A 56488-nucleotide genomic window follows, 5' to 3' on the forward strand; every position below is an offset into this window, starting at 1 on the left:
GTCCGGTGCGGCCGTCGCGAAGTTCCGTGTCGCGTCGACTCCCCGCACCTTCGACCGCCAGACGAACGAGTGGAAGGACGGCGAAAGCCTCTTCCTCACCTGCTCGGTCTGGCGCCAGGCGGCGGAGAACGTCGCCGAGTCGCTCCAGCGAGGCATGCGCGTCATCGTGCAGGGCCGGCTGAAGCAGCGGTCCTACGAGGACCGTGAGGGCGTCAAGCGCACGGTCTACGAGCTGGACGTCGACGAGGTCGGCGCCAGCCTGCGCAGTGCCACGGCCAAGGTCACGAAGACCTCGGGCCAGGGCCGCGGAGGCCAGGGCGGTTACGGCGGCGGTGGCGGCGGCCAGGGTGGCGGCGGCTGGGGCGGCGGCCCCGGCGGCGGCCAGCAGGGCGGCGGCGGCGCTCCGGCCGACGACCCCTGGGCGACCGGCGCTCCCGCCGGTGGTCAGCAGGGCGGCGGCGGCCAGAGCGGCGGCGGCTGGGGCGGTGGCTCCGGCGGCGGTGGCGGCTACTCGGACGAGCCCCCCTTCTAGGTGGGCGGGTTCTACCCATACTTCTTGATCACACAGGAGAAACATCATGGCTAAGCCGCCTGTGCGCAAGCCGAAGAAGAAGGTCTGCGCATTCTGCAAGGACAAGGTCACGTACGTGGACTACAAGGACACGAACATGCTGCGGAAGTTCATTTCCGACCGCGGCAAGATCCGTGCCCGCCGCGTGACCGGCAACTGCACCCAGCACCAGCGTGACGTCGCCACGGCAGTGAAGAACAGCCGTGAGATGGCGCTGCTGCCCTACACCTCCACCGCGCGATAAGGGAAGGGTGACCGAATCATGAAGATCATCCTCACCCACGAGGTCTCCGGCCTCGGTGCCGCGGGCGACGTCGTCGACGTCAAGGACGGCTACGCTCGCAACTACCTGATCCCGCGGAAGTTCGCGATCCGCTGGACCAAGGGTGGCGAGAAGGACGTCGAGCAGATCCGTCGTGCTCGCAAGATCCACGAGATCCAGACCATCGAGCAGGCCAACCAGGTGAAGGCCCAGCTGGAGGGTGTGAAGGTCCGTCTGTCCGTCCGCTCCGGCGACGCCGGTCGTCTCTTCGGCTCCGTCACCCCGGCCGACGTCGCTTCGGCGATCAAGGCTGCTGGTGGCCCCGAGGTCGACAAGCGCCGCATCGAGCTGGGCGCGCCGATCAAGACCCTGGGCGCCCACGAGACGTCCGTGCGTCTGCACCCCGAGGTCGACGCCAAGGTCAGCATCGAGGTCGTCGCTGCCTGAGCATTGCTCTCGCTGAAGCGATGAGGTGGGGCCGTATCTCCCGGCTGGGGGATGCGGCCCTATCTTTGTGCTGGTTCACGTCCTTCCGGCCGAGTCTTCCGCAGAGCGTCGCTTTCGGCGCGGTGTTTCACGTGAAACACGGCGTTTCATGTGAAACGGTCAGCGCGTCGCGCCCGTGACGACCCAGCGACCCGATCGGGTACGCAGCCACAGCGTCACCAGGCGCATCGCCATCATCAGTGTCATGGCCGCCCACAGGGCGGTCAGCCCACCGCCGAGCGTCGGTACGAGAAGGGCCGCGGGAGCGAAGACAGCCAGGGTCAGCAGCATGGCCCAGGCAAGGTAGGGGCCGTCGCCCGCGCCCATGAGGACACCGTCCAGGACGTAGACCACTCCGCAGACCGGCTGCGCGACGGCCACGATCACCAGAGCGGGCAGTGCGGTGTCCTTGACGGCGGAGTCACCAGTGAACAGGGGCAGGAACGCCGGGCGTGACAGCACCACGAGCAGACCGAGTACGACCCCGACCGCCACGCCCCACTCCACCATCCTGCGGCAGGCATCGCGTGCCCCTTGGGCGTCTTGGGCTCCCAGATAGCGGCCGATGATGGCCTGCCCCGCGATGGCGATGGCATCGAGAGCGAATGCGAGCAGACTCCACAGGGACAGGACGATCTGATGCGCCGCGATGTCGGCGTCACCGAGGCGGGCCGCCACCGCAGTGGCGATCATGAGGATCGCCCGCAATGAGAGCGTGCGCACGAGGAGCGGCATTCCGGCCTGAGCGGAGTTTCTGATGCCGGCCATGTCCGGGCGCAGGGAGGCGCCGTGTCGGCGTGCCCCGCGAACGACCACCCACAGATAGACCGCGGCCATGCCGCACTGGGCGATGACGGTGCCCCAGGCGGAGCCCGCGATACCGAGGTCGGCACCGTAGACGAGCGCGACGTTGAGGACGGCGTTGGCGATAAAGCCGGTCACGGCTACATAGAGCGGGGTCCGGGTGTTCTGCAGTCCTCTCAGCACGCCGGTCGAGGCCAGTACGACCAGCATGGCGGGGATGCCGAGAGAGGAGATCCGCAGATAGGTGATGGCATAGGGAGCTGCGGTATCGGAGGCGCCGAAGAGGTCCACGAGCGAGGGGGCGGTGGGCAGAACCACCGTTACGACGGCGGCGCCGAGCAGCAGCGCCAGCCAGATGCCGTCCATCCCTTGGCGGATCGCTGCTTGCAGGTCATCCGCGCCCACGCGACGGGAGACGGCCGCCGTAGTGGCATAGGCGAGGAAGACGAAAACGCTGACGGCCGTGGTGAGCAGGGCCGAGGCGATGCCGAGTCCGGCGAGCTGAGCGGTTCCGAGGTGGCCGACGATCGCACTGTCGGCCATGACGAAGAGGGGCTCGGCGACGAGCGCGCCGAAGGCCGGGACGGCCAGCGCGACGATCTCTCGGTCGTGCCGGCGCCGGGCGGTTCGGGTACGCGCGGGGGCCTGTGTCATGAGCACCAATCTAATCATCCACAGGTAATAGATGCAAAGCGTCAATGACCCTTACGGTCGGTCTCGTCCCGTGTGCTTCCGGGTGGAGTTCGAGGTGATCTTGATCAGACTGGGCAAGTTTTTCTTCTGCACAGACAGTGGACGACGAATGCGCAGGTCAGAGTGATCTGCCAGGGTACGCTGCGGGCTTGTTCACAGGGCTGTCCACCGGGTCGTGCACAGGTTTCGGGCAGTTCTCCACAGCATCTGACCGGTCGTCCACATGGCCTGTGGATAACCAGATTGGCTGACGGTGCCAGCGGGCCTACGGTTGTCCGGCGCCCGCTCCGTCCGTCGGCTGCTGAACCGCCATAAAACCGACGCGCCAGAACCGGAGTTGGGCGTCTTATTTGTCAGTGCCGTGCCGTAGAAATGAGGGGCATGGCGAGGTCCGCTCCGCGGACGGGAGGAGGTGGCTCGGTGAGCATTTCCGAGCCCTTGGACGATCCGTGGGCCGACAGCGGCCCCAGTGATCGTCTGCCCGCTTCCCGCCGCCGCGGTGACGGAGGCCGCAGCCGTGATGACCAACACGAGCGCGGCCCGGACAACGGTTCGTGGGACGGCGGCGGCCCGTCGTTCGAGCGGGTGCCGCCGCAGGATCTGGACGCCGAGCAGTCCGTCCTCGGCGGGATGCTCCTGTCCAAGGACGCCATCGCCGACGTCGTCGAGATCCTCAAGGGCCACGACTTCTACAAGCCGGCCCACGAGACGGTCTATCAGGCCATCCTCGACGTCTACGCCAAGGGCGAGCCGGCCGACCCCATCACGATCGCCGCCGAACTCACCAGGCGCGGTGAGATCAACAAGGTCGGCGGCGCCTCGTATCTGCACACCCTCGTCCAGACCGTGCCGACGGCGGCGAACGCCGCGTACTACGCGGAGATCGTGCACGAACGGGCGGTCCTGCGTCGCCTGGTGGAGGCCGGTACCCGGATCACACAGATGGGATACGCGGCCGACGACGACGTCGACGAGATCGTCAACCGGGCCCAGGCCGAGATCTATGCCGTCACCGAGCAGCGCACCAGCGAGGACTATCTGCCCCTCGGCGACATCATGGAGGGCGCGCTCGACGAGATCGAGGCGATCGGGTCGCGCAGCGGCGAGATGACCGGTGTGCCCACAGGGTTCACGGACTTCGACTCGCTCACCAACGGCCTGCATCCCGGACAGATGATCGTCATCGCCGCCCGTCCCGCCATGGGCAAGTCCACGCTCGCGCTGGACTTCGCGCGGGCGGCCTCGATCAAGAACAACCTGCCGAGTGTCATCTTCTCGCTCGAGATGGGGCGCAATGAGATCGCGATGCGTCTGCTGTCCGCCGAGGCCCGTGTCGCGCTCCACCACATGCGGTCGGGCACGATGACGGACGACGACTGGACCCGGCTGGCACGTCGGATGCCCGACGTGTCGGCCGCTCCCCTCTACATCGACGACTCCCCGAACCTCTCGATGATGGAGATCCGCGCCAAGTGCCGTCGCCTCAAACAGCGCAACGACCTCAAGCTGGTCATCATCGACTATCTCCAGCTGATGCAGTCCGGCGGCTCCAAGCGCGCCGAGAGCCGGCAGCAGGAGGTTTCGGACATGTCCCGCAACCTGAAGCTCCTGGCGAAGGAGCTGGAACTTCCGGTCATCGCGCTCTCCCAGCTGAACCGCGGCCCAGAGCAGCGCACGGACAAGAAGCCCATGGTCTCCGACCTGCGTGAGTCCGGTTCGATCGAGCAGGACGCCGACATGGTCATCCTGCTGCACCGCGAGGACGCCTACGAGAAGGAGTCGCCGCGCGCCGGCGAGGCGGACCTGATCGTGGCCAAGCACCGCAACGGCCCGACGGCGACGATCACGGTCGCCTTCCAGGGTCACTACTCACGCTTCGTGGACATGGCACAGACCTGACCCCGTGGCGGGGAGTCGTACGCCGCCCCGAGCAGTCCCCTCCAGACGTGGCCCCCGAGCAGGCCGGTCCGGTCAAGACACTCTGATCCCAGGGCGGGGCCGTGAGTGCACTCAGGGCGCGTGCCCGGCACCGACGCCTCGTCGACCGCCGATCCGGGCGGTGAACCGCTCGGCACGCTGGGCACGCGCCGCACGGCTCGGGGAAATCGACTCGACGTGGGGTGTCATGGCCGGTGGACTGGGCGCATGACGACTCCTCAGGAAGAGCTGCTCCCCACCACCCGCCGGGCTCTGTCGCACCGGATCGCCGTGGCCCAGGCCGAGGGACGTACGCCGTCGCTCGTCGCGGCGGTGGTCCGGGGCGGGCGGGCCGTGTGGCATGGGGCGCGGACCTCGGTCGACGGTCACGGCCCGGACGAGAGCGTGCAGTATCGGATCGGCTCGATCACCAAGACGTTCACCGCCGTTCTTGTCCTGCGGCTTCGCGACGAAGGGGCGCTCGACCTCGCGGATCCGCTGGATCGGCATCTGCCGGACACCGGTGCGGGGGAGGCCACGATCGCCGAACTGCTGGCGCACTCGGGCGGGCTGGCCGCCGAGTCGCCCGCGCCGTGGTGGGAGCGGACGCCGGGCTCGCTGCGGCCCGAACTCGCCGATGTGCTGGGCAAGCAGCCGCTCCGCCACCCGGTGGGCCGCCGGCACCACTACTCCAACCCCGGCTACACCCTGCTCGGCGCGCTGATCGAGAAGCTGCGCGGCGCTTCGTGGGGGGACGTACTGCGACGGGAGGTGCTGGGCCCGCTGGGGCTGGAGCGTACGGCCACGCGGCCCAGCGCTCCGTATGCCGGTGGTTGGGCGGTTCATCCGTGGGCCGATGTGATGCTGGCCGAGCCCGTCGAGGATCTCGGACGGATGGCGCCGGCCGGGCAACTCTGGTCCACCACCGGAGACCTGGCGCGGTTCGCCGTCTTTCTGGCGAAGGGGGACGACAGGGTGCTCGGCGCGGAGACCGTGCGGGAGATGCGGGTGCCCGCCGCACCGGCGGAGACCGCGGACGTCGTGGACGGTGCGGCGTACGGACTGGGCCTGCAGCTCCAGCACCGGGACGGGCGCCTGCTCGTGGGGCACTCCGGGTCCCTGCCGGGCTTCCTGGCCAATCTCACCATCGGAGTGGAGGACGACGTGGCTGCGGTGGTGCTGACCAACTGCACCTCCGGGCCACCGCTCGCCGGAGTCGGAGCCGACCTCGTGCGCATCGTGGCGGAGGCGGAGCCCCGGTTTCCCGACCCTTGGCGTCCGCTGCGCGAGGTTGACCCCTCCGTACTGGAGTTGGCGGGGCCCTGGTACTGGGGGACCCACGCCTTCGCCCTGCGGTTGACCTCCGACGGAGGGGTCTCGATGGGTCCGTTGGCGGGCCAGGGCCGTCGCTCACGTTTCCGGGCGAACGATGACCGCACCTGGACGGGGCTGGAGGGCTACTACGCCGGGGAGTTGCTGCGAGCCGTGAGGCGATCGGACGGAACCGTGAGTCACCTGGACCTCGGGTCCTTCGTCTTCACGCGACGGCCGTACGACGAGGACGCCCCTGTGCCGGGGGGAGTGGATCCGGAGGGATGGCGGGGGATCGGCAAGTAGCCGCCCGGTGCCTGGTGGGGTTCTGTTTCACGTGAAACAGGGCCCCACACCGTTGAGGGCTGGAGCCTTCGCTCAGAGCTGGAGCTTGAAGCCCGTGTGTGAGGCCGAGAAGCCGAGACGCTCGTAGAAGCGGTGGGCGTCGGTACGGGTCTTGTCGGAGGTGAGCTGCACCAGGTGACATCCCTGCCGCCGGGATTCGTCGACCGCCCACTCGATGAGCCGGGTGCCCAGTCCGCTGCCGCGCTCGGCGCCGTGGATGCGCACCCCTTCGATGATCGAACGGGTGGCACCGCGCCGGGACAGGCCGGGGACGATCGTCAGCTGGAGTGTGCCGAGGACACGGCTGTCGCGGACGGCCACCACCAGGCGTTGGTTGGGATCGGCGCTGAGTCGTTCGAACGCGGTCAGGTACGGATCCAGATCGTGCGGTGACTCGCGTCGAGCGCCCAGGGGGTCGTCGGCGAGCATCGCGACGACCGCCGGGATGTCGGCCTTGGTGGTGGGTCGTATCTCAAGATCTCCCATGACCGCACTCTAGGACCGGTTGGGCGGGCACTGGTGCCTTCAGGGTCTCCACCGCCCGGACCAGGGGGGCCAGGTCGGGATTCGTGGCCGCCTCGTCGAGGGCCTCACGCAGGGCGGCGTCATTGGTGGGTCGCGCCTCGTCCAGCAGCTTCAGGCCGGCCGCGGTGACGTTGGTGTAGATGCCGCGACGGTCGGTGGGGCAGAGGTAGCGCTCGAGCAGGCCACGGTCCTCGAGCCGGGTAACCAGGCGAGTGGTCGCGCTCTGACTGAGTACGACGGCGTCGGCGACCTGCTTCATCTGCAGATGCCCGCCGTCGCCGTCGTGCTGTCGGCTCAGCACGTCGAGCAGGGAGTACTCGCGCACGCTGAGGTCGTGGCCGGCCTGCAGAGCGCGCTCGATGTGCGCTTCGATCCTCCCGTGCAGCAGGGAGAGAGCGCACCAGCCCTGGGAGAGGGCGGTGAGCGCGGGGTTCGTCGCTGTCATGTGGTTCCTCCGTCCCGGAGCGGCTGCGACCAGGGTAGACCAGCACCGCGATTGTCAGCGCTTGCATATAGCCCGCGTGTGCAATTATTGTGAACGCGGCAATAGCGCTCGTGCAATCGTCTGGGAAGGTGTACTCCTCCATGCCTCTCGCGCTTGTGGCCCTGGCGATCGGGGCCTTCGGGATCGGAACGACCGAGTTCGTGATCATGGGCTTGCTGCCCGAGGTCGCGAGCGACTACGGGGTGTCCATCCCCACCGCCGGATTCCTGGTGACCGGATACGCGCTCGGTGTGATGTTCGGCGCCCCGCTGATGACCGTGCTCGGCACCAAGGTTCCGCGCAAGCGGATGCTGATGCTGCTGATGGGCCTGTTCGTCGTCGGCAACCTGCTCTCCGCCCTCGCCCCGGCCTTCTCCGTCATGCTGGTCGGCCGCGTGGTCGTCTCGCTCGCCCACGGTGCCTTCTTCGGCATCGGATCGGTCGTCGCGGCCGGTCTGGTCGCTCCGCACAAGAAGGCCGGCGCGATCGCGATGATGTTCACCGGGCTGACCGTCGCCAATGTCGTCGGTGTCCCACTGGGAACGCTGATCGGGCAGTCCGTCGGCTGGCGCGTCACCTTCGCCGTCGTCGCCGCGCTCGGAGTCGTCGGCCTGGCCGGAATCGCCAAGCTGGTACCCGACGTGCCCAGGGCGGAGGGCGTGCGGCTGCGGCACGAACTGGCCGCGTTCAAGAACGCCCAGGTCCTGCTCGCGATGGCCATGACTGTTCTCGGCTTCGGCGGGGTCTTCGCGGCCATCACCTACATCGCGCCGATGATGACCCGTGTCGCGGGCTTCGCCGACGGCTCGGTCACCTGGCTGCTGGTCCTCTTCGGCCTCGGCATGGTCGGCGGCAACCTCGTTGGCGGAAGGTACGCCGACCGCGCCCCGATGCCCATGCTCTACGTCTCCCTGGGCGGCCTGTCCGTCGTACTGACCCTCTTCACGCTGACCGCGCACAACAAGAGCGCGTCCGCCGTGACCATCGTCCTGATCGGGGCCCTGGGCTTCGCCACCGTCCCGCCGCTGCAGAAGCGGGTCCTTGACCACGCGCACGGCGCCCCGACGCTGGCCTCGGCCGTGAACATCGGTGCCTTCAACCTCGGCAACGCGCTCTCCGCCTGGCTCGGTGGCGTCGTCATCGCCGCCGGCCTCGGATACACCGCCCCCAACTGGGTCGGCGCCGTGCTCGCCGCCGCCGCCCTGGTCCTCGCCGTGCTCTCGGCCGCCCTCGAACGGCGCGCGAGTGCCCCCGGTCCGGTCGTCGCGGGTTCCGTGCCCGCCGAGCGGCGAGCCGCCGCCGTCCACCACTGAAGGACCCCGCCCCGCAGGACCGCGGGTCAGGGCCGACCCCGCACCCCCGCGGCCACTGCCGTCTCGACGACCACCGAGGCACCGCGCCATTCAGCACAACCGAGGAGTAACACCCATGAGCACCACCGCTGTCGCCCCGCCGACGATCCAGGATGCCGAAGCCCTCGTCGCCGCCGCCCACCGCGTCGCCGAGGCGGCCGACGTCACCGTCAGTGTGACGGTCCTCGACGCCGGCGGTCACCTGCTCGCCTTCCAACGCGACGACCGTGCCGTGCTGATCTCCGGGGAGACCAGCACGCGCAAGGCCTGCACAGCGCTCCAGCTGAACGCCCCCACCGCCGACCTCGTCGATGCCGTCCGGCCCGGAGGCCTCTTCCACACTCTGCCCACGGCGCTCGACCAGCCACTGCCGTCCATCGCGGGCGGCGTGCCCGGGCACCGCGAGGGCCGGCCGATCGGCGCGATCGGGGCGGGGGGCGGCGCACCCGGGCAGGACCACGCCTTCGCTTCTGCCGCCGTGCGGAGCCTTGTCTGACGGCAGCCGCCTGCGTCCGACCGCCGGCTCCCGGGAAGCCCGGGGACCGGCTTCGTCGCGGTGAGGGGGCGGCCACCGGAATCAGCCCGCGGCCACCGTCAGCGGCGCGAACCGCCGGGTCCAGTCCCCGGGCAGCTCACTGATCCCGTATGTCATGACCGCGTTGGGGACGACCGTGGTGAGGCCGCGCTCCTTGACCCACGCCAGCAGCTCCTCGTGCCGTACGTCGATGTCCGTGCGCAGCGGTCGGTCGGTGCCGGCGGCGAGGGAGCCGATCAGCGCCTCGGCCGTCTCGGTGTCACGAGCGATCAGCGGGCCCACGACGTGGGTGTCCATGTTCGGCCAGGCCGCGGCGTACCCGATGATCCTGCCGTCCTTCTCGGCGACGCGCAGCTGATCGGCGAAGGCGGGCAGCCGCGTGACGATGTGCGTGCGGTCGGCGCCGAACACCTCCTCGTCGAGCCGGAGGATCATGGTGAGGTCCTCGGCGGTGGCCGCACGAGTGACGGTCCTCGGTTCCGGCCCACCCGGAGTGAAGTGACCGCCCACCATCTCCGCTCCACCGGTCACCTTGAATCCGAGCTCTTCATAGAGCGGCCGGCCGTACGGGGTCGCGTGCAACGTCAGGGGGACGGTGCCCAGGGCGGAGACGATGTGGCGCATCAGCCGACGTCCGACGCCCTGGCGGGCGTGCCGCTCGGCGACCAGCACCATGCCGATGGCGGCGAGCGCGGGGCGCTCCTGCGGTCCGTACTCGGTGACGGTGCAGGCGGCGACGAAACCGCCACCGGGGTCGTCGATGCCGTACCCCGTGCCGGCGGTCAGGAGGAACCCCCACTTGTGCTCCTCGCGCGGCCACCCCCGGTCCTCGGACAGGTCGGCGCAGGCGGTGAGGTCGCGGAGCGTCAGACGGCGGATCGGCAGAGAGGCGAGGGAAGGTGTCGGCACGCGGGTCAGGCTGTCCGACAGCGGCCGTCCGCGTCCACCTCTTTCCGGTGAAGCACGCGCTTTTGGCCATGTCGTGGCCGAACGCACCGCAGCCCGACATCTGTCGGACGCTACAGCGGTCGCGGGCCGGCTCCCGTCTGGGTCAGCCGAGGTCGGGGGCGTGCAAGGCACGCACACCCTCGATGTTGCCGTCCAGGTAGTGCCGCAGCGACAGCGGAACCAGGTGGACGGAGGCGATCCCGACCCGGGTGAACGGCACCCTGACGATCTCGTACTCGCCCGCGGGCTCGTCGACCTCGGGGCCGTGCCGCAGGGACGGATCCATGGATTCCAGGTGGCAGACGAAGAAGTGCTGCACCTTCACACCGGTCGCGCCACCGTCCTCGCCGATGTGCTCCACCGTGTCCACGAAGCAGGGCACCACGTCGCTGATCTTGGCACCCAGTTCTTCGTACACCTCGCGGTGCAGGGCGTCCACAACGGTGGTGTCGTCGGGCTCGACCCCGCCCCCGGGGGTGACCCAGTAGGGGTCGATGCCGGGCTTGGTCCGCTTGATCAGGATCAGGTGGTCGCCGTCCAGAAGGACGGCGCGAGCGGTGCGCTTGACCACGGGTCGGACGGTCATGGGAGAAATGTGGCCCGGCTGGTTCCACGTGAAACATCGTGGCGCACCCCCGACTGGTGAGCTCGTGGACTCAGTTCCGGGCGGCGGCCGCGCGCAGCAGCCACTCGTGGGCCCGGGCTGTGTGCGGCATGACCCAGCGAGCCGGTCCGCACCACCAGGGAGTACGTCCGCATGGGCCGACAGGTCGCTGTCGCCGCTGTGATGGGACACTGCCACTCGGTCAACTGGCCTTGTCCGCGCGGTTCTCCGGGCGCGGAGACCGCAGGGCGGTCCGAGCCACGAGGGGGAGAGGATCGGACCGCCCGTCGTCCCGGCAGGGCCGGGCTGCGGGGCGTGGGCAGCGGCCGTGGGCCGGCGTCAGTCCACCGCTTCGTCCAGGGCACGCAGCAGATCCGCCACCAGGTCGTCGGGGTCCTCCGCGCCGACCGAGAGGCGGACGAAGCCCTCCGGCACCGCGTCGCCGCCCCAGCGCCCGCGCCGCTCGGCGGTGGACCGCACCCCGCCGAAGCTCGTCGCGCCCTCCACGAGCCGCAGTGCGTCGAGGAATCGGTCGGCATGCGCGCGCGAGGGCAGCGTGAAGGAGACGACGCACCCGTAGCGCAGCATTTGCTGCGAGGCGACCTTGTGGGAAGGGTCGTCGGGCAGTCCCGGGTACCGCAGACCGGTGATCTCCGGCCGTTCCCGGAGTGTCTCGGCCACCTTGAGCGCGGCAGCGTCCTGCCGGTCCACACGCAGCTGGAGCGTGGCGATCGAGCGGTGGGCGAGCCAGGCCTCCATGGGGCCGGGGATCGCACCGACGATCTTGCGCCAGCGCCGTACGGCGGACATCACCCCGGCGTCGCGGCCGGCCACGTAGCCCAGGAGCACGTCACCGTGCCCGGTGAGCTGCTTGGTGCCGCTGGCCACCGAGAAATCGGCGCCGAGCTCCAGCGGGCGCTGTCCGAGCGGCGTGGCGAGGGTGTTGTCGACGGCCACCAGGGCACCGTGCGCGTGCGCCGCCTCGACGAGCCGCCGTACGTCGCACACGTCGAGCCCGGGGTTCGACGGCGTCTCGATCCACAGCAGCTTGGCCCCGTCCAGGGCGTCGAGCTGGGCGTCCCCGGCGGTCGGCGCGGTGCGCACCTCGATGCCGTACGCCTCCAACTGCGCGCGGACCAGCGGCAGCACCTGGTAGCCGTCGTCGGGCAGGACGGCCGTGTCCCCGGCGCGCAGTTGGGAGAAGATCACCGAGGAGATCGCGGCCATGCCCGAGGCGAACACGAGCGTTTCGACACCGGTCTGCCCCGGGGCCTCCAGTTCGCCGATGGCGCGCTCGAGGTGGGTCCAGGTCGGGTTCTCGTCGCGGCCGTAGGTGTACGGGCCGGTCGGGTCGCCCGGCAGGTGGAAGTGGGCGGCGAACACGGGGCCGGGCAGGGTCGGCTCGTGCTTCACGGGTTCGGGCAGCCCGGCCCGCACCGCGCGCGTGCCGTCTCCGGGACCGGAAGCGGGCCTCTCCCTGCCGGTACCGGCCTTGTCGTGCGTAGCGGAATCGCTCATGCCGCCCGTCCTTCCACTCGTTCGCGTACCGCGGCGAGCAGTCCGGTGCTCGCCGCCTCCACCATCTCAAGGCATCGTTCGAAGCCGTCCTGTCCCCCGTAGTACGGGTCCGGGACGTCCAGGTCACCGCTGTCGACGACGGGGTCGTACGACCGCAGCAGGCGCACCTTGGCCGCGTCGCGCTGAGTGGGCGCGAGGCGCCGCAGGACCCTCAGGTGACCGGCGTCGAGGGCTATGACGAGGTCGAGACTGGAGAACCAGGACTGCTGGAACTGGCGGGCCGTGTGACCGAGGCGGTATCCGTGCTCCGCCAGGACGGCCACGGTGCGCGGATCGGCGTCCTCACCCTCGTGCCAGCCGCCGGTGCCGGCGCTGTCGGCCTCGACCAGGTCGTCGAGTCCGGCGTCCGCCACGCGCGCGTGGAAGACGGCCTCGGCCATCGGGGAGCGGCAGATGTTGCCCGTGCACACGAAGCAGACGCGGTAGGTCATCGGGATCAGTCCTCGTCGGGGAGGAACGCGTTGAGGGCCCAGGAGACGATCGAGACGATCAGGCCACCCAGGACGGCGGTCCAGAACCCGTCGACGTGGAAGCTGAGGTCGATCTTGTCGGCCAGCCAGGACGTGAGCAACAGCATCAGCGCGTTGACCACCAGCGTGAACAGGCCGAGGGTCAGGATGAACAGCGGGAAGGTCAGCACCTGCACGATCGGCTTCACCAGCAGGTTGACCAGGCCGAACACCAGGGCGACCACGATCAGTGTGGCGGCCTTCTCGCCGGTGCCGCCCCCGGTCAGAGTGATCTTGTCGAGCAGCCACACGGCGACCGCGAGGGCGCCCGCGTTGGCGATCGTCTTGACTAGGAAATTCTTCATGTGTCTGATCGTGGCAGACGCGATCGGACGAGAACGGTGAGGCAGGGGCGGACGAGGCGATGAAGGCATTCCGGCTGGACGAACTGGAGGCGGAGCGCGCCGCCAACGACGGTGCCTACCTGCAGTTCCTGCGGGAGCGGAACATGTCGGTCGGCCTGTACGCCCTCGACGCGGGGACGGCCGACCCGCAGAAACCGCATGCACAGGACGAGGTGTACTTCGTGGTGAGCGGCCGGGCCGCGATCACTGTGGGCATGGAGACCACGCAGGTCGCCCGCGGCAGTGTGGTCTACGTCCCGGCCGGGGTCGCCCACAAGTTCCATCACATCAGTGAGGACCTGCGGGTTCTGGTGGTGTTCTCTCCGCCCGAGAGCTGAGACGCGACCCCGGCGTTCCCTAGGGGATCGGTCAGGGGGAGACAAGGGGTGCGAGGGCTCGGCCGGGGCCCTCGCGGCTCTAGCATCGAGTGCAGGACATCAGAAATCTCCCGGAGGGGACCGGGTCGTCGAAGGACCCGGCACTCGAACGGGCGGAGAGGTAAGGACGAGGGCGATGCGAGAGATCTTCACGGGGCTGCCGTGGTGGGTGAAGTGGATCGCGGTGCCGGTCATCGCCCTGGTCGTGTTCGGCGGGCTGATCGCCAGCGTGGTCGGGTTCGTGATCGGACTGCTGTTCAAGCTGCTGGTCTTCGTCGCACTCGTCGGCGGACTGGTCTACGTCGTACGCAAGTTCATGTCGGGCTCGTCGTCGCGCAGCGACTGGTGAGAGCCGTGGGACACCGGTGGCGGTAACAGGAACCACCGGTTCCCTCGGGCGAGGGAAGTTTCCCGGACGGGCCGTCGGCGAGCGGTGACCGGCGGTTAGAGTCCGGAACTCCACGCGGGGGCGACCTCGCGAACGGCGCACACCCCCACCCGTGCCCACCGCACGGGATGCCTCCTCGCGTTTCGGGAGTGACCCTTGGCCACGGCTGACACCGCATTCGCTCCGCTGCACACTCTTCCCGTGCAGCCCTGCCCGACGCCTCGGACCCCCGCGCCCTCCTCGGCCGACCCGCCTTCCGCGACTCTCATCGGCTCCGTGCAGCGGGCGATGCGTCTCCTCGAGTGCGTCGCCGGGCACGAGTACGGGGCGCCCGCCAAACAACTGGCCCGCGAGACCGGACTGGCGCTGCCCACGGCCTACCACCTGCTGCGCACCCTGGTGCACGAGGGCTACCTGCGCCGGGAGAAGGGGCTGTTCTTCCTCGGCGAGGCCGCCGAGCGGCTGAGCAGCAGCGGGGCCGAGCAGAAACGTCGCAGCACGGTGGTCGACACCATGGCGCGCTGGCGGGACGCGATCGGCGTCCCCGTGTATTACGCCATGTACCGGGACGGCGAGATCGAGGTCGTGTGCGTCTCCGACACCCCGGGCACCCCGGCGGTCGAGGAGTGGGCGGACTTCCGCGAGACGGGGCACGCGCACGCCATCGGGCAGTGCCTGCTGTCCCAGCTGGACGAGGAGGCCCGCCGTGACCACCTGGACCGCTACCCGGTGCGTCCCGTCACGCCGTACACGGTGCGTGACGGCCACAGTCTGGCGAAGCGACTGGAACACATGAGGCGGATGACGCCGGTGACCGAACGCCAGGAGTACGCCCTGGGGACGGTCTGCGCGGCGATCCCGATCACGGTCGGCACCACGGCCGCGACGATGGCCATCTCACTGCCCGTCCATCAGGCGGATCGGCTGCTGCCCGCGGCCCAGCGGTTGCAGAACGAGGTGGGGCGACTTCTGGGGTCACTCGCGATCTCTATCAGTATCTGAAAACTCACTCCTTGTGATCTGGTGTGTACGTTGAGCAAGATGCCATGAGTGTTAGAGGTTTGATTCCCGGACAGTCGACGGCGAATGACGGGGTAGGCGATGGGCGAGTCCGTACAGGCAGAGGTCATGATGAGCTTTCTCGTGTCCGAGGAGCTCTCTTTCCGTATTCCGGTGGAGCTGCGCTACGAGACCCGTGATCCCTATGCCGTGCGCCTGACCTTCCACTTGCCCGGGGATGCGCCGGTGACCTGGGCCTTCGGACGGGAGCTGCTGGTCGACGGGGTGGGCCGGCCGAGCGGCGACGGTGACGTGCGCATCGCGCCGGTCGATCCGGAGCCGCTGGCGGAGGTGCTGATCCGCCTTCAGGTGGGCAGCGACCATGCGCTGTTCCGCTCCTCGGCCGCGCCCCTCGTGGCCTTTCTCGACCGCACCGACAAGCTGGTGCCGCTGGGGCAGGAGGGCGCGCTCGCCGACTTCGACACCCACCTGGACGAGGCCCTGGACCGCATCCTGGCGGAAGAGCAGAGCGCGGGCTGAACCGTTACGGCAGATCCTGCGGCGGTGGCGTAACGCTTCACCGGGCGCGTCAGCGCTTACGGCGACGGCCCCGCCTGCCACGTGCCGGCGCCGCCGCGTCCGCGCCCGGTGCCGCCCCCACGGCCCGGACCGGCCGGTTGGCCGGCCGGTCCGCCGATACGACCAGGGCGGCGAGGGCCGTGGTGACCGGCACGGACGCCACCAGGCCGATCGAGCCGACCAGTGTCCGCACGATCTCCTCCGCGACCAACTCGCTGTTGGCGACCGTCCCCACACCGCTCTGCGCGATCGAGAACAGCAGCAGCAGGGGCAGTGCGGCGCCCGCGTAGGCGAGGACGAGCGTGTTCACCACCGAGGCGATGTGGTCGCGGCCGATGCGGATGCCCGCGCGGTACAGGCCGCGCCAGCCCATCGTCGGGTCGGCCTCGTGCAGTTCCCAGACCGCCGACGTCTGAGTGACCGTCACGTCGTCGAGCACACCGAGCGAACCGATGATGACCCCGGCGAGGAGCAGACCGCTCATGTCGATCGACGGATACAGACCGTGGATCAGGCCGGTGTTGTCGTCCGTGTTACCGGTGAGCGCGGCCCAGCCGATGAACAGCGATCCGAGAACACCGATCAGCAGCAGCGAGATCAGGGTGCCGAGCACCGCCACGGAGGTGCGGGCCGACAGTCCGTGGCACAGATACAACGCGATCAGCATGATGGCGCTGGACCCGATCACCGCCACGACCAGTGGATTCGAGCCCTGCAGGATCGACGGCAGGATGAAGAAGTTCAGCAGCAGGAAGCTGATGGCCAGCGAGACCAGCGCCATCAGGCCACGCAGTCGTCCGACGGCCACGACGGCAAGCGCGAAGACGCCGGCGAGCAGGGCCAGGGGGAGCCGACGGTTGATGTCGGTCACCGAGTACTGCAGGTCCTTGGGCGCGGAGGGCTCGTAGGCGACCACCACCTTCTGGCCCTCGTGCAACTGCCGTGACTGGTCCGGCTGCACGATCTCGTCGAACGTACGGCCCTTGCCCTCGCCGGTGTCGACGCGGATGGTCGCCCGCTTGCAGTCGCCGGTCGCCTGCCGCACCGCGGAGGAACCCTCGGCGGTGGACGTGTCGCCGGTCGGAGTGCCGCCCGACGCGTTGACGGACTGGCAGCTCAGCTGGACCACCTTGGTGACCGTGGCCTGCTGTGTCTGCCGGTCGAAGCCGACCCCGGTGCGCTCGTGCGGCGGCGCACCGCCCGGCCACAGCACCGCGAGCCCGACCAGCACGGCGGCGGCGAAGGGGATCAGAATGGCGGCGATGACCTTCCGCAGATGACGGGAGACAGGAGCCGCCGGCCCGTGACTGTGTGCGTGCGAATGCCCGTGCCCGCCGCCGGCGTTGTGCCCGCCGTCCGCACCGTGTCCTTCGCCCGCACCGTGTCCGTAGCTCGCGCCGTGAGCGCCGACGGGGGCGTGGCCGGCCGCACGGCCGTCGCCCTCTTCGGCGTTCGGTCCGCGGCGGGGTCCGTGCGGCGGAAACGGGGGATGCTGCGGTGTGGTCACCGCCCGATCATCGCAAGAACGAGGGGGGCCCTCTGTTCACCGCGCCCGAATGGGCGCTAGCGTGGAGGCACCTTTGTACACGCGGGAGCTCGGAGCACCGGGCTGAGAGGGCGCTGACCTCCGTCCCAGCGATGTTTCACGGGAAACGTCACCGAAGTCGAGTGATGTATCCCACGAGGCGTCGTCGGACGGAAGCCGCTGCGTCGACCGCCGAACCTGTTACCGGGTAATGCCGGCGTAGGGAGTAGGTCTCATGACCATCAAGGACGCACGCACGCCTGCCTCCGAGCAGAACTCCGAGCGGGGCTCCGCCCAGGAGGATGCCGCGGAGGCCGCGGAGGCCGGGAAGTCCACCGGCTGGCACAAGGCGTACATCGAGGGCTCACGCTCCGATCTGCGGGTGCCGGTCCGTCAGGTGCACCTCACCAACGGGCAGTCGGTCACGCTGTACGACACCTCGGGCCCGTACACCGATCCACTCGTCGACACCGATGTCCGCAGGGGACTGTCGCCGCTCCGGGAGAACTGGATCATCGCCCGCGGAGACACCGAGGAGTACGCGGGTCGTCCGGTCCGCCCCGAGGACGACGGGATCAAACACACCTCGCCGCGCGGCGGCCTGCGCAACCTCGACGCCGTCTTCCCCGGACGCCCGCGCCAACCGCGCCGGGGCCGGGACGGCAGCGCGGTGACGCAGCTCGCGTACGCACGCCGGGGCGAGATCACCCCGGAGATGGAGTACGTGGCCCTCCGGGAGAACGTTTCGCCCGAAGTGGTCCGCGAGGAGATCGCGGCCGGACGCGCCGTGCTGCCCGCCAACGTCAACCACCCCGAAATCGAACCGATGATCATCGGCAAGCGGTTCCTGGTGAAGGTCAACGCCAACATCGGCAACTCGGCGGTGACGTCCTCCATCGAGGAGGAGGTCGACAAGATGACCTGGGCGACCCGGTGGGGCGCCGACACGGTCATGGACCTCTCCACCGGCCGCAACATCCACACCACTCGCGAGTGGGTCCTGCGCAACTCCCCCGTCCCCATCGGAACCGTGCCGCTCTACCAGGCCCTGGAAAAGGTCGACGGGCGGGCCGAGGAGCTTACGTGGGAGATCTACAAGGACACCGTGATCGAACAGGCCGAGCAGGGTGTGGACTACATGACGGTCCACGCGGGCGTGCGCCTGGCGTACGTACCGCTGACCGCGAACCGCAAGACCGGCATCGTCTCGCGCGGTGGCTCGATCATGGCGGCGTGGTGCCTGGCACACCACAAGGAGTCGTTCCTGTACGAGAACTTCGAGGAACTCTGCGAGATCCTCGCCGCCTACGACGTCACGTACTCCCTCGGCGACGGCCTGCGTCCGGGGTCGATCGCGGACGCCAACGACGAGGCCCAGTTCGCCGAGTTGCGCACCCTCGGGGAACTCAACCGGATCGCCAGGCGTTGCAACGTACAGACCATGATCGAGGGCCCGGGCCATGTCCCGATGCACAAGATCAAGGAGAACATCGACCTTCAGCAGGAGATCTGCGATGAAGCCCCGTTCTATACGCTCGGCCCGCTGACGACGGACGTCGCGCCGGCGTACGACCACATCACCTCCGGTATCGGTGCCGCGATGATCGCCTGGTGGGGCACGGCCATGCTCTGCTACGTCACGCCCAAGGAGCACCTGGGCCTGCCCAACCGTGACGACGTCAAGACCGGCGTCATCACCTACAAGATCGCCGCCCATGCCGCCGACCTCGCCAAGGGGCACCCGGGTGCGCAGGAGTGGGACGACGCACTGTCGGACGCCCGGTTCGAGTTCCGGTGGGAGGACCAGTTCGCCCTGGCTCTCGACCCGGACACGGCGCGGGAGTTCCACGACGAGACACTGCCGGCCGAGCCCGCCAAGACGGCCCACTTCTGCTCCATGTGCGGGCCCAAGTTCTGCTCGATGAAGATCAGCCAAAGCATCACGGAGCGGTTCGGTGGTGCGGCGGCCGAGGGGGCCTCTCCCGAGGAGGTCGCCGAGGGGATGCTCCAGAAGTCGAGGGAGTTCGCCGCGAGCGGCAACCGGGTGTACCTGCCACTGGCGGAGTAGCCCTCACCCGGCGGCACGGCCCGGACCTCAGGAAGGAGGCGCGGGCCGTGCCACTCCGAACGGGTTGTCGATCACGTGACGCCGGAATCCGTCCGGCCCCCGGAGGGTCGCGTCGGACCCTGCGAACGCTGCTGGTCGAGCTGTGCGCGACGTCGCGGAGTGGCCGCGCCTGACCATCCCTCCGATTCCCGGAGCGAGTGATCTTCCGGGAGAACGCACTGATCGGCAGCGTGGTCGAGAGCGGAGAGGGCGGGTCGGCCTCTCCCCGTCCGGGGTCTCTCTCGGCAGACTGGACGTATGACAGCCATCTCCCTGAGCAAGGGTGCCAACGTCGCCGTCGACTCCCCCGCGGTGCGGGTCGAACTCGTGTGGTCCGGCGGGCCGGGCGTACCCGAGGTCGACACCTCCGCGCTGCTGCTCACCTCGGCCGGACGGGTGCGGGACGACGGTGACTTCGTCTTCTACAACCAACCGCGTCACACGTCCGGCGCGGTGCGGCACCTGGGCAGGCGGGGCGGCCCCGGTGCGAGCGCGGGTGTCACGACCGACGCCGTCGAGGTGGACCTGAGTGCGGTGGAGGCGTCCGTCGAACGCATCGTCCTGTGCGCCTCGGCGGACGGCGGCACCTTCGGCCGGGTGCCGGGGCTGTCACTGCGCTTGCTGGACGCCGCGAGCGGCACCGGACTGGCCCGGTTCGACATCACGGCCGGGACGGAGACCGCGCTGGTCGGCGGCGAGTTGTACCGGCGCCAGGGGAAGTGGAAGTTCCGCGCGGTCGGACAGGGGTACGCCTCAGGACTCGCGGGGCTGGCCACCGACTTCGGCATCACCGTGGACGACACTCCCCCCGTGGCTGCCGCCGCCCCCGCGACCGCCCCGCCGACGGCAACGACTCCCCCGACGCCCACGCCCACGCCACCGGCAGCGCCCGTGCCCCCGCAGGCGCCCTCGGTGCCCCCCGTGCCGCCGCCGGCACGGTCGGCCGCCACCGGCCCGCGCCTCACCAAGGGCGAGGACCGTCTGCCCGTGGACATGCGCAAGCGGCTGTCACTGCGCAAGGAGCAGGTCGCGGTCAGCCTCGACAAGCACGGGGCGGCCGGTGTCACCGCTCGCGTCGTCCTCGTGCTGGACGCCTCCGGGTCCATGTCCTTCCTGTACTCCAAGGGCGTGGTCGCGGACGTCGTGGAGCGGATGGCCGCCGTCGCCGCGCAGTTGGACGACGACGGGGAGATGCAGGCATGGACCTTCGCCTCGAATCCGGCTCGTCTGCCCGACCTGCGTCTGGGCGAGCTGCCCGAATGGCTGCGGCTGCACGTACGCGTGGGGGAGATCAGCCTGTTCCGCCGGGGCAGGAAGAAGGGCCTGCACCCCGCACAGGCCGACATGCGGGCGGTCGGAATCCAGAACGAGGAGCAGAAGGTGATCGCCGAGGTGCGCGCCTTCGTCCGGGACAACCCGGCGCCGGCTCCGACCCTGGTGCTGTTCTTCTCCGACGGCGGTGTCTACCGCAACGCCGAGATCGAGCGGGAGCTGCGGGAGGCCGTGGAGGAACCCGTCTTCTGGCAGTTCGTGGGACTGGGGCGCTCCAATTACGGGGTGCTGGAGCGCTTCGACACCCTGCCGGGCCGACGCGTCGACAACGTCGGCTTCTTCGCCGTCGACGACATCGGCACCGTACCGGACCCGGAGCTGTACGACCGCCTGCTGTCCGAGTTCCCGTCCTGGATCACTGCCGCCGGCCGGGCGGGCATCCTCTGAGGCACTGCCCGCCCGTGCCGGTGGCTACTCGGACCGCTGTTCCGGGCCGCCGAAGTCCGGGCTGCTGTAGTCCGGGCTCGAGTACCTCGGACGCGGGCCCGCCTCCGGGCCGCCGTCGGGGCTGGTGAACCCGGGACGGCCGTAACCGAGGTGCGGCATGCGGCTGCCCGGTGACGCCGGTCCCGTGCGGTGCAGTGCCGCCGTGCCCGGGCCGGTGAGCGCCTCCTGGAGGAAGGGCAGGATGCCGCGTTCCAGCAGGGCCTCGTGCCAGGCCTCCCTGGCCCGGGCCACCTCCTCGTCGAGTACGCCGTAGAAGCCGGACTCGGCGGAGGGGCGGTTGCGCAGCGCGGTGAGCAGAAGTCCCACCGCGGCGACGAGCATCGCCACCGCGGTGACGGCACCGAACACCCATCCTGTGGTGAGCATGGTCTGCGCGAAGGCCTGACCCGGGTCGAGCATCTTCAGGGCGTACCCGACGAGCAGGAAGATCGCCGCGGCGATGCCGGCCAGGACCGGCGCCAGGACGGCGACTACGGCGACGGCCCCCGCACCGGTCGCCTCGGCCATCTCGCCCATGGTGGCGGCCAGTCCCGCCCCGCCCGTGCCCTGCTCCTCCGAGCCGGATCCGCGCGTGGTGGACGACGGGCCCGGGGGCGCCGGGTGGCGCAGTTCCTCGCGGACCTTCACGTAGTGCTGATACTCGGTGGTGGCCGCCGCCGTGATGAGGGCGGTGGCGTTGAGTGCCATGGTGCGCAGTTGTTCGGAGTTGAGCCGCTGTCCGACAGCGGCCAGTTCCGGGCGGTGTGGTGCGGAGCGCAGCGCCTCGTCGAGGACCCGCTCGTACTCTTGGCGGTCCTCGTTCGACAGGTGCTGCGGAACGCTGTTCATGTGCATCCCCCGATGCTCCGTAGGGCTTGGGGCTCGCATGCCAACGAGCCGTCGGGCAGAAACGGAGGGGAGCCTGCTACGGATAAGCCGATGGTAGAGCGGTGACGGTGGACGGTGACAGGGGGTTTCCAGAAATTGGGTCCCGGTGTGTAGGTAACCGCCGCCGAGAAACCGGCCCGGTGAACGGTCAGGCGTCGAGTGGAAGTCGCTGGACCAGCAGCTTTCCGGCCATGGTCACGCCGCCGTCCATCGCGACGGCCAGGCCGTCCGCGTAGACGTGAGGTCCCTCGACCGTGGTACGGGTGTCGTCCTCGCCGTCCTCGGAGCCGACTTCGCCCAGCAGGTAGGGGATGGGGCTGTGGCCGTGCACGATCCGGGTGCCGCCGTACGTGTCGAGCAGTGAGCGCACGGCGTCGGCGCCGCCCTCGTCGCGGAAGGAGAAGCGCTTGGTCAACTTGCGGAACAGGTCCCACACCTCCTCCGCGTCGCTGCGCGTGAGCGTCTCGCGGACGGTGTCGTTGACCTCTTCGATGGACCGGCCGTAGTCGAGGTAGGTGGTGGCGTCCGAGTGGACCAGGAGGTGGTCGTCGACCTCTTCCATGGCGTCGAGACGGGCCATCCACTGCAGGTGGTGGTCCTGCAGGCGGTCCATGTCGGTCTTCTGGCCGCCGTTCAGCAGCCAGGCGGCCTGGAAGGTGGCGGTACCCGCGCCGGAGTTGACGGGCGTGTCGCCGAACCGCTTGGCGCCGAGCAGCAGCAGTTCGTGGTTGCCCATCAGCGCCTTGCAGTAACCGCCGGCCGCGGCGGCCTCCGCGGACAGCCGCATCACCAGGTCGATGACGCCGATGCCGTCCGGACCGCGGTCGGTGAAGTCCCCGAGGAACCACAGGCGGGAGGTGCCCGCGCACCACTGGCCGGCTTCGTCGACGATGCCCTTCTCCCGCAGGGCGGCCAGCAGCTCGTCGAGGTAGCCGTGCACGTCGCCGACGACGAACAGGGGGCCGTGCCCCGTGGTCGGCCGCTGCACCACGACCGGCTCGGGGTCGACGGCGACCTGGACCGTGTCACTCCGACGGATGACGGGCAGATCGCGCTGGGTGGGCGTGTAGCCCTCGGGGAGGGCCTCCTCGAGTCCCTCCCCGGAGGGTGGCGCGGTCTCGCCCGCGTGCGGGTCGGCGGCGTACGGAGCGGTCTCGTGGACGTACGCGGGCACCCGGAAGTCGCGCACCGTCGCCGTCCGCTCCACCTCGGGTCCCTGACCGGCCCCCTGAGTCATCGACCCCTCCACCATCGCGCCGCATCTGCACCGCTTCGGACTGCCTGGTCGCAGCGGCCCGCGGTGTGTGGGCCCATCATAGGAATGCGGATCGCGCCGTGTGATGACCCAGGGGTGGTGAATCAGGACAGGACTCCGGTTCACCGTGGCTTTCGCCCCGATTGGGCCTGGCTTCGTCCCCTCGCGACCGCGACCCGGCCGTACCGCGGATGTGCCGGATGTGGTCTCAGCCGACCTTCTTCGCCGACCTTCTCCGCCGACCTTCTTCGCCGTGCTTCCGCGGCTGCCGTTGCGGCCGATGGCGCGCCGCTGCCGGCGGACCCGCCGTCGCCCCGCGGTATCACCGCACCCCGGGGCGCGTCGGCCGCGGAGGCCCTACTCGCCCTCGGGCGACCGCGGCGGGCTGACCGTTGTGCGCGGCGGGCGGCGCTGCGACGACGTGCGCACGATCAGTTCGGTCGGTATGACCTGCCCGACCGGATGGTCGGAGTGCAGGCCCTCGATCGCGTCGATGAGGACCTGGATCACCGCTGTGCCGATGCGGCGGGGCTTCAGCGACAGGGTGGTGATGGGCGGCTCGGTGCTGGCGTACACGGTCGACTCGCTGCAGCAGACCAGCAGCAGGTCCTCGGGGACGCGCAGTCCGTAGCGGCGGGCGGCGGCGAGCAGGTCGGTGCCGTTCGGGTCGAACAGGCCGTATACGGCGTCGGGCCGGTCGGGGCGGGCGAGCAGCCGGTCGGCGGCGACCGCGCCGGCGCACGGGTCGTGTGCGGGGTAGGACTCGTAGACCGGGTCCTGGCCGACACGCTCGCACCAGCGCAGGTAGGCGGTGGTCGACAGATGGGTGTAGGTGTCGGTCGTGGTGCCGGTGAGCAGGCCGATCCTGCGGGCACCGGCGGCGGCGAGGTGGTCGAGGATGCCGAGCACGGCGGCCTCGTGGTCGTTGTCGACCCAGGCGGTGACGGGGAGCGAACCGGCCGGGCGGCCGTCGGACACGACGGGTAGGCCCTGGCGTACCAGTTCGCTGACGACCGGGTCGTGGTCCGAGGGGTCGATGACGACCGTGCCGTCGAGCGCGACGTTTGACCACACGTCGTGACGGGAGGTCGCCGGAAGGATGACGAGGGCGTAGCCACGGGCGAGCGCGGCGGACGTGGCGGCGCGCGCCATCTCGGCGAAGTACGCGAACTCGGTGAAGGTGAAAGGTTCATCCCCGTACGTCGTCACGGTCAGGCCGATGAGTCCGGACTTGCCGGTGCGGAGCGTGCGGGCGGCGGCCGAGGGCCGGTAGCCCAGTCGGTCGGCGACCTCGCGCACATGGCGCCGGGTGGCATCCGGGAGTCGGCCCTTGCCGTTGAGGGCATCGGAGACGGTAGTGATGGATACTCCGGCGGCGGCGGCCACGTCCCTGATACCCGCCCGACCCGGCCTGCTGCCTCGACGTGAGGTTTCCGCGCGGCTCACCTGGTGCTTCCCTGCTGCTGTCATGGCGAGCCGATAGTAGGGCTCATGGGGTGGGGTAGGGCGGACGCATATGCACGCGTTGACAGTCACGTTTCTGCATGATCATTAGCGCTGAACAACCTCAGAAAGCGAACCAGTTGGGCCCACCCGACCCATTACCTGACCTGTCGACCGGTGAGGGCCTGCGAGGTGGCAGATGTTGCGAAGAGGTCTCAACTCACCTGGACGAGGGATGCGCGCCACGGCGTGAGCCACCGGCGCGTAGATATATGTGCGGCGCGCCCCCCGAATCGTGCGCCTTCGTGCCCTGATGCCCCTGATGCGGGTGTGACGGAGGAGGTCCGGCCACACCTATACGCACCGGCGGCGAATCCTCATAAGGTGAGAAGTATTCGATGCCGGTGGTGGTCACGAGGAGGACTGCGGTGAGCGAGAAGAGCCCCAAGCTGCGCGCCGAGCTGGAGGGGATTCCCACCTACAAGCCGGGCAGGCCCGCCGCGACCGACGGTCCGGTGGCCTACAAGCTGTCCTCCAACGAGAACCCCTATCCGCCCCTGCCGGGAGTGATGGAGACGGTGTCGGCCGCCGCCTCCTCTTTCAACCGGTACCCGGACATGGCCTGTACGTCGCTGATGGGCGAGTTGTCGGACCGCTTCGGCGTGCCTCTCTCCCACCTGGCCACCGGGACCGGGTCGGTCGGTGTGGCCCAGCAGCTGATCCAGGCGACCTCGGGCCCCGGTGACGAGGTGGTCTACGCCTGGCGCTCCTTCGAGGCGTATCCGATCATCACGCAGATCAGTGGTGCCACGTCCGTCCAGGTGCCGCTGACACCGGGCGACGTGCACGACCTGGACGCGATGGCGGACGCGATCACCGACCGGACCCGGCTGATCTTCGTCTGCAACCCCAACAACCCGACGAGCACGGTGGTGCGGCGGGCCGAACTGGAGCGGTTCCTGGACCGGGTGCCAAGCGATGTGCTGGTGGTCCTGGACGAGGCCTACCGGGAGTTCATCCGCGACGCCGAGGTGCCGGACGGCGTCGAACTCTACCGTGAGCGGCCCAACGTCTGCGTTCTGCGCACCTTCTCCAAGGCCTACGGTCTGGCCGGCCTGCGGGTCGGGTTCGCGATCGCCCACGAGCCGGTGGCGGCGGCGCTGCGGAAGACGGCGGTGCCCTTCGGGGTCAGCCAGATCGCGCAGGAGGCCGCGATCGCCTCGCTGCGTGCCGAGGACGAGCTGATCGGCCGGGTCGGCTCGCTGGTGTGCGAGCTCACCCGCGTGGTCGACGCGTTGCGCGCGCAGGGCTGGACGGTGCCGGAAACCCAGGCCAACTTCGTCTGGCTGCGGTTGGGGGAGCACACGGTCGCCTTCGCGAACGCCTGTGAGCAGGCCGGCGTGGTCGTCCGGCCCTTCGCGGGCGAGGGGGTGCGGGTGACGGTCGGGGAGAGCGAGGCGAACGACATCTTCCTGAGGGTGTCGGAAGAGTTCCGCAAGGAGCTGTAGGCAGACGTCAGGGCCTAGCTAGACGTAGGCGTCGACGGGTTAAACCCAGTCGATGCGTACCGGGTCGCCCTCGCGCACCGTCGCCAGCAGGCGGGGGTCGCCGTCGAGACGGCCCAGGACGTTGCACGGACTCGCGAGGCGGCACTCGGTGCCTCGCGAGATCGGTGTGGGCCCGTGGGGGAGGGCCAGGGCGTCGCCATCGGTCCAGAAGGCCACCGTGCCCGGGTCGACGACCTCCCGGGCGTCCGTTTCACGTGAAACCGACACCTGTGCCGAAGTGCACCTCCTCGCCCCAGGTGTGGGCGGAGGCGGTGAGCGGCAGGGCCTTGAGCAGCGCTTGCGTGGTCGGGGTGTCGTCGAGGGTCGCGGTGAGGTTCCCCGCGGGCCACGAGATCCGTAGGCGCGCGCCTGTCCGCATGTCTCGGATTCAACAAGGTGTTGAAGTTCCTGCCAAGGGGTTGACGTCACAGGGGACCCCCCTTCCGGTGTCGAAAAGCAGTAGGTCATAATTGCTTGTGAATGTGAACGCGTTCACAAGCGTGTCCCGATTGCGCCCGCGTTGGGTGTGACAAACACGCTCAAAATGCCGCTGACCACGGCGATGTGGCGATGTGAGGAGAGTGACGACGTGGACATGGCTCTGGCGCCGGAGACGCTGGCCCGATGGCAGTTCGGCATCACGACCGTCTACCACTTCCTGTTCGTCCCGCTGACGATCTCGCTGGCCGCTCTCACGGCCGGACTGCAGACCGCCTGGGTCCGCACGGAGAAGGAGAAGTACCTCAGGGCGACCAAGTTCTGGGGCAAGCTGTTCCTGATCAACATCGCGATGGGTGTCGTCACCGGCATCGTGCAGGAGTTCCAGTTCGGCATGAACTGGTCTGACTACTCCCGCTTCGTCGGCGACGTCTTCGGTGCCCCGCTCGCCTTCGAGGCACTGATCGCCTTCTTCTTCGAGTCCACCTTCATCGGCCTGTGGATCTTCGGCTGGGACAAACTGCCCAAGAGGATCCACCTGGCCTGCATCTGGATGGTCTCGATCGGCACCCTGCTGTCGGCGTACTTCATCCTCGCGGCCAACTCCTGGATGCAGCACCCCGTCGGCTACCGGATCAACGAGGAGAAGGGCCGCGCCGAACTCACCGACTTCTGGCAGGTCCTCACCCAGAACACCACCCTCAACCAGGTCTTCCACAGCTTCTCGGCGGCCTTCCTCACGGGCGGCGCCTTCATGGTCGGCATCGCCGCCTTCCATCTGATGCGCAAGAAGCACATCCCGGTGATGCGGACGTCGCTGCGGCTCGGCCTGGTCACCCTCGCGGTCGGTGGTCTGCTCACCGCGGTCAGCGGCGACACCCTCGGCAAAGTCATGTACGAGCAGCAACCGATGAAGATGGCCGCTGCCGAGGCGCTGTGGGACGGCGAGAAGCCGGCGCCGTTCTCCGTGTTCGCCTACGGGGACGTCGACAAGGGGCACAACAAGGTCGCCCTGGAGATCCCCGGACTGCTGTCCTTCCTGGCACACAGCGACTTCGATTCCTACGTCCCGGGCATCAACGACACCAACAAGGCGCTCCAGGAACAGTTCGGGCCGGGCGACTACAAGCCCATCGTCCCCGTCGCCTACTGGGGCTTCCGCTGGATGATCGGCTTCGGCATGGCGTCCTTCTCCCTCGGCCTGCTGGGCCTGTGGCTGACACGGAAGCGGTTTCTGCTGCCGCCCGCCCTGCGCACCGGTGAGGACGAGGTCCCGCGTCTGGTGCTGCTGAGGAAGCCGCTCGGATCGCAGCTCACCCGGATGTACTGGCTGCTGGCGCTGTGGACGATGGCGTTCCCGCTGATCGCCAATTCCTGGGGCTGGATCTTCACCGAGATGGGCCGGCAGCCCTGGGTGGTCTACGGCGTGATGCAGACCCGGGACGCGGTCTCCCCCGGTGTCTCCACGGCCGAGGTCGTCATCTCGATGTCTGTCTTCACCCTGCTGTACGCCGTCCTGGCGGTCATCGAGGTCAGGCTGCTCGCGAAGTACGTCAAGGCGGGCCCGCCCGAGCTGGCCGAGGCCGACCTCAATCCGCCCACGAAGACCGGCGGCGATCTACGTGACGCCGACAAGCCGATGGCCTTCTCGTACTAGGCCGAGGGAGCTGCACAGTCAATGGAACTGCACGACGTCTGGTTCGTTCTGATCGCCGTCCTGTGGACCGGCTACTTCTTCCTGGAGGGCTTCGACTTCGGGGTAGGCGTGCTCACCAAGCTGCTCGCCCGGAACCGGGCCGAGAAGCGGGTGCTGATCAACACCATCGGCCCCGTGTGGGACGGCAACGAGGTGTGGCTGCTCACGGCAGGCGGTGCGACCTTCGCCGCCTTCCCGGAGTGGTACGCCACGCTCTTCTCCGGGTTCTACCTTCCCCTGCTCGTCATCCTGGTCTGCCTGATCGTCCGGGGGGTCGCCTTCGAGTACCGCGTGAAGCGGCCCGAGGAGAAGTGGCAGCGCAACTGGGAGAGCGCGATCTTCTGGACCTCACTGATCCCCGCGTTCCTCTGGGGTGTGGTCTTCGGCAACATCGTTCACGGCGTGGAGATCGACCGGGACCTGGAGTACGTCGGCTCCGTCGGGGACCTGCTCAACCCCTACGCCCTCCTCGGCGGCCTGGTCACGCTGACGCTCTTCACCTTCCACGGGACGGTGTTCACCGCGCTCAAGACCGTCGGTGAGATCCGTGCGCGGGCGCGGACCCTGGCGCTGCGGGTCGGTCTGGTCACGGCTGTGCCGGCCCTGACCTTCCTGCTCAGGACGCAGGCCGACAACGGGGACGCCAAGAGCCTGATCGCCCTCGTGGTGGCCGTGGCCGCCCTGGTCGCCGCCCTGGTGGCGAACCAGGCCGGGCGTGAGGGCTGGTCGTTCGCCCTGTCCGGTGTCACCATCGTGGCCGCCGTGGCGATGCTCTTCCTGACGCTCTTCCCGAACGTGATGCCGTCCACGCTCGACACGGACTGGAGCCTCACCGTCACCAACGCCTCGTCCAGCGCCTACACCCTGAAGATCATGACCTGGCTGGCCGTCATCGCCACGCCGGTCGTTCTGCTCTACCAGGGCTGGACGTACTGGGTGTTCCGCAAGCGCATCGGCACCCAGCACCTCGCCGACGCCGCGCACTGAGTCCAGCGGGTGCGTTTCACGTGAAACGCACCCCGCAGGGCAGGAAGGCCTGTTTCACGTGAAACCCATCGATCCACGTCTTCTGCGGTACGCCCGCGCCACCCGGCTCTTTCTGGCGGCCGTCGTCGCCCTGGGCGCCGTCGGGGCCGGATTGCTCGTCGCCCAGGCGATGCTCATCGCCGAGGTGGTGGTGGGCGCCTTCCAGCACGGCACGACAGCGGCCGGACTCCGTACTCCGCTGCTGCTGTTGGTGGCCGTCGCCTGCGGTCGTGCTCTGGTCGGCTGGCTCACCGAACTGGCCGCGCACCGGGCGAGTGCGGCGGTGAAATCAGAGCTTCGGGGCCGACTGCTGGAGCGGGCCACCGCGCTCGGTCCCGGCTGGCTGAGCGGCCAGCGGACCGGATCGCTGGTCGCCCTGGCCACCCGGGGGGTCGACGCCCTCGACGACTACTTCTCGCGCTATCTGCCGCAACTGGGCCTCGCGGTGGTCGTGCCCGTGGCGGTGCTGGCCCGCATCGTCACCGAGGACTGGGTCTCGGCGGCCATCGTCATCGGCACCCTGCCGCTCATCCCGGTCTTCATGATGCTGATCGGCTGGGCCACCCAGTCCCGGATGGACCGGCAGTGGCGGCTGCTGTCCCGGTTGTCCGGCCACTTCCTGGACGTGGTCGCCGGGCTGCCGACCCTGAAGGTCTTCGGCCGGGCCAAGGCACAGGCCGAGTCGATCAAACGCATCACCGGCGAATACCGCCAGGCGACCATGCGGACCCTGCGGATCGCCTTCCTGTCGTCCTTCGCGCTGGAACTGCTCGCCACGCTGTCCGTCGCCCTCGTCGCCGTCACCGTCGGCATGCGCCTCGTCCACGGTGACATGGCCCTGTACGACGGCCTGGTCGTGCTCGTGCTCGCGCCCGAGGCCTATCTGCCGTTGCGGCAGGTGGGTGCGCAGTACCACGCGGCGGCCGAGGGCCTCGCCGCCGCCGAGGACATCTTCTCTGTGCTTGAGCGTCCCGTACCTGCGCCGGGGACCGGCCCGGTCCCGGTGGACGGTGCCCTGACCTTCGAGGACGTGACGGTCCGCTATCCCGGACGCTCCGCGGACGCCGTCACGGAGCTGAGCTTCACCGTCGGGCCCGGGGAGACGGTCGCGCTCGTCGGCCCGAGCGGGGCGGGCAAGTCGACGCTCCTCCACACCCTGCTCGGCTTCGTGTCCCCGACCGCGGGACGGGTCCGGATCGGGGGAGCCGACCTCGCCTCCCTCGACCGGGCGCAGTGGCACACTCGCGTCGCCTGGGTGCCGCAGCACCCGCACCTGTACGCCGGCACCATCGCGGAGAACGTGCGGCTGGCCCGGCCCGACGCCGACGACATCGCCGTGCGGCGGGCCCTGCGGGACGCGGGCGCCCTGGAGTTCGTGGACGCGCTGCCCGAGGGCACGGCGACCGTGCTCGGCGAGGACGGGACCGGTCTGTCCGCCGGACAGAGGCAGCGGCTCGCGCTGGCCCGGGCGTTTCTCGCGGACCGGCCGGTGCTGCTGCTCGACGAGCCGACGGCCGCCCTGGACGGGGCCACCGAGGCCGGGGTCGTGGAAGCCGTACGCAGGCTGGCGGAGGGGCGGACGGTCCTGCTGGTGGTGCACCGTCCGGCCCTGCTCGAGGTGGCCGACCGCGTGGTGCGGCTGGACGTGTCGGCGACCGCCGCCACGTCCGACGACACCCCCGGAGTGCCGGGCGCGCGGACCGCCGAGGAGCCCCGCCAGGTCTCCGCTCCGGACACCTTCGACGCCCCGGGGCCCGCCCGGCCGGGCACGGATGCCCCAGGCGTGCTCTCCAGGGTCCGTGCCCTGTCCGGCGCCCGGCGCGGGCGGCTCGGCCTCGCGCTGCTGCTCAGCAGCCTGGCGCTCGGCAGCGCCGTCGGCCTGATGGCCACCTCCGGGTACCTCATCGCGCGGGCCTCCCAGCAGCCGCCGGTGCTGTATCTCATGGTGGCCGTGACGGCGACGCGCGCCTTCGGCATCGGGCGGGCCGTGTTCCGTTACGCGGAGCGCCTCGTGTCCCACGACGCAGTGCTGCGGATGCTGGCCGACACACGGGTCGCCGTGTACCGGAGGCTGGAACGCCTGGCCCCCGCCGGGCTGGGCCGCAGCCGTCGGGGCGACCTGCTGTCCCGGCTCGTCGCCGATGTCGATGCCTTGCAGGACCACTGGCTGCGTTGGCTGCTGCCCGCCGGTAGCGCGGTGGTCGTCTCCGCCGCGGCGGTGGGATTCACGGCCTGGCTGCTGCCGGAGGCGGGCGTGGTACTCGCCGTCGGTCTACTGGCGGCCGGTGCCGGTGTTCCGCTGGTCACCGCAGCCGTGGCGCGGCGGGCCGAACGCAGGCTGGCCCCCGCCAGGGGCGTGCTCGCCACCCGGGTGACGGACCTGCTCACCGGCACCGCCGAACTGACCGTCGCAGGTGCTCTGCCCGGGCGTGCCGCCGAGGCACGGCGGGCCGACGGCACGCTCACCCGGATCGCGTCGCGTGCCGCCACCGCCACCGCGCTGGGCGACGGGCTCACCGCGCTCGTCTCCGGCCTGACCGTCGCGGGCGCCGCCCTCGTCGGGGTCCGGGCGGTCGCCGACGGCCGGCTCGCAGGCGTGGCCTTGGCCGTCGTCGTCCTCACCCCGCTGGCCGCCTTCGAAGCGGTACTCGGGCTGCCACTCGCCGCGCAGTACCGGCAGCGCGTACGCAGGAGCGCAGAGCGCGTGTACGAGCTGCTCGACGCCCCGGAGCCGGTGCGGGAACCGGAGGTGCCCCGGCAGGCCCCCGCCGCCCCGTTCCCGGTGGTCCTCAAGGGGCTGGCCGCGCGTCATGCCGGGCAGGACCGGGACGCGCTGGCCGGGCTGGACCTGACACTGGCGGAAGGGCGTCGCATCGCCGTGGTGGGTCCGTCCGGAGCGGGCAAGACCACCCTGGCCCAGGTTCTGCTGCGCTTCCTCGATCCGGACGCGGGCTCTTACACGCTGGCCGGTGTGGACGCCCACGCCCTGGCCGGCGACGACGTACGGCGGCTCGTCGGGTTGTGCGCCCAGGACGCGCACCTCTTCGACAGCTCGCTGCGCGAGAACCTGCTCCTGGCCAGGAAGGATGCCACCGAGGGCGAACTGCGCGACGCGCTGGGACGGGCCCGGCTGCTGGAGTGGGCCGACAGCCTGCCCGACGGTCTGGACACGCTCGTCGGTGAGCACGGGGCCCGGCTGTCCGGCGGTCAGCGCCAGCGGCTGGCCCTGGCCCGGGCGCTGCTCGCCGACTTCCCCGTCCTGGTGCTCGACGAGCCCGCCGAGCACCTCGACCTGCCGACCGCCGACGCGCTCACCGCCGATCTTCTGGCGGCCACGGAGGGCCGTACCACCCTGCTGATCACGCACCGGCTGGCGGGACTGCGGGCCGTGGACGAGGTGATCGTCCTGGACCGGGGCCGGATCGTGCAGCGGGGCACGTACGCGGAGCTGGCGGCCGTGCCGGGGCCGCTGCGGGAGATGGCCGGACGAGAGGCGGCGGCGGACCTGCTGGTGGGAGCGCGGTGACCGGTCGACGGAGCGATGACGACCACCGCGCTCCTCGTCTCGGCGGCTTCCTCGCCGGGCCTCGTCGACCTCCTCGCCGGACCTCGGCAACCTGCGAGCCCCAACCTGGGCAACCGTCACCGCGTGCCCTGGCGACCGCCGCCGCGGACCCTGGTGACCGGCCGGCCCGGCCACGGCTCCGCGAGATTCTCCGGGAATGCGACTATCCAGAACAAATGGGTCTCATTAGGCTCGGGTCATGCCCTCAGCACCGCCTCCCGGCTCGCCGCCCCGTGAGGGGGCCTCGTCCGAACTTCTGGCACGGGTGCCGAAGCTGCTGGACGCGATGCGGTCCGTCGGCAGCGGACTGGAGCTGCACTCCACGCTGCACCGGATCTGCCGAACGGCCGCGGACCTGGCGCACGCCCGGTACGCGGCCATCGGCGTCGTCGACGAGGACGGCGACGGCCTCGCCGACTTCGTGCACCACGGTCTCGACGAGGCGACCGTCCGGCGCATCGGCCACCTCCCGGACGGCCGAAGGGGTCTGCTCGGCGCGCTCATCCGTGATCCGGAGCCGGTCCGGCCGACCGACCTGACCGGGGACCCGCGCTCGTGCGGCCTTCCCGATCACCACCCGCCGATGCGCAGCTTCCTGGGGGTCCCCATCCGTGTGCAGGGTGAGATCTTCGGAAACCTCTACCTGACCGACAAGCACGCGGGCGAGCCCTTCGACGACTATGACGTCGCCATGGTCCGCGTCCTGGCCACGGAGGCCGGTATCGCCATCGGCAACGCGCGACTGCACGAGGCCGCCCAGCAGCGGGAGCGCTGGATCGACGGCTCGGTCGCCGTCACCACCGCGCTGCTCGCCGGCGGCGACACCGACGACGCCCTCCAGACCGTCGCCGAGCAGGCCCGCCGGCTCTCCGGAGCGGCCGCCGGGATCGTGCTGCTGCCGGCCGACGGGGGCGGTCTGGAGGTCGTGGCCGTCGACGCGCCCCACCGCACCGGCGCCCTCGGCGTGGTCATTCCACCGGAGAACGGCATCGTCACCGAACTTCTCGCCGGACGCCCCGTGTTCGTGGACGACGCCGCCACCGACCCGCGTCTGGACGCCGGACCGGCGCGCTCCTACGGTCCGGTCATGCTGTTGCCACTGTGCAGGGACGGGAAGGTCCTCGGGGGTCTCGCCATGCCCCGCGCCCGAGGAGACCGCCCGTTCACACGGACGGAGCGCGCGCTCGGCGACCGGTTCGCCTCGCAGGCGGCGCTGGCGCTGATGATGGCCGACGCCCAACGCGACCGGGAACGGCTCGCCGTGTACGAGGATCGGGACCGTATCGCCCGGGACCTGCACGACCTCGTCATCCAGCGGCTGTTCGCGACGGGGATGATGCTGGAGAGCGCCCAGCGCGGGTCGGCCGCGCCCGAAGTGCGCGACGGGGTCGGTGGGGCCGTCGACGAACTCGACGTCACCATCCAGGAGATCCGATCGGCGATCTTCGCACTCCAGCAGCCCGCCGAGGCACCCGCGGGACTGCGCACCCGCGTACTGCGCGAGATCACCATGGCCGCCGTACCGCTGGGTTTCACGCCCTCGCACCGTTTCGTCGGTCCGGTCGACACCGCGGTCGGTGACCTGACCGGCAAGAACCTCATCGCCGCGCTGCGCGAGACTCTGTCCAACGCCTTCCGGCACGCCCGTGCCTCCCGCATCGAGGTGGTCGTGGACGCGACGGCGGTCCTGCCGGACGGTCGGCCGGGCGTGCGCCTGTCGGTCGCGGACGACGGCGTCGGCATTCCCCAGGCCGGCCGGCGCAGCGGCCTGCACAATCTCGAGCGCCGTGCCGAGTCGGTGGGCGGCGCCAGTCGGTTCGGACCGGGCGTCGGTGCGGACGGCGGTGGCACGACGGTGCTGTGGGAAGCGCCGTACTGAGCGCTGCCGACGCCGTGTTGCCCCGTGTGCAGCAGCCAGACTGAGCCATGTGCAGCAACAGGTCCCCCACTCGTGCGACGTGAACGCGACCGTGGGCCCCGCGCCGGTCCACGATCGCTGCCATGCGCTCATCCCGCCGACACCCGCTGCTCGTTCCGGCGTTGCTGTGCGCACTCGCCCTGCCGGCGGCCCGCCCCGCCGACGGCATGGACGGGGACGGAGGGTCCGGTACCGCCCTCGGCCCGCAGGTCGCGCGGCTGTACGAGGACGCGGCGAAGGCCACCCGCCAGTACGAGGACGGCCGGCTAGAGGCCGAGGTGCAACGGTCGAAGGCCCTGGAGTACGAGCGGCAGCTCGACGGGCAGCGGCAGGAGATCGACGCCGTGCACGAGGACCTGGGCCGCATCGCCCGCGCCCAGTACCGCAGCGGCGGCGGTCTCCCGCTCACCGCGCGGATGCTGCTCGCCGACGACCCCGACGGGCTGATGCGCGGCCAGCGGGCCTTCGCGCGTGCCGACCTGGCCGTCAACAGGGCCATCGGCAAGAGCCTGCGGGCCGAGGCCCGGCTCGCCGCCGACGAGGCCAAGGCGCGGACGGCCTGGCAGGCGCTGGAGAAACGCAACGCCGACCTGGTGAGGCTGAAGAGGAAGATCGAGGGCAAGCTGGAGGCGGCGCGTTCACGGCTGGAGGGACAGGCGGACGCCTCCGTCGCGGCCGGCGCGTGCCCCGGCGCGGTCCGCCTCGACCAGCGGGACGTGCCCGTCGGCCCGTCCTGGGTGGCACCGGTCGAGACCTACGAGCTGTCGGCGTCCTTCGGCAGTGGCGGGTCGCGGTGGGCGAAGCGGCACACCGGCCAGGACTTCGCGGTACCGGTCGGGACACCGGTGCGCGCGGTCGGCACGGGCCGTGTCGTGAAGGTGACCTGCGGCGGGGCCTTCGGCATCCAGGTCGTCGTCCAGCACGCGGACGGCTATCACACGCAGTACGCCCATCTCTCCGCCGTCGCCGTCGACCAGGGCGAACGGGTCGGCCCCGGGCAGTGGATCGGTCAGTCCGGCAGCACCGGCAACTCCACCGGGCCCCACCTGCACTTCGAGGTACGGGTCACCCCGGAGACGGGCTCGGCGCTGGACCCGGTGCCGTGGCTGTCACAGCGCGGGGTGCCGCTGTGACGGTTCCGGGCGTGCCCGCGTGACCGGGCGTGCTGCGTCACCGGGGGTCAGGGCAGGTCCGCCAGCATCCGCTCGATCACGACCGCCACCCCGTCGTCGTTGTTGGCGACGGTCTGCCCCGAGGCGGCGGTGACCACGTCCGGGTGGGCGTTGCCCATCGCGTACGACTGTCCCGCCCAGGTGAGCATCTCGACGTCGTTGGGCATGTCACCGAAGGCGACGACCTCCTCGTGCGAGATGCCGCGCTCGGCGCAGCACAGGGCGAGTGTGCTGGCCTTGGAGACGTCCGGACCGCTGATCTCCAGCAGGGCGCTGGGGCTGGACCGGGTGACGTTGGCACGGTCGCCGATGGCGAGGCGGGCCAGCGTGAGGAAGCCGTCGGGCTCCAGTTCCGGATGGAAGGCCAGGATCTTGAGGACCGGTTCGGCTGCGGCGCGACCACCCGGCGCGAGGATCTCCTCGGCGGGCAGGAGGGCGTCGGGGTCCTCCAGGTGGATTTTCGGGTAGGTCGGCTCCTGGTGGAAGCCGTAGGTCTGCTCGACCGCGTACACCGTGCCGGGTGCCGCCTCACGCAGCAGCCGTACGGCGTCCAGCGCGTTCTCCGGGGGCAGCTCACGGACCTTGACGAACCGGTGCGAGCCGGGACCGCCGTGCAGGTCGACCACGGCGGCCCCGTTGCCGCAGATGGCGAGGCCGTGACCGTGGACGTGGGTGCTGACGACGTCCATCCAGCGGGCGGGGCGGCCGGTGACGAAGAAGACCTCGATGCCCGCCTTCTCCGCGGCGGCCAGCGCGGCGACCGTGCGCGGGGAGACCGACTTGTCGTCGCGCAGCAGGGTGCCGTCGAGGTCGGTGGCGATGAGCCGCGGGCGAGTGGCGGCGGCCGGGGGCTCGGGCTGGCGGGTCGCTGAAGTCACCCGGTCATTGTCACGCATCTGTGTGCACGCCCGTGCGAGGGTCCGCACATTTGTGAGCTACGGCTCTCACCCCTCCTACCCGGTTGTCGTTCGCCCGCTCGAAGCCGCGCACTCAGTCCTCCAACTGCGCCGGCGCCTCCATGGCGATCCGCTCGAAGACCTTCTCGTCCGCGGTGAAGTCCGAGTCGGCGATCGGCCAGTGGACGACCAGCTCGGTGAAGCCCAGGTCCCGGTGCCGGCCGGCGAAGTCCACGAACGCGTCCACGGACGCCAGCGGGCGGCTGCGCTCCGGTGTGAAGCCGGTGAGCAGAACCCTGTCCAGCTCACCCACCTCGCGGCCGATCGCGGCGCAGGCGTCGGCCAGCCTGTCGCCCTGCTCCCGCAACGCCCGGTCCGACTGCTCGGGGGTTCCGTTCTCGAACAGCTTCGGGTCGCCGGTGGTCACCCACGCCTGCCCGTGCCGTGCGGCGAGCCGCAGTCCCCGCGGACCGGTCGCGGCCACCGCGAAGGGCAGCCGCGGCCGCTGTACGCAGCCCGGGATGTTGCGTGCCTCGTGTGCCGAGTAGTAGTCCCCCTCGTACGACACGGCGTCCTCGGTCAGCAGTCGGTCGAGCAGCGGCAGGAACTCGCCGAAGCGGTCCGCCCGCTCACGCGGCGTCCACGGTTCCTGGCCCAGCACCGTGGCGTCGAAACCGGTACCGCCCGCTCCTATGCCGAGCGTGACCCGGCCATGGGAGATGTCGTCGAGGGAGATCAGCTCCTTGGCGAGCGTCACCGGATGCCGGAAGTTCGGCGAGGTGACGAGGGTACCCAAACGCATACTCCGCGTAGCCGTCGCCGCTGCGGTCAACGTGGGTACTGCCCCGAACCACGGTCCGTCCCGGAAGGTGCGCCAGGAGAGGTGGTCGTAGGTGTAGGAGGCGTGAAAGCCGAGGTCTTCGGCGCGTTGCCAGACCTTCTGTCCCTCGCCCCAGCTGTGGATGGGAAGGATTACGGTGCTCAGTCGCATGCCTACGACCCTATGCTCCGGTGACAGGGAGCAACGGCAGCGCCGGACAATCCCGGCTGGGGCCGCCTCAGCCCTCGCGGTAGCGTGCGAAGACGCGGGCGCGCTCCTGCTCCCGGGTCCAGTCCGCGGCCGTCCGGTGGCATGGAGCCCCTTTTGCCAGCTCGAAGAACTGGCCGGCCGTCTGCCAGTCGCCTTGAGGATCACGATGGCGGAGAGCATGGGCTCGGTCCCCTCGCTGTCACGGCGGCAGGCGTCACCGAGCAGCTGGCTGATGATCGGGCCGCGGTAGTGGACGTTGTGTGCCTTTGCTCTCAGCTCTTCGCAGGCGGTTTCCCGGCCTGGACCTACCGTTCTTCGAACTGCCGCAAGAACTGACGGACTCGGACAGCATCGGTGTCATCTACGACGAGGTCGACGGGCTCAACTTCTATGCGGACTACGGAATGCTGAGGGAGCTCTTCGCGGACCCGGCTCTCGCGGGCCGCAGGCGGTACCAGGACCTGTTGCGCACGTACCTGCGCGAGGAGTCGATCGCGCCACTGCCGATCCGCCGACTGGCTGCCGCTCATCCGGAGACAGCCGACGCGGTGTTCCGGAAGTTGTTGCGGAAGCCCGGATTCACCTGGAGCGAGCACGGCGAGGCGCTGCTGCGCCGACGCAAGCCCTGGTACTACGCGAACGAACCCCGCCCCGGCGTCTCCGTGATCGGCGACAGACTCAGCGCGCTTGCCGTCGGCCGCTGACAGTCACCGATTCCCGTTGAGGCCCCGGGCCGCCGTCGGCTGCGGCCCATCGGAGCGGAGGAACCGCAGGCCGGAATCGCCCGAGGGTGTGCATACCGCAGTATGCTCGGAGCATGGCGGACACGACACGCATCACGGTGACACTGCCGACCGACCAGGTTCTCGAACTGCGGAAGCTCACCGACAATGTCTCCGGATATGTCGCCGAGGCGGTGGCACGTCAGCTACGGCACCAGTTGCTCGGCGCCGACCTGCGGCGTCACCAGGAAGAGCACGGGGCGTTCACCGAGGAAGAACTGGCCGAGGCCCGCTCCAGGATCTTCGGCACGGCGGACGCCGACGGATCGGCGAGCGCGGCGTGATCAAGCACGTCGAGACCGTCGTCCTGGACTCCGAGGGGCTCTCCGCCTGGATCGCTCAGGACCGCAGGATCCTCGCGATGTTCCAGGTCTTCCACGCCATGGGCGCCGATTTCGTCATCGGCGCCAACACCATCGTGGAAGTCAGCCATGCGCGGTTGAACATGCCTCGACTCCAGTGGGCGCTCTCTCGCGTCAAGGTTGAGCCGGTGACCGAGAGCGCCGCGAAAGCATCCGCGGAACTGCTCAAGGCCGCAGGGCTGCACGGCCACAAGTACGCGATCGACGCGACCGTGGCTGAGGTGGCACTGCGCCAGCCGGGTCCGGTGGCCATGCTGACGTCCGATGTCGACGACATGGCCCGATTGTGCGGCGACCGCGTCCGGCTCATCGGCATCCGAGCGGGCAACTGCACTCGCCGACCGAAGGGAATCTTCGCAGGTCAGGCTGCGATAGGTGAAAAAGCCTTGACCGAAGTCACGAGGGTGCCCAAACGCACACGCTGCGTCACCGTCGCTGCCGCCGCCAGTGTCGGGATCGCGCCGAACCACGGCCCGTCGCGGAAGCTCCGCCAGGAGAGATGGTCGTAGGTGTACGCGACGTGGAAGCCGAGGTCTTCGGCCTGCCGCCAGATCTTCTGTCCTTCGGCCCATCGGTGGATGGGAAGGATCACCGTGCTCAGACGCATGACTCCGACGTTACGCGGGCTCCCTGCCGCCACCGAGTGCCGACTGACAACGCGGATTCGGGAAACCACGCCGGCGTCGCGGCGGGGGTCGCTACCGTGGCGTCATGAGTACGCTGGGTAGAGCCGAACTCGAGGCCTTGATCGAAGAGGCGACGGTGGACGCCTACGGCGAGGACGAGCAGCGGACCGGCCTGTTCACCATGCTTGAGGAGCATCTCGATGTGCCCTTCACCACCGCGGTTCTCGGTGCAGAGGTGATGGTGCGCGGCGTCGACCTCACGCCCGACGGCAGGATCGTCGCCCTGTGCTCGCGTGGCCGTGTCCGCCAGCCGATCGGCATCCTGGACCTGCCGCTGCCCGCCCCCGCGCCCGAAGGTGCGGAGTGGATCGAGGCGTACCGCCACTGGGCCGGTTGAGGCCGGGCACCCCTCACTTCACACGGAACTGGCTTGCACGAGAGGGCTGAACGTGGCTGACGCAGCACAGGGCGCGGGTGGACCCTCGCTGTCCGACCTCATTGAGCGCAGCGCCGAGTTGAAGGGGGAACTGGTCGCTTTCGCTCAGAGTGCTCGCTTCGACCGGTGGTTGACGCCGCTTCTGCTGGAGGCCGCTGGGCCTGCGCGGCAGCTGGACGAGGGTGAGGCGATCCGGATCACCGACCACTTCATCCTGCGGTACCGGCTGCCGGACGGGTCGACCGTGGTGGACCGGTTCGTCGCCGGGCGGAAGGATCTGGCCGTGGCCGACCGGGAGATGCTGCTCGGCTGGCGTGACCCGGTCGAGGGCATCTTCGAGATCCAGCGCGATGACGGGGACGCCGTCGTCCTGCTCGACCTGGTCAGCGACCTGGCGTACCGCACCTACTCGAATATCGGGCGGGCGGCGTTCCGCGGAGTGTCCAAGGGGGGATTCCTCCACACCTGCCTGGTGCCCGTACAGCCGGCCCGCGGGGCGTGGCTGGTGTCCGGGGCGATGGCGTACTACCCCAGGTCCAGTGCCACCGACGTCGCACAGGCGGCGCTCGCACTGGCCACCAGCCAACCCGAGCTGGTCTTCCGCAACCCCCGGAAGATCGAGCAGGGATGGCAGCGGATGCGGGAGGATCGCGCCGCGTTCGTCGAGTTCTGCGGCGGCGACGAGCTGGTCCTTCCGCCTGCCGAAGCCGAGGGCCTCCTCAACGACTACTACCGCCACCGCCAGGAGGCCACCGTCGCCGCACAGCCCGGCCGTGCCCGGCGTCGGCGGTTCCCTGGACTGGACCTGCCCTTCTTCACGTTCCCGAGGGAACTGGCGGACTCGGACACCATCGGTGTCATCTACGACCAGGTCGACGGGCTCAATTTCTACGCCGACTACGGGATGTTGCGGGACCTCTTCGCGGACCCCGCCCGCACGGGCCGCCGGCGGCACCAGGATCTGCTGCGCACGTATCTGCGCGAGGAGTCGATCGCGCCATTGCCGATCCGACGTCTGGCCGCCGCCCACCCGGAGAGGGCTGACGAGGTGTTCCGGAAGCTGCTGCGGAAACCCGGATTCATCTGGAGCGAGCACGGTGAAGCGCTGCTGCGCCGACGCAAGCCCTGGTACTACGAGAGCGAGCCCCGTCCGGGCGTCTCGGTCGTCGGCGACCGCCTCAGCAGGCTCGCCGCCGGCTGCCGGTAGGCACGCGACCCGAAGGTGCCGCAGGCGGCGTTCGACCATGCCGTTTCCCTGGCCAAGGTGCGCCCCGTCACGGAGGAGAGATCGCACGTGCGGCGAGCAGACTGCTCGCCGCGGAAAGTCCGCACGGTCACCAGTACGCCATCGATGCGATGCTCGCCGCCACGGCTCACATGGAGCACGGCGACGTCACCGTCATCACGAGCGACACGGGCGACCTGCGCCGGCTGTGCCTTCCTCGCAATGCCGTCGAGTCGATCTGAGCACCCACGTCGCTCTGCCCCGAGCCCCTGCCGTGGTTCCGCAGGTCAGCGCGTGATGGGTGACCGAGGGTTGACTGAGATCACCAGGGTGCTCAGACGCAATCGCTCGGTGACGGCCGAGGCGGCGGTGAGCGTCGGCACGGCACCGAACCACGGGCCGTCCCGGAAGCTCCGCCAGGAGAGGTGGTCGTAGGTGTACGCAGTGTGGAAACCGAGCTGCTCGGCACGGGTCCAGGTCGAACGACCGCCCTCGTGGCAGCGGCGGTACGGAAAGGTCACGGTGCTCAGGCGCGGACTCGTGCTTCCGAGCCTGTGCGCCTGTCCCGGTTTCACGTGAAACAGCCTTCGCCGTCACCGTACGCGACTGCTCAGCCACGGGTTGAGGAAGACCATCGGCACGTACTCCTTGTGGGTGCGGTCACCGGGGAGGGGCACGATCAGGTGGTAGCCGGGTGGGAAACGGCGCCCCTTGACGAAGGCGCGGTCGCCGAAGACGGAGCGCAGGAAGGCGGGGACCTCGTCGCGCGGGATGTCGGGGCACTCCACGTTCTCGACGGTGATGACGGCGTCGTCCTCGGGAAAAAGCCGGACGCTCACCCGGGGGACGCCGCCGAACTCGACGAACGCCTCATGCGGGAGGGAACCGTCGGCGTCGGTGGTCACGCCCACGCCCGCGGCGCTGCGGCGTGAGGTCTGGTCGGCGCCGATGTCGTCGGTGACCTCGATCTCCAACGCGTACTCCTCGGCGATGGCGCGGAGGGCGGTGACGGCGGCCTGGGTGGTGGGCAGGTGATTCATGCCTTCGATCATGCTGGGTCAGCGCGAGGCGGGAAAGCGGAGATCGCGGGGCGGCACGCTCTTCGTCTCAGCCAGACCCCGTTCGCGCTGACGTGGAAGACGTGCCCGTCGCGGTGCATGGCGCCGGCGTCCACCGAGACCACCACCGGCCGGCCGCGGCGTGCCCCGACCCGGGTCGCGGTCTCACGGTCCGGCGAGAGGTGCACTTCGTGCCGGTTCATCGGCCGCAGTCCCTCCGCCCGGATCGCGTCCAGATGCGGGCGACGGTCCCGTGGTAAAGGTACGGCGGCGGGGTCGCCGTGGGCAGTCCGAGATCCACGTTGATGCTGTGGCCCTGATTGGCGCGGATACGAGTGCCCTCGGCGGCGAAGCGCCGCTTGTCGTTGGTGGCGACCACGTGGTCGAGCTCTTAGCGGGTGAAGTGGAAGCCGTGCGCGGCGCCGACGGCGATCAGTGTGCCGATCTCGGCCCGGCCGCCCTCGTCGAGGGTGAGCCCGAGTCTCTCCGGCTGGTGGCGCAGGTGCTTCGACGGATACTTGTACCCCTTCACCGAGCGCCGGTCACCGCGCCTGCCGTCGCCTCCGCCGTCCGTGGGTTCCTGTTGCATGGCACCAGCCTGCCCAGTGAGACGTGCGTCACGCGATCGGTTGTGTGGCCGAGGTTTGATCCACAGTCAAGTCGAGTTATCCACAGGCCCGTTGGGGGTTTCTGTGGAAACTACACGGGCGGCTTCATCCGGGCGAGTCGCCTCAGCAGCCCGGGTGCGTAACGGGACATGAGGTGAGCGCCTCGCGCCTCCGGCGTCACCGGGACCACCGCTCTGTTGTGGACGACCGCCTCGAGGACGGCGTCGGCCACCTTCTCCGGCGGGTAGTTGCGCATCCCGTACAGCCGGGCGGCGCGCTGCCGCCTGCGCTTCTCCTCGTCCGCGTCGACACCCGCGAAGTGCGCCGTGGAAGTGATGTCGGTGTTGACGATGCCGGGGCAGATCGCCGTGACCCCGATCCCCTGACCGGCCAGTTCGGCGCGCAGGCACTCGCTCAGCATCAGCACGGCCGCCTTGGAGGTGCCGTAGGCCGGCAACGCCCTGGAGGGCTGGAAGGCCGCCGCCGACGCGGTGTTGACGATGTGACCGCCCTGCCCGCGCTCCGCCATCTGCCGCCCGAACAGACGGCAGCCGTGGATCACGCCCCACAGGTTGACGTCGAGGATCTTCCTCCAGTCCGCCGCGGTGGTGTCGAAGAAGGAGCCCGACAGACCGATCCCCGCGTTGTTCACGAGCACGTCCACCACGCCGTACTCGGCGGCGACCCTGGCCGCCAGCTTCTCCATGGCCTGCTCGTCGGAGACGTCGACGGTCTCCGCCCAGGCGGCCGGCGCACCGATCAGCCGGGACAGCTCCGCGGTACGGGCGGCGGCCTCGGCGTCCCGGTCGACGGCCACCACGCGCGCACCGGCCTCGGCGAACGCGACCGCCGTCGCCCTCCCGATGCCGTTGCCAGCGCCGGTGACCAGGACCAACTGCCCGCCGAAGCGGTCGGCGTACTTCCCGCTCGGCGCGCTCTCCGGTCGTCCGTCCTCGGTGGCGGTGACGAACTGCGTGATCCAGTCCGCCAGCCGGTCCGGCCGGGTGCGCGGCACCCAGTGCTTGGCGGGCAGCACGCGCCGTGTCAGCCGCGGCGCCCACAGCTCCAGCCCGTCGTAGAGCCGCTCCGACAGGAAGGCGTCGCCGAGGGGCGTGATGAGCTGCACGGGCGCGTGTGCGTAGGCGTCCTCGCGCGGACGGCGCAGCCGGGGCCGGACGTTGTCCCGGTACAGCCACGCCCCGTGCGCCGCGTCCGAGGGCAGCGACGCGGTCGGGTAGTCGCCGCCGGGCACCTTCTCGACGCGCTCCAGGATGCCCGGCCAGCGCTTGCCGAGGGGACCGCGCCAGGCCAGTTCGGGCAGGACGGGGGTGTGGAGCAGACAGACGTACCAGGACTTGGCGCCCTGGGCGAGGAGCTGTCCGACCCGGCGCGGGGTGGGGCGCCTGAGGCGCTCGTCGATCCAGTGCCCGAAGTGGTCGAGGGAGGGCCCGGACATGGAGGTGAAGGACGCGACGCGGCCTTCGGTGCGCTTGACCGTCACGAACTCCCAGGACTGCACCGAGCCCCAGTCGTGGCCCACCAGGTGCACCGGGCGGTCCGGGCTGACCGCGTCGGCCACGGCGAGGAAGTCGTCCGTCAGCTTCTCCAGGGTGAACCCGCCGCGCAGCGGGCTCGGCGCGGTGGACCGGCCGTGGCCGCGGACGTCGTAAAGGACCACGTGGAAGCGCCCGGCGAGGCGGGCGGCCACCTCGGACCAGACCTCCTTGCTGTCCGGGTAGCCGTGCACCAGGACGACCGTGGGCTGCCACGGGTCGCCCAGCTCGGCCACGCACAGCTCGACCCCGCCCGTGCGCACCCAGCGTTCCCGCGCGCCGTCCAGCACCGTCATCTCTCCTCCGCCCAGCGCCGCACGTGCGGCAGGTCGTCGTCCGGCCAGAAGGCGCTCTCCTCGGGATCCGCGGAGTCGGTGACGACCAGGATCTCCCCGGACTTCGCGCCGGTACCCCGGAAACCGAGGTGGTGTTCGACCGCCCGCAGCCGCACACCTCGCTCCCGCAGCCACTCGCGCCGCGTCCGGGCCGCCTCCCGCTCGGTCCCTCCGGGCGTCGGCCGGGCCGCCACGGCCTCGGCGCACTCGTAGGCGAGCCGCTGTACCTCCCGGAAACCCCGCAGATCCGTGCGGAGTCCGGACGCCGTCGTCGTCATGCCACCCCCGTTCCACCGTCCCGGCGCGGTCCGCAATCCACCGTCCCGGCGCGGTCCGCGTCGACCGTGCTACTCGCCCGTAACGTGACGCCGCCGAATCTCCCAGTTGTTAGACCCGACGTCAATAGCACGGTGGCTGCGATCTCGGAGCGCCGTACCGTGGCTCTCGGGTACGGCATCCCCTACGGGCCCGTACTACTCGAGTCTGACGCCAAGACGGCTCTCCGGTCTGACGACCGCAGTGGCGGGCGTCACTACTGTCGTTGCTGTGACTGTGATCGCGACCGAAAGCCTGAGCAAGCGGTACCCCCGGGTGACCGCGCTCGACCGGCTCTCCGTGGACGTCGGACCCGGTGTGACCGGACTCGTCGGCTCCAACGGCGCCGGCAAGTCCACTCTGATCAAGATCCTGCTGGGTCTGTCTCCCGCCACCGAGGGCCGGGCCGAAGTGCTCGGACTCGATGTCGCCACCAAGGGCGCCGACATCCGCGAGCGGGTCGGCTACATGCCGGAACACGACTGCCTGCCACCCGACGTCTCGGCCACCGAGTTCGTCGTCCACATGGCACGCATGTCCGGCCTGCCGCCCACCGCCGCCCGCGAGCGCACGGCCGACACCCTGCGCCACGTCGGCCTGTACGAGGAGCGCTACCGGCCCATCGGTGGCTACTCGACCGGTATGAAACAGCGCGTGAAGCTCGCGCAGGCCCTGGTCCACGACCCCCGGCTGGTCTTCCTCGACGAGCCGACCAACGGCCTCGACCCGGTCGGCCGCGACGAGATGCTCGGCCTCATCCGCCGCATCCACACCGACTTCGGCATCTCCGTCCTGGTCACCTCACACCTGCTGGGCGAACTGGAACGCACCTGCGACCACGTCGTCGTCGTGGACGGCGGCAAGCTGTTGCGGTCCAGCTCCACCACGGACTTCACCCAGACCACCACGACCCTCGCGATCGAGGTCACCGACACCGACGAACACCCCGACGGCACCCGCGCGGTGCGCGACGCGCTCGACGCCCTCGGGGTGAGCGCCCAGGACGGCAGCGGCCTGCCCGGCGCCGGCCACGTCCTGCTGCTCACCTCGGCGGGCGAGGAGACCTACGACCTGGTCCGGGACGTCATCGCCGACCTCGGCCTCGGCCTGGTGCGCATGGAGCAGCGCCGGCACCACATCTCGGAGGTCTTCACCGACAGCGACGCAGAACGGAAGGAGGCGGTCGGCCATGGCAGCTGAACAGCCCACAGCCACGGTGCCGGGTGACCAGACCCGCATCCACAACATCGGCTACCGCAACTACGACGGCCCCCGCCTCGGCCGCGCCTACGCCCGCCGCTCGCTGTACTCGCAGTCCCTGCGCGGCGCCTACGGCCTCGGGCGCTCGGCCAAGGCCAAGGTCCTGCCGATGCTGCTGTTCGTGGTGATGTGCCTGCCGGCGGCCATCATGGTCGCCGTGGCCGTCGCCACCAAGGCCAACGACCTGCCCCTCGACTACACGCGTTACGCGATCGTCCTGCAGGCCGTCATCAGCCTCTACGTCGCGGCCCAGGCACCCCAGTCGGTCTCGCGGGACCTGCGCTTCAAGACCGTGCCGCTGTACTTCTCCCGGCCGATCGAGACCTCGGACTACGTCCGCGCCAAGTACGCGTCGCTGGCCTCGGCCCTGTTCATCCTCACCGCCGCGCCCCTGCTGGTGCTCTACGTGGGCGCGCTGCTGGCCAAGCTCGACTTCGCGGACCAGACCAAGGGGTTCGCACAGGGACTCGTCTCCGTGGCACTGCTCTCGCTGCTCTTCGCCGGTCTCGGCCTGGTCGTCGCCTCGGTCACCCCGCGCCGCGGCTTCGGCATCGCGGCCGTCATCGCCGTCCTGACCATCACCTACGGCGCGGTCTCCACGCTCCAGGCCATCGCGGACGTCCAGGGCAGCTCGGGAGCCGTGGCCTGGATCGGCCTGTTCTCGCCGATCACGCTCATCGACGGAGTGCAGTCCGCCTTCCTGGGCGCCACCTCGGCCTTCCCCGGCGGGGTCGGCCCGAGCAACGGCGAGGGCGCGGTCTACGTCCTCGTCACCCTGGGTCTGATCGCCGGCGCCTACGGCCTGCTGATGCGCCGCTACACGAAGGTGGGACTGTGACCACGCTGAACATCGACCACGTCTCCCGCTGGTTCGGCAACGTGGTCGCCGTCAACGACATCACCATGACGGTCGGACCGGGCGTCACCGGTCTGCTCGGCCCCAACGGCGCGGGTAAGTCCACCCTCATCAACATGATGGGCGGCTTTCTCGCCCCCTCCACCGGCAGCGTCACTCTCGACGGCCAGCACGTCTGGCGCAACGAGGCCATCTACAAGCACATCGGCATCGTCCCCGAGCGGGAGGCGATGTACGACTTCCTCACCGGCCGCGAGTTCGTCCTCGCCAACGCCGAACTGCACGGCCTGGGCGCCAAGGCGGCCGACGAGGCGCTCGCCACCGTGGAGATGGCCCACGCGCAGGACCGGAAGATCGCCACATACTCCAAGGGCATGCGCCAGCGCGTGAAGATGGCCTCCGCCCTCGTCCACCAGCCCTCGCTGCTCCTGCTCGACGAGCCGTTCAACGGCATGGACCCGCGCCAGCGCATGCAGTTGATGGACCTGCTGCGGCGCATGGGCGACGAGGGCCGCACCGTGCTGTTCTCCTCGCACATCCTCGAAGAGGTCGAACAGCTCGCGCGGCACATCGAGGTCATCGTCGCCGGACGTCACGCGGCCAGCGGCGACTTCCGCAAGATCCGCCGCCTGATGACGGACCGGCCGCACCGTTACCTGGTGCGTTCCAGCGACGACCGGGCCCTCGCGGCAGCGCTGATCGCCGACCCGTCGACCTCCGGCATCGAGGTCGACCTCGCCGAGGGCGCCCTGCGCATCCAGGCCGTCGACTTCGGCCGGTTCACGGCCCTGCTGCCGAAGGTCGCCCGCGACCACGGCATCCGGCTGCTCACGGTCTCGCCGTCCGACGAGTCCCTCGAGTCCGTCTTCTCGTATCTCGTCGCGGCGTAGGAGGCCGAAAGAAATGTACGACCCCACAGTCGCCCGACTCACCTACCGGGCCCTGCTCGGCCGCCGCCGGGCCCTCATCCTGGGCGCGCTCCCCCTGCTGCTGCTCGTCATCGCCGTCGCCGTGCGCGCGCTCGCCGGAGCCGACGACCAGACCGCTGCGGACGTGCTCGGCGGGTTCGCCCTCGCCACCATGGTGCCGATCATCGGCGTCATCGCCGGCACCGGCGCCATCGGCCCCGAGATCGACGACGGATCGGTGGTGTACCTGCTGTCCAAGCCGATCAAGCGGCCGACGATCATCTTCACCAAGCTGATCGTCGCCGTCGCCGTGACGATGGTCTTCTCCGCCGTGCCCACCCTGCTCGCCGGCCTGATCCTCAACGGCAACGGCCAGCAGGTCGCCGTCGCCTACACGATCGCCGCGCTGGTCGCCTCCATCGCCTACGCCGCGCTGTTCCTGCTGCTGGGCACGGTGTCCCGGCACGCGGTGGTCTTCGGGCTCGTCTACGCCCTCGTCTGGGAGGCCCTGTTCGGCTCCCTGGTGCCGGGCGCCCGCACGCTGAGCGTCCAGCAGTGGTCGCTGGCGGTGGCCCAGAAGGTCGCCGACGGCAACCTGGTCACCTCCGACGTCGGCCTGCCGACCGCGACGGTGCTGCTCGCCGGGGTGACCGTGCTCGCGACCTGGTACGCCGGCCAGAAGCTGCGGTCGCTGACACTCGCCGGAGAGGAGTGACCGGGCCCCGGCCCTGACGGGGACTTCACCCGGGCCCGGGCGCACCCGGCCCAGGAGAGGCACGGACACGGACGTACGAAGCCTGCGGAAACGCACGGCGACGTACGGAGCCTGCGGAAACGCACGGCTGGGGGAGAACCGGACGGGGCCGCGCACCTCGGCGGGACGGGTGCGAGCACCCGGAAGACCGCCCCGATGACGCGCCGTCCGGGACGGCCCCGCCCTGGACGAGGAGTTCAGACGCGAGGCCGGGATTTCCGAGCCGTCGGCCCGGGCCCGGTGGCTGTCGCCCCCGTCGGCGCCGCGAGCAGCCGGAGCCGCAGCCGCGGTGCTCCGGCGAGCCGCCCGCGGGCTTGGTTCCTCAGCGGGGTCCGCCGACGGCGCGAGTGGCGCCGGGGCTGACGCGACGTTTGTCCGGGGCCGCCTCGCGGGTCCGGGCTGTACGTCCGCTTTTAATCGGTGGCGCCCGGCTTGCCGCGGCGTCACTGTGGGGGATGCACGAGGCCGGACGGCGCCGGTGCAACGGGAGGCCGCTTCGAGCACGCGGGACACCTCGCGTGGGCCGACCCGACGGGGACGTCGGCGCCGTCCGGACCGTGCGTCAGAGCCGCGGGCGAGGAGCCCCGGGCCGGCATCGGGCGGACAGCGCCGGAGCCGGGGCAACGGGGCCGGAGCCGGCCGACCGGGCCGCTGGAGCCGTCAGGCCGACAGCCGCTCCAGTACCACCGCGATGCCGTCCTCGTCGTTGGAGGACGTCACCTCGTCGGCCACCGCCTTCAGCTCCGGATGGGCGTTGGCCATCGCCACGCCACGGGCGGCCCAGCCGAACATCGGGACGTCGTTGGGCATGTCGCCGAACGCGATCGTGTCCGCGGCCCTCAGACCGAGCCGGCGTGCCGCCAGCGACAGACCGGTCGCCTTGGACAGGCCGAGGGGGAGCAGCTCGACGATGCCCGCACCGGCCATGGTCACCGTGACGAAGCCACCCGCGATGCGCCGGGCCGCCTCGGCCAGCTCGTCGTCCGAGAGGGCCGGGTGCTGGATGTAGATCTTGTTCAGCGGAGCCGACCACAGGTCCGATGCGTCGGTGAACGGCACCGCGGGGAGGTCGCCCCCGACCTCGTAGCCCGGGCCGACCAGTACGTCGCCGTCCAGACCGTCGCGGCTCGCCGCCAGATACAGCGGGCCGGTCTCCGCCTCGATCTTGGCCAGCGCCACCCCGGCCAGCTGCCGGTCCAGCGTCACGGAGGTCAGCAGCCGGTGCTCCCCGGCGTGGTAGACCTGCGCACCCTGTCCGCAGACGGCCAGCCCGTCGTAACCGAGGTCGTCGAGGATGTGCCGGGTCCACGGAACCGCCCGCCCGGTGACCACGATGTGGGCCGCGCCCGCCGCGGTGGCCGCGGTGAGCGCGTCACGGGTGCGCTGCGAGATCGTGTCGTCGCCGCGCAGCAGCGTGCCGTCGAGGTCGGTGGCGATCAGCCGGTACGGGAAGCTCCCGGCGGAGCCGGCGTCGGGGGCCGTGGCGGTGCCGGTGTCGGTCACTTGGTCACCGGCTCCAGGACCTCCCGGCCGCCCAGGTACGGACGCAGCACCTCGGGCACGCGGACCGAACCGTCGGCCTGCTGGTGGTTCTCCAGGATCGCCACGATCGTGCGCGGAACGGCGCACAGCGTGCCGTTGAGGGTGGCCAGCGGACGCACCTTCTTGTCCTCGCGGACCCGGATCGACAGCCGGCGGGACTGGAACTCGGTGCAGTCCGAGGTCGAGGTCAGCTCGCGGTACTTGCCCTGGGTCGGGATCCAGGCCTCGCAGTCGTACTTGCGTGCGGCCGAGGAGCCCAGGTCGGCGGAGGCCACGTCGATCACCCGGAACGGCAGCTCCAGCGACGTCAGCCACTGCTTCTCCCACTCCAGCAGGCGCTGGTGCTCGGCCTGCGAGTCCTCCGGGAGGACGTAGGAGAACATCTCGACCTTGTCGAACTGGTGCACGCGGAAGATGCCCCGGGTGTCCTTGCCGTGCGAGCCAGCCTCGCGGCGGAAGCAGGGCGAGAAACCGGCGTAGCGCAGCGGCAGGTGGTCCGCGTCCAGGATCTCGTCCATGTGGTACGCGGCGAGCGGCACCTCGGACGTGCCGACCAGGTACAGGTCGTCCTTGTCGAGGTGGTAGACGTCCTGCGCGGCCTGGCCGAGGAAGCCGGTGCCGGCCATCGACTGCGGGCGCACCAGCGCAGGGGTCAGCATCGGGGTGAAGCCGGCCGCCGTGGCCTGTGCGATCGCCGCGTTGACCAGGGCGAGCTCCAGGAGCGCGCCCACGCCGGTCAGGAAGTAGAAGCGCGAGCCGGAGACCTTGGCGCCGCGCTCGACGTCGATGGCGCCCAGGAGCTGGCCCAGCTCCAGGTGGTCGCGGGGCTCGAAGCCCTCCGCCGTGAAGTCGCGGTGGGTGCCGTGCGTCTCCAGCGTGACGAAGTCCTCCTCACCGCCCACGGGTACGTCGGGGTGAACGAGGTTGCCGAGACGCTGGAGCAGCTCCTGGGTCTCGGTGTCGGCCGCGTCGCGCTCGACGCCGGCGGCCTTGACGTCGGTCTTGAGCTGCTCGGCTCGCTTGAGCAGCTCGGCCTTCTCGTCTCCGGAGGCCTTGCCGATCAGTTTGCCCAGGCCTTTCTGCTCGGCGCGCAGCTCGTCGAAGCGGACGCCGGACGACCTGCGCCGTTCGTCGGCGGACAGGAGGGAGTCGACGAGCGCGACGTCCTCTCCACGGGCGCGCTGCGACGCGCGCACACGGTCGGGGTCCTCACGGAGCAGGCGAAGGTCAATCACGCGGTCAAGGCTACCGGTGTGCGGTGACGCGTCTCGACTCGCTATTGCCGCACACGGATCTCGCGCTCCGTTATATGGGGATTGTTCCCTTCTGTGCCTTGGGCGTTCCGCATGGCTCGGCATGACTCGGCATGGCTTCTTTCGTCAATGAAAGGAGCCCGAACCGCTGGAACGAGGCAGGATGCGGACGGTGGGTTGACCGGATCCCCTTGTGGAGAACGGAACTTGAGGGACTCACCGTCCACAGGAATCCACGTTCCGGGAACGTCTCAGGAAAGTTATCCACAGGCTGTGTGAAAGATCTGTGGATCGATGGAAGTGATCATTCCTAATTCTTGGAGGCGGCTCTCCCAAACCCCCCACGCTCCCACTTTCGAGTGGAAACGGGGCACCCGGTGTCACTCTGGAGTGTGGCGGGCAAAAGACAGGTGGACGAAGGGTGACCTGCGAGTCTGTGGAGGAAGTGGGCGGCTGTAGGGGGATTTGTCGACCGAATGCCGCTTCGTTGTCGACTTGTCCCCAGGTCGAGAAGCAGACCTGTGGATAACTCCTGTGGACAACGAAAATCGGTAGGTACGACTGGCCGGTTCCCGGCGGTCAGAACCGGCCGTCCTGGCAACGCGCCACCCAGTCCGCCGCCGCCACGAACGCCTCGTCCGAGGTGCCCGGCCGCAGCGTGTCCACGTCCGCCGCCTCGACCTCCGCCCGCGGATACGACCCGAGGTAGCGCACTTGCAGGCAGGTCCGCTTCAGGCCCATCAGCGCGTCGGCCACCCGGCGGTCGGAGATGTGCCCCTCGGCGTCGATGCAGAAGCAGTAGTTCCCGATGCCGGCACCGGTGGGGCGGGACTGCAGCAGCATCAGGTTGATGCCCCGGGTGGCGAACTCGCCCAGCAGATCGCGCAGCCCGCCGGGGTGGTCGTCGCGCTGCCAGAGCACGACCGACGTCTTGTCCGCGCCGGTCGGCGCGGCGGGCCGGGCCGGCCGGCCCACCAGCACGAAGCGCGTCTGGGCGTTCTCCGCGTCGTGGATGTCGGCCTCCAGGACCTCCAGGCCGTAGCGCTCCGCGGCGAACTCACCGGCGAAGGCGGCGTCATACCGCCCCTCCTGGACCAGGCGGGCGCCGTCCGCGTTGGAGGCGGCGGACTCCCAGACGACGGCCGGGAGGTGGGCCTTGAGCCAGTTGCGGACCTGGGGCTGGGCCGCCGGGTGGGCGGTGACCGTCTTGATGTCCGACAGCTTGGTGCCGGGGCGGGCCAGCAGCGCGAAGGTGATGGACAGCAGTACCTCGCGGTAGATCATCAGCGGCTGGCCGGCGACCAGCTCGTCGAGGGTGGTGGTGATGCCGCCCTCGACGGAGTTCTCGATCGGCACGAACGCGGCTTCGGCCTCGCCGGTGCGCACCGCGTCGAGCGCGGACTGGACGGAGACGTACGGGACCAGCTCCCGGGTCGCCGTCTCCGGAAGCGTGCGCAGGGCGACTTCGGTGAAGGTGCCTTCAGGGCCGAGATACGCGTAACTGGCTGGCATGTCCTCACCCTAATGGGCCCGGGGAGGCCCGACTCCCGTGTCTGGTGCGAGCCCCTCCCAGGGGTGGTTGCCGGCCGGTATCACCCCTCCAGCAGCCGCTGCCCCACGTACTCTCCCTCCGCGGCACCGCCCGGCACCGCGAACAGTCCGCTCGCCTCGTGCCGGATGAAGCGCGACAGCGCGTCGCCCCGGTCCAGCTTGCGCTGCACGGGGACGAAGCCCCGCAGCGGATCTGCCTGCCAGCAGATGAAGAGCAGGCCGGCGTCCGGGACGCCGTCGGCGTCGAAGCCGTCGTGGTACGAGAAGGGCCGGCGGACCATGGCCGCGCCGCCGTTCTGGTCGGGGCGGGTGATGCGGGCGTGGGCATTGATCGGAACGACGAGTTCGCCGGCCCCGTCCGTCTTCTCCAGGTCCATCTCGGTCGTCTCGGTCCCTCCGGACAACGGCGCCCCGTCGGACTTGCGGCGGCCGATGACGTCCTCCTGCGCCTTGGCCGAGAGCTTCTCCCAGTCGTCGAGGAGCATGCGGATGCGGCGCACGACGACGTAGGAACCGTTCGCCATCCAGGCCTGCCCGTCCTTCCCGGGCTCCTCGGGAACGAAGATCCGCTTGTCGAAGTCCGGCTCGGCGGGCTTGGGATTGCGGGTGCCGTCGACCTGGCCCATGAGGTTCCGGGCCGTCATGGGGTGGGTGGTGGCGCCCGGCGAACGGTTGAAGCCGTTCATCTGCCAGCGGACGCGGGCGGCGGTCCCGGCGTCCTGCTGGATCGCGCGCAGGGCGTGGAAGGCCACCAGTGCGTCGTCGGCGCCGATCTGCACCCAGAGGTCGCCGTTGCTGCGGTTCCTGTCGAGGTGGTCGGAGGAGAAGTCGGGAAGTGGGTCGAGGGCGGCCGGGCGCTGCTCTTCCAGGCCGGTCCGGCCGAAGAAGGTGTGCCCGAATCCGAAGGTGACGGTCAGCGAGGAGGGGCCGGCGTCCCGGGCCACGCCCGTGTCACGGGCTCCGGCCGGCTCGCCCGCCATCAGCCGCCGGGCGGTGTCGGACCAGCGGCGCAGCAGCGCGGTGGCCTCCTTGCGGCCGGCGCCCGCCGCGAGGTCGAAGGCGACGAGGTGGCCGCAGGCCTGCATGGCGGTGGTGATGCCGGGCTGATGTTTCCCGTGAAACATCGCCCGCTCGCTGCCGAGCGAGGTGAGGGGGGTGGCGGCGGAGGAGGGCGCGGCGGCGTAACCGGCGGCGGCGCCCGCCGCGCCGAGGACGAGCCCGGTGGCACCGGCCGTGCCGAGCAGTCGCCGTCGCGAGATGCCGTCGGGGGCGGTGGTGTTCGGGCTGTCGAGCGGTCCGGGACCGCCGGGCGTCCCGTGGGTCGCCTCGGGGTTCCGGGCCTCGGGGATGGACTGTTCAGCCATGGTGCGGTTCAGCCGATCTGCGCGTTCTTGGTGAGGGTGACCTGGTCGATGTCGGAGGTCCGTACGGTGACGGCGACTTCCCAGTCACCGGCCGTCGGGATCTGTACTCCGCTCGCCGACCAGTGGCCGGTGGTGATGTGGTCGGGGACGACGGGCAGGGGGCCGATGTCCTTGGCCTTCTGGGTGAGGGCCACCTTCACCTCGGGGATGTCGAAGGCGGTTCCGTCCGGGCGCTCGACGTAGAGGTGCATGTCGTTGGCGCCGACCAGGGCGGGGTCGAGTTCGACCCGTACGACGCCCTTGCCGTTCTGGCTGCCGGTGTCGAAGGGCATGTCCAGCGTCACCGCTCCCGTGGAGGCGGCGGAGGCGGCGGAGGAGGTCGGGCCGGTGGCCCTGGTCTCCTCCTCGGTGCGGCCCGGCTCGGTCTGGGTCAGGACGGTGGTGACGGCGAGCAGGACGACGGCGACGCCCGCCTCGGCGAGCACGGAGCGGCGCAGTCCGAAGCGGTGGGGGTCGGCGTCCCGTTGCCGTTTCCGCCGGGCGGCGTCCACGGCGGCGCGCTGCCGGGCAAGCTGTGCGGCGCGCTCGGAGCCGGAGCCTCTCGCCGTGCCGGAGCCCTTCGCCGCGCCGGATGCCTTCTCGTCGACCTTCGAGTTCCCGGAAGTCTTCGCGGGCGTCTTCCCGGGCGTCTTCCCGGCGCCCGGCGAAGTCTCGGCGGCCGCCGTTCTCCCCGGAACCCCGGTCGTCTTCTCGGCGGCCGGCGTGCTCCCCGAGGCCGTGGTCCCCTCCGAGGCCGTGGTCCTCCCCGCCGCCCCGCTACTCTCCGCGGTCTTCGCCCTGTCGTTCTGACGGCCGCCGGACGTGCCCACCCGTTCCTTCCCCCGCTGCCGGGCGATGGCGGGCACGGCCTCCGCCAGCTGTGCCGTCCACCGTCGTGAGAAGTAGGCGACGCCGACGAGTACGGCCACGAGCCCGATCTTGACGAGGAGCAGCTGTCCGTACCGGGTGCCGGTGAAGGCCGTCCAGGAGCCGAGCTGGCGCCAGGACTGGTAGGTGCCGGTGGCCACCAGCGCGATCACGCTGCCGAAGGCGATGCGCGAGAACCGGTGTACGGCGAGGGCGGGGACCGGTGTGTCCGCGGGGCCGCGGTACAGGGCGACGAGCAGGGCGGTGAGCCCGCCGAGCCAGGTGGCGACGGCGATCAGGTGGACGACGTCGACCGGCATGGCGAGGCCGGCCTGAAGGCCGACGGAGGCGTGCTCGGACATCGCCCAGGTCGCCGCGAGGCCCACCGCCACGACGCTCCCGCCGACCGCGAGCCCGAAGGTGAGGTCCCGCTTCTCCTCGTCCTCCCGTTTGTCGTACGCGCCGAAGAGCACGGCGATGAACAGCGCGGCCGCCGCGAGCAGCAGCAGCCGGGAGACCAGCGCGGCGCCGGCCTTGGTCTGCAGCACCTCGCCGAGCAGGCTCAGGTCGAAGACGTCGGCGGCCTTCCCCGAGCCGGTGTAGGAGCCGCGCAGCAGGAGCAGCAGGAGGGTGGCGGCGGTCAGCGCGAGCCATCCGGAGACGACGAAGCGCTGTACGACGCGCACTCCGGAGCCGCGCGGCCAGCAGGCGAGCACGAAGGCGGCGCCGCCCACCAGGACGGCGAACCCGGCGTACGAGACGTACCGTCCGACCCCGTAGAGCCCGCCGATGAGCCCGCCGCCCGCCGCCCGCCCGGAGACGGAGACCGAGGTCGCGGACGGGGCGCCGACGGAGAAGGCGTAGGCGCCGGCGACCGGGTGGCTGTCGGCGGAGACGACCTGGTAGGTCACCGTGTACG

49 protein-coding genes, 5 pseudogenes and 1 riboswitch (2 of these 55 only partly in view) are annotated in these 56488 nt (G+C 70.3%); of the genes and pseudogenes, 28 read left to right on the top strand and 26 right to left on the bottom strand.

All coding sequences use genetic code 11. The features are described from left to right. The 3 genes in view from ACGFYH_RS17195 to rplI are tightly spaced (at most 46 nt apart) and all read left to right on the top strand, a layout consistent with a single transcriptional unit that may run on beyond the window. Positions 1–532 carry the 3' portion of a single-stranded DNA-binding protein gene (locus ACGFYH_RS17195; protein ID WP_393803949.1) on the top strand. It extends 68 nt beyond the left edge of the window, so 532 of the gene's 600 nt are visible here — the last part of the coding sequence; its start codon lies beyond the left edge, outside the window; the stop codon is at positions 530–532. Between the two features lie 46 nt (positions 533–578). Continuing rightward, entirely contained in the window at positions 579–815 is a 237-nt protein-coding gene (rpsR, locus tag ACGFYH_RS17200; protein ID WP_003949403.1) for a 30S ribosomal protein S18, read from the top strand. Positions 816–833: 18 nt separating this feature from the next. Then, positions 834–1280, top strand: coding sequence for a 50S ribosomal protein L9 (rplI, locus tag ACGFYH_RS17205; protein ID WP_393803950.1), 447 nt, complete (start codon positions 834–836; stop codon positions 1278–1280). A 159-nt stretch (positions 1281–1439) separates the two neighbouring features. Here rplI and ACGFYH_RS17210 read toward each other — a convergent pair whose 3' ends face one another. Beyond that, the gene (locus ACGFYH_RS17210; protein ID WP_393803951.1) at positions 1440–2777 is read right to left on the bottom strand and encodes an MATE family efflux transporter; all 1338 of its coding nucleotides are present in this window, start codon (positions 2775–2777) and stop codon (positions 1440–1442) included. 459 nt (positions 2778–3236) lie between these two features. On the opposite strand from ACGFYH_RS17210, the gene dnaB reads away from it, so the two are divergent. Together dnaB and ACGFYH_RS17220 are read left to right on the top strand one after the other, a co-directional pair. Continuing rightward, entirely contained in the window at positions 3237–4715 is a 1479-nt protein-coding gene (dnaB, locus tag ACGFYH_RS17215) for a replicative DNA helicase (RefSeq protein WP_393803952.1), read from the top strand. A gap of 246 nt (positions 4716–4961) precedes the next feature. After that, positions 4962–6350 (top strand): serine hydrolase domain-containing protein, encoded by a 1389-nt coding sequence (locus tag ACGFYH_RS17220; protein WP_393803953.1) that lies wholly within the window; start codon positions 4962–4964, stop codon positions 6348–6350. A 72-nt stretch (positions 6351–6422) separates the two neighbouring features. Here the strand turns inward: ACGFYH_RS17220 and ACGFYH_RS17225 are convergent, their stop codons facing one another. Next, the gene (locus tag ACGFYH_RS17225) at positions 6423–6875 is read right to left on the bottom strand and encodes a GNAT family N-acetyltransferase (protein ID WP_393803954.1); all 453 of its coding nucleotides are present in this window, start codon (positions 6873–6875) and stop codon (positions 6423–6425) included. After that, positions 6862–7359: a MarR family winged helix-turn-helix transcriptional regulator gene (locus tag ACGFYH_RS17230; protein WP_393803955.1), complete on the bottom strand. Its 498-nt coding sequence runs from the start codon at positions 7357–7359 to the stop codon at positions 6862–6864. Before ACGFYH_RS17230 ends, ACGFYH_RS17225 begins: the two co-directional genes overlap by 14 nt. 140 nt (positions 7360–7499) lie before the next feature. Here ACGFYH_RS17230 and ACGFYH_RS17235 point away from each other — a divergent pair, with 140 nt between their 5' ends. Together ACGFYH_RS17235 and ACGFYH_RS17240 are read left to right on the top strand one after the other, a co-directional pair. After that, positions 7500–8711, top strand: coding sequence for an MFS transporter (locus ACGFYH_RS17235; RefSeq protein WP_393803956.1), 1212 nt, complete (start codon positions 7500–7502; stop codon positions 8709–8711). Positions 8712–8826: 115 nt separating this feature from the next. After that, the gene (locus ACGFYH_RS17240; protein WP_393803957.1) at positions 8827–9246 is read left to right on the top strand and encodes a heme-binding protein; all 420 of its coding nucleotides are present in this window, start codon (positions 8827–8829) and stop codon (positions 9244–9246) included. Positions 9247–9327: 81 nt separating this feature from the next. Here ACGFYH_RS17240 and ACGFYH_RS17245 read toward each other — a convergent pair whose 3' ends face one another. The 5 genes from ACGFYH_RS17245 to ACGFYH_RS17265 all read right to left on the bottom strand — a co-directional run bounded on the left by ACGFYH_RS17245 (position 9328) and on the right by ACGFYH_RS17265 (position 13229). Continuing rightward, on the bottom strand, positions 9328–10194 hold the full coding sequence (locus ACGFYH_RS17245) for a GNAT family N-acetyltransferase (protein WP_393803958.1): 867 nt from the start codon (positions 10192–10194) through the stop codon (positions 9328–9330). Positions 10195–10336: 142 nt separating this feature from the next. After that, entirely contained in the window at positions 10337–10819 is a 483-nt protein-coding gene (locus ACGFYH_RS17250) for an NUDIX domain-containing protein (protein WP_393803959.1), read from the bottom strand. Between the two features lie 357 nt (positions 10820–11176). Next, the gene (locus ACGFYH_RS17255; protein ID WP_393803960.1) at positions 11177–12355 is read right to left on the bottom strand and encodes a cystathionine gamma-lyase; all 1179 of its coding nucleotides are present in this window, start codon (positions 12353–12355) and stop codon (positions 11177–11179) included. Next, entirely contained in the window at positions 12352–12846 is a 495-nt protein-coding gene (locus ACGFYH_RS17260; protein ID WP_393803961.1) for a low molecular weight protein-tyrosine-phosphatase, read from the bottom strand. Before ACGFYH_RS17260 ends, ACGFYH_RS17255 begins: the two co-directional genes overlap by 4 nt. Before the next feature lie 5 nt (positions 12847–12851). Continuing rightward, a complete protein-coding gene (locus tag ACGFYH_RS17265; RefSeq protein ID WP_393803962.1) occupies positions 12852–13229 on the bottom strand; it encodes a phage holin family protein in 378 nt (125 codons plus the stop codon). Positions 13230–13288: 59 nt separating this feature from the next. Here ACGFYH_RS17265 and ACGFYH_RS17270 point away from each other — a divergent pair, with 59 nt between their 5' ends. The 4 genes from ACGFYH_RS17270 (at position 13289) to ACGFYH_RS17285 (ending at position 15572) form a co-directional block, all read left to right on the top strand. Then, entirely contained in the window at positions 13289–13606 is a 318-nt protein-coding gene (locus tag ACGFYH_RS17270) for a cupin domain-containing protein (RefSeq protein WP_053133839.1), read from the top strand. Between the two features lie 175 nt (positions 13607–13781). After that, the gene (locus tag ACGFYH_RS17275) at positions 13782–13994 is read left to right on the top strand and encodes a DUF5326 family protein (RefSeq protein WP_393803963.1); all 213 of its coding nucleotides are present in this window, start codon (positions 13782–13784) and stop codon (positions 13992–13994) included. A gap of 327 nt (positions 13995–14321) precedes the next feature. Beyond that, on the top strand, positions 14322–15035 hold the full coding sequence (locus ACGFYH_RS17280; protein WP_393803964.1) for an IclR family transcriptional regulator: 714 nt from the start codon (positions 14322–14324) through the stop codon (positions 15033–15035). A 99-nt stretch (positions 15036–15134) separates the two neighbouring features. Beyond that, positions 15135–15572 (top strand): SsgA family sporulation/cell division regulator, encoded by a 438-nt coding sequence (locus tag ACGFYH_RS17285; RefSeq protein ID WP_393803965.1) that lies wholly within the window; start codon positions 15135–15137, stop codon positions 15570–15572. A 49-nt stretch (positions 15573–15621) separates the two neighbouring features. Here the strand turns inward: ACGFYH_RS17285 and ACGFYH_RS17290 are convergent, their stop codons facing one another. Then, positions 15622–17118, bottom strand: a complete 1497-nt coding sequence (locus ACGFYH_RS17290; RefSeq protein WP_393803966.1) for a YibE/F family protein — start codon at positions 17116–17118, stop codon at positions 15622–15624. A 71-nt stretch (positions 17119–17189) separates the two neighbouring features. Beyond that, positions 17190–17379: riboswitch (TPP riboswitch) on the top strand. On the opposite strand from ACGFYH_RS17290, the gene thiC reads away from it, so the two are divergent. Further along, complete coding sequence (gene thiC / locus ACGFYH_RS17295) at positions 17372–19204, top strand: phosphomethylpyrimidine synthase ThiC (RefSeq protein WP_393803967.1); 1833 nt, start codon at positions 17372–17374, stop codon at positions 19202–19204. (Overlaps the previous riboswitch by 8 nt.) 297 nt (positions 19205–19501) lie before the next feature. Then, positions 19502–20962, top strand: coding sequence for a VWA domain-containing protein (locus ACGFYH_RS17300; protein ID WP_393803968.1), 1461 nt, complete (start codon positions 19502–19504; stop codon positions 20960–20962). A 24-nt stretch (positions 20963–20986) separates the two neighbouring features. On the opposite strand, the gene ACGFYH_RS17305 is transcribed toward ACGFYH_RS17300, so the two are convergent. The 3 genes from ACGFYH_RS17305 to ACGFYH_RS17315 form a co-directional block, all read right to left on the bottom strand. Further along, complete coding sequence (locus ACGFYH_RS17305) at positions 20987–21856, bottom strand: hypothetical protein (protein ID WP_393803969.1); 870 nt, start codon at positions 21854–21856, stop codon at positions 20987–20989. 181 nt (positions 21857–22037) lie between these two features. Further along, on the bottom strand, positions 22038–23141 hold the full coding sequence (locus ACGFYH_RS17310) for a metallophosphoesterase family protein (protein WP_393803970.1): 1104 nt from the start codon (positions 23139–23141) through the stop codon (positions 22038–22040). Positions 23142–23501: 360 nt separating this feature from the next. Continuing rightward, entirely contained in the window at positions 23502–24614 is a 1113-nt protein-coding gene (locus tag ACGFYH_RS17315; RefSeq protein ID WP_393803971.1) for a LacI family DNA-binding transcriptional regulator, read from the bottom strand. A 401-nt stretch (positions 24615–25015) separates the two neighbouring features. Here ACGFYH_RS17315 and hisC point away from each other — a divergent pair, with 401 nt between their 5' ends. Beyond that, positions 25016–26095, top strand: a complete 1080-nt coding sequence (gene hisC / locus ACGFYH_RS17320) for a histidinol-phosphate transaminase (RefSeq protein ID WP_393803972.1) — start codon at positions 25016–25018, stop codon at positions 26093–26095. 39 nt (positions 26096–26134) lie between these two features. Here hisC and ACGFYH_RS17325 read toward each other — a convergent pair. Next, positions 26135–26513 (bottom strand): annotated as a pseudogene (locus ACGFYH_RS17325) (cyclophilin-like fold protein). Between the two features lie 210 nt (positions 26514–26723). Between ACGFYH_RS17325 and ACGFYH_RS17330 the strand changes: the two are divergent. From ACGFYH_RS17330 to ACGFYH_RS17350, 5 genes are all read left to right on the top strand, one after another. Further along, positions 26724–28229: a cytochrome ubiquinol oxidase subunit I gene (locus tag ACGFYH_RS17330; RefSeq protein ID WP_393803973.1), complete on the top strand. Its 1506-nt coding sequence runs from the start codon at positions 26724–26726 to the stop codon at positions 28227–28229. Between the two features lie 21 nt (positions 28230–28250). Next, complete coding sequence (cydB, locus tag ACGFYH_RS17335; protein WP_393803974.1) at positions 28251–29255, top strand: cytochrome d ubiquinol oxidase subunit II; 1005 nt, start codon at positions 28251–28253, stop codon at positions 29253–29255. Positions 29256–29313: 58 nt separating this feature from the next. Further along, a complete protein-coding gene (cydD, locus tag ACGFYH_RS17340; protein WP_393803975.1) occupies positions 29314–32820 on the top strand; it encodes a thiol reductant ABC exporter subunit CydD in 3507 nt (1168 codons plus the stop codon). 238 nt (positions 32821–33058) lie between these two features. Continuing rightward, positions 33059–34738 (top strand): GAF domain-containing sensor histidine kinase, encoded by a 1680-nt coding sequence (locus ACGFYH_RS17345; RefSeq protein WP_393803976.1) that lies wholly within the window; start codon positions 33059–33061, stop codon positions 34736–34738. A gap of 122 nt (positions 34739–34860) precedes the next feature. Next, positions 34861–35910: a peptidoglycan DD-metalloendopeptidase family protein gene (locus ACGFYH_RS17350; protein ID WP_393803977.1), complete on the top strand. Its 1050-nt coding sequence runs from the start codon at positions 34861–34863 to the stop codon at positions 35908–35910. A gap of 47 nt (positions 35911–35957) precedes the next feature. Here the strand turns inward: ACGFYH_RS17350 and ACGFYH_RS17355 are convergent, their stop codons facing one another. Both ACGFYH_RS17355 and ACGFYH_RS17360 read right to left on the bottom strand, forming a co-directional pair. After that, positions 35958–36845: an HAD family hydrolase gene (locus tag ACGFYH_RS17355; protein WP_393803978.1), complete on the bottom strand. Its 888-nt coding sequence runs from the start codon at positions 36843–36845 to the stop codon at positions 35958–35960. Between the two features lie 94 nt (positions 36846–36939). After that, positions 36940–37836, bottom strand: a complete 897-nt coding sequence (locus ACGFYH_RS17360) for an LLM class flavin-dependent oxidoreductase (RefSeq protein ID WP_393803979.1) — start codon at positions 37834–37836, stop codon at positions 36940–36942. A 299-nt stretch (positions 37837–38135) separates the two neighbouring features. Between ACGFYH_RS17360 and ACGFYH_RS17365 the strand changes: the two genes are divergently transcribed. The 3 genes and pseudogenes from ACGFYH_RS17365 to ACGFYH_RS17375 form a co-directional block, all read left to right on the top strand. Beyond that, a complete protein-coding gene (locus ACGFYH_RS17365) occupies positions 38136–38579 on the top strand; it encodes a hypothetical protein (RefSeq protein WP_393803980.1) in 444 nt (147 codons plus the stop codon). A 113-nt stretch (positions 38580–38692) separates the two neighbouring features. Next, positions 38693–38941, top strand: a complete 249-nt coding sequence (locus tag ACGFYH_RS17370; RefSeq protein WP_393803981.1) for a hypothetical protein — start codon at positions 38693–38695, stop codon at positions 38939–38941. Then, positions 38938–39330, top strand: a pseudogene (locus ACGFYH_RS17375) (DNA-binding protein); the annotation flags it as partial. The gene ACGFYH_RS17370 and the pseudogene ACGFYH_RS17375, both read left to right, overlap by 4 nt. A 59-nt stretch (positions 39331–39389) precedes the next feature. Here the strand turns inward: ACGFYH_RS17375 and ACGFYH_RS17380 are convergent. After that, a pseudogene (locus ACGFYH_RS17380) lies at positions 39390–39626 on the bottom strand (LLM class flavin-dependent oxidoreductase); the annotation flags it as partial. A 104-nt stretch (positions 39627–39730) separates the two neighbouring features. Here ACGFYH_RS17380 and ACGFYH_RS17385 point away from each other — a divergent pair. Both ACGFYH_RS17385 and ACGFYH_RS17390 read left to right on the top strand, forming a co-directional pair. After that, a complete protein-coding gene (locus tag ACGFYH_RS17385) occupies positions 39731–40042 on the top strand; it encodes a hypothetical protein (RefSeq protein WP_393803982.1) in 312 nt (103 codons plus the stop codon). A gap of 52 nt (positions 40043–40094) precedes the next feature. Then, on the top strand, positions 40095–41288 hold the full coding sequence (locus tag ACGFYH_RS17390) for a hypothetical protein (protein WP_393803983.1): 1194 nt from the start codon (positions 40095–40097) through the stop codon (positions 41286–41288). Positions 41289–41599: 311 nt separating this feature from the next. Here ACGFYH_RS17390 and ACGFYH_RS17395 read toward each other — a convergent pair. The 5 genes and pseudogenes from ACGFYH_RS17395 to ACGFYH_RS17415 all read right to left on the bottom strand — a co-directional run. After that, positions 41600–41903, bottom strand: a pseudogene (locus ACGFYH_RS17395) (LLM class flavin-dependent oxidoreductase); the annotation flags it as partial. After that, positions 41900–42358, bottom strand: a complete 459-nt coding sequence (locus ACGFYH_RS17400) for a hypothetical protein (RefSeq protein WP_393803984.1) — start codon at positions 42356–42358, stop codon at positions 41900–41902. The gene ACGFYH_RS17400 and the pseudogene ACGFYH_RS17395, both read right to left, overlap by 4 nt. Before the next feature lie 6 nt (positions 42359–42364). After that, a pseudogene (locus ACGFYH_RS17405) lies at positions 42365–42953 on the bottom strand (RNA 2'-phosphotransferase). A gap of 110 nt (positions 42954–43063) precedes the next feature. Continuing rightward, the gene (locus tag ACGFYH_RS17410; RefSeq protein WP_393803985.1) at positions 43064–44821 is read right to left on the bottom strand and encodes an SDR family oxidoreductase; all 1758 of its coding nucleotides are present in this window, start codon (positions 44819–44821) and stop codon (positions 43064–43066) included. Then, the gene (locus ACGFYH_RS17415) at positions 44818–45138 is read right to left on the bottom strand and encodes a hypothetical protein (protein WP_393803986.1); all 321 of its coding nucleotides are present in this window, start codon (positions 45136–45138) and stop codon (positions 44818–44820) included. The genes ACGFYH_RS17410 and ACGFYH_RS17415 overlap by 4 nt, the downstream gene beginning before the upstream one ends. Positions 45139–45412: 274 nt before the next feature. Between ACGFYH_RS17415 and ACGFYH_RS17420 the strand changes: the two genes are divergently transcribed. From ACGFYH_RS17420 to ACGFYH_RS17435, 4 genes are read left to right on the top strand one after another with little or no spacing between them, the layout of a single operon-like run. Further along, on the top strand, positions 45413–46375 hold the full coding sequence (locus ACGFYH_RS17420; RefSeq protein ID WP_393804077.1) for an ABC transporter ATP-binding protein: 963 nt from the start codon (positions 45413–45415) through the stop codon (positions 46373–46375). After that, positions 46365–47273, top strand: coding sequence for an ABC transporter permease (locus ACGFYH_RS17425; RefSeq protein WP_393803987.1), 909 nt, complete (start codon positions 46365–46367; stop codon positions 47271–47273). Before ACGFYH_RS17420 ends, ACGFYH_RS17425 begins: the two co-directional genes overlap by 11 nt. Continuing rightward, the gene (locus tag ACGFYH_RS17430; RefSeq protein ID WP_393803988.1) at positions 47270–48181 is read left to right on the top strand and encodes an ABC transporter ATP-binding protein; all 912 of its coding nucleotides are present in this window, start codon (positions 47270–47272) and stop codon (positions 48179–48181) included. Before ACGFYH_RS17425 ends, ACGFYH_RS17430 begins: the two co-directional genes overlap by 4 nt. 13 nt (positions 48182–48194) lie before the next feature. Beyond that, positions 48195–48914, top strand: coding sequence for an ABC transporter permease subunit (locus ACGFYH_RS17435; protein WP_393803989.1), 720 nt, complete (start codon positions 48195–48197; stop codon positions 48912–48914). 699 nt (positions 48915–49613) lie between these two features. Here the strand turns inward: ACGFYH_RS17435 and ACGFYH_RS17440 are convergent. The 5 genes from ACGFYH_RS17440 to ACGFYH_RS17460 all read right to left on the bottom strand — a co-directional run. Then, a complete protein-coding gene (locus ACGFYH_RS17440; RefSeq protein WP_393803990.1) occupies positions 49614–50456 on the bottom strand; it encodes an HAD family hydrolase in 843 nt (280 codons plus the stop codon). After that, complete coding sequence (serS, locus tag ACGFYH_RS17445) at positions 50453–51730, bottom strand: serine--tRNA ligase (protein WP_393803991.1); 1278 nt, start codon at positions 51728–51730, stop codon at positions 50453–50455. Before serS ends, ACGFYH_RS17440 begins: the two co-directional genes overlap by 4 nt. Before the next feature lie 597 nt (positions 51731–52327). Further along, a complete protein-coding gene (gene pheA, locus ACGFYH_RS17450) occupies positions 52328–53260 on the bottom strand; it encodes a prephenate dehydratase (RefSeq protein ID WP_393803992.1) in 933 nt (310 codons plus the stop codon). 80 nt (positions 53261–53340) lie between these two features. Further along, complete coding sequence (efeB, locus tag ACGFYH_RS17455; protein ID WP_393803993.1) at positions 53341–54663, bottom strand: iron uptake transporter deferrochelatase/peroxidase subunit; 1323 nt, start codon at positions 54661–54663, stop codon at positions 53341–53343. Positions 54664–54671: 8 nt separating this feature from the next. Then, positions 54672–56488, bottom strand: partial view of a copper resistance CopC/CopD family protein gene (locus ACGFYH_RS17460; RefSeq protein WP_393803994.1) — the 3' portion only. 310 nt of this gene lie beyond the right edge of the window; only the last 1817 of its 2127 coding nucleotides appear in the window; the start codon falls outside the window, past its right edge — the gene reads right to left on this strand; it ends in the stop codon at positions 54672–54674.

The sequence above is a fragment of the Streptomyces sp. NPDC048392 genome (assembly GCF_043200575.1).
Lineage (GTDB): Bacteria > Actinomycetota > Actinomycetes > Streptomycetales > Streptomycetaceae > Streptomyces.

Bases quoted from the DNA above. Each gene is read 5' to 3' on its own strand.
- cydB (WP_393803974.1), top strand. From the start codon at position 28,251: ATGGAACTGCACGACGTCTGGTTCGTTCTGATCGCCGTCCTGTGGACC.
- ACGFYH_RS17350 (WP_393803977.1), top strand. From the start codon at position 34,861: ATGCGCTCATCCCGCCGACACCCGCTGCTCGTTCCGGCGTTGCTGTGC.
- ACGFYH_RS17220 (WP_393803953.1), top strand. From the start codon at position 4,962: ATGACGACTCCTCAGGAAGAGCTGCTCCCCACCACCCGCCGGGCTCTG.
- ACGFYH_RS17360 (WP_393803979.1), bottom strand. From the start codon at position 37,836: ATGCGACTGAGCACCGTAATCCTTCCCATCCACAGCTGGGGCGAGGGA.
- ACGFYH_RS17280 (WP_393803964.1), top strand. From the start codon at position 14,322: ATGCGTCTCCTCGAGTGCGTCGCCGGGCACGAGTACGGGGCGCCCGCC.
- ACGFYH_RS17300 (WP_393803968.1), top strand. From the start codon at position 19,502: ATGACAGCCATCTCCCTGAGCAAGGGTGCCAACGTCGCCGTCGACTCC.
- ACGFYH_RS17370 (WP_393803981.1), top strand. From the start codon at position 38,693: ATGGCGGACACGACACGCATCACGGTGACACTGCCGACCGACCAGGTT.
- ACGFYH_RS17225 (WP_393803954.1), bottom strand. From the start codon at position 6,875: ATGGGAGATCTTGAGATACGACCCACCACCAAGGCCGACATCCCGGCG.
- ACGFYH_RS17285 (WP_393803965.1), top strand. From the start codon at position 15,135: ATGGGCGAGTCCGTACAGGCAGAGGTCATGATGAGCTTTCTCGTGTCC.
- ACGFYH_RS17265 (WP_393803962.1), bottom strand. From the start codon at position 13,229: ATGAAGAATTTCCTAGTCAAGACGATCGCCAACGCGGGCGCCCTCGCG.
- rplI (WP_393803950.1), top strand. From the start codon at position 834: ATGAAGATCATCCTCACCCACGAGGTCTCCGGCCTCGGTGCCGCGGGC.
- ACGFYH_RS17435 (WP_393803989.1), top strand. From the start codon at position 48,195: ATGTACGACCCCACAGTCGCCCGACTCACCTACCGGGCCCTGCTCGGC.
- ACGFYH_RS17315 (WP_393803971.1), bottom strand. From the start codon at position 24,614: ATGACAGCAGCAGGGAAGCACCAGGTGAGCCGCGCGGAAACCTCACGT.
- ACGFYH_RS17255 (WP_393803960.1), bottom strand. From the start codon at position 12,355: ATGAGCGATTCCGCTACGCACGACAAGGCCGGTACCGGCAGGGAGAGG.
- ACGFYH_RS17305 (WP_393803969.1), bottom strand. From the start codon at position 21,856: ATGCACATGAACAGCGTTCCGCAGCACCTGTCGAACGAGGACCGCCAA.
- ACGFYH_RS17400 (WP_393803984.1), bottom strand. From the start codon at position 42,358: ATGATCGAAGGCATGAATCACCTGCCCACCACCCAGGCCGCCGTCACC.
- ACGFYH_RS17310 (WP_393803970.1), bottom strand. From the start codon at position 23,141: ATGGTGGAGGGGTCGATGACTCAGGGGGCCGGTCAGGGACCCGAGGTG.
- pheA (WP_393803992.1), bottom strand. From the start codon at position 53,260: ATGCCAGCCAGTTACGCGTATCTCGGCCCTGAAGGCACCTTCACCGAA.
- ACGFYH_RS17230 (WP_393803955.1), bottom strand. From the start codon at position 7,359: ATGACAGCGACGAACCCCGCGCTCACCGCCCTCTCCCAGGGCTGGTGC.
- ACGFYH_RS17270 (WP_053133839.1), top strand. From the start codon at position 13,289: ATGAAGGCATTCCGGCTGGACGAACTGGAGGCGGAGCGCGCCGCCAAC.
- ACGFYH_RS17385 (WP_393803982.1), top strand. From the start codon at position 39,731: ATGAGTACGCTGGGTAGAGCCGAACTCGAGGCCTTGATCGAAGAGGCG.
- ACGFYH_RS17250 (WP_393803959.1), bottom strand. From the start codon at position 10,819: ATGACCGTCCGACCCGTGGTCAAGCGCACCGCTCGCGCCGTCCTTCTG.
- ACGFYH_RS17235 (WP_393803956.1), top strand. From the start codon at position 7,500: ATGCCTCTCGCGCTTGTGGCCCTGGCGATCGGGGCCTTCGGGATCGGA.
- ACGFYH_RS17355 (WP_393803978.1), bottom strand. From the start codon at position 36,845: ATGCGTGACAATGACCGGGTGACTTCAGCGACCCGCCAGCCCGAGCCC.
- ACGFYH_RS17345 (WP_393803976.1), top strand. From the start codon at position 33,059: ATGCCCTCAGCACCGCCTCCCGGCTCGCCGCCCCGTGAGGGGGCCTCG.
- ACGFYH_RS17210 (WP_393803951.1), bottom strand. From the start codon at position 2,777: ATGACACAGGCCCCCGCGCGTACCCGAACCGCCCGGCGCCGGCACGAC.
- ACGFYH_RS17240 (WP_393803957.1), top strand. From the start codon at position 8,827: ATGAGCACCACCGCTGTCGCCCCGCCGACGATCCAGGATGCCGAAGCC.
- ACGFYH_RS17260 (WP_393803961.1), bottom strand. From the start codon at position 12,846: ATGACCTACCGCGTCTGCTTCGTGTGCACGGGCAACATCTGCCGCTCC.
- ACGFYH_RS17275 (WP_393803963.1), top strand. From the start codon at position 13,782: ATGCGAGAGATCTTCACGGGGCTGCCGTGGTGGGTGAAGTGGATCGCG.
- efeB (WP_393803993.1), bottom strand. From the start codon at position 54,663: ATGGCTGAACAGTCCATCCCCGAGGCCCGGAACCCCGAGGCGACCCAC.
- rpsR (WP_003949403.1), top strand. From the start codon at position 579: ATGGCTAAGCCGCCTGTGCGCAAGCCGAAGAAGAAGGTCTGCGCATTC.
- ACGFYH_RS17415 (WP_393803986.1), bottom strand. From the start codon at position 45,138: ATGACGACGACGGCGTCCGGACTCCGCACGGATCTGCGGGGTTTCCGG.
- ACGFYH_RS17425 (WP_393803987.1), top strand. From the start codon at position 46,365: ATGGCAGCTGAACAGCCCACAGCCACGGTGCCGGGTGACCAGACCCGC.
- ACGFYH_RS17410 (WP_393803985.1), bottom strand. From the start codon at position 44,821: ATGACGGTGCTGGACGGCGCGCGGGAACGCTGGGTGCGCACGGGCGGG.
- thiC (WP_393803967.1), top strand. From the start codon at position 17,372: ATGACCATCAAGGACGCACGCACGCCTGCCTCCGAGCAGAACTCCGAG.